Source organism: Actinophytocola sp. (assembly GCF_049647105.1).
Taxonomy (GTDB): domain Bacteria; phylum Actinomycetota; class Actinomycetes; order Mycobacteriales; family Pseudonocardiaceae; genus Actinophytocola.
In genome coordinates, this window is sequence record NZ_JBARWZ010000219.1 from 1 (window position 1) to 50,260 (window position 50,260).

48 protein-coding genes, 1 tRNA gene and 1 pseudogene are annotated in these 50,260 nt (G+C 69.1%); 7 read left to right on the forward strand and 43 right to left on the reverse strand.

From position 1 onward, the window contains the following. Positions 1-575: pseudogene (locus tag WBA97_RS25690) on the forward strand (2-oxoacid:ferredoxin oxidoreductase subunit beta); the annotation flags it as partial. A 36-nt stretch (positions 576-611) separates the two neighbouring features. Here the strand turns inward: WBA97_RS25690 and WBA97_RS25695 are convergent. The 19 genes from WBA97_RS25695 to WBA97_RS25785 all read right to left on the reverse strand — a co-directional run bounded on the left by WBA97_RS25695 (position 612) and on the right by WBA97_RS25785 (position 22,237). Further along, complete coding sequence (locus WBA97_RS25695; protein ID WP_424233488.1) at positions 612-1,541, reverse strand: hypothetical protein; 930 nt, start codon at positions 1,539-1,541, stop codon at positions 612-614. 107 nt (positions 1,542-1,648) lie between these two features. Continuing rightward, on the reverse strand, positions 1,649-3,172 hold the full coding sequence (locus tag WBA97_RS25700) for a hypothetical protein (RefSeq protein WP_424233489.1): 1,524 nt from the start codon (positions 3,170-3,172) through the stop codon (positions 1,649-1,651). A 132-nt stretch (positions 3,173-3,304) separates the two neighbouring features. Beyond that, positions 3,305-4,318, reverse strand: a complete 1,014-nt coding sequence (locus WBA97_RS25705; RefSeq protein WP_424233490.1) for a polyprenyl synthetase family protein — start codon at positions 4,316-4,318, stop codon at positions 3,305-3,307. A gap of 212 nt (positions 4,319-4,530) precedes the next feature. Further along, the gene (locus WBA97_RS25710; RefSeq protein WP_424233491.1) at positions 4,531-4,893 is read right to left on the reverse strand and encodes a VOC family protein; all 363 of its coding nucleotides are present in this window, start codon (positions 4,891-4,893) and stop codon (positions 4,531-4,533) included. A gap of 66 nt (positions 4,894-4,959) precedes the next feature. Beyond that, positions 4,960-6,558 carry an NADH-quinone oxidoreductase subunit NuoN gene (gene nuoN / locus WBA97_RS25715; protein ID WP_424233531.1) on the reverse strand — a complete coding sequence of 533 codons (1,599 nt, stop codon included), beginning with the start codon at positions 6,556-6,558 and terminating at the stop codon, positions 4,960-4,962. Positions 6,559-6,568: 10 nt separating this feature from the next. Continuing rightward, positions 6,569-8,158 (reverse strand): NADH-quinone oxidoreductase subunit M, encoded by a 1,590-nt coding sequence (locus WBA97_RS25720; protein ID WP_424233492.1) that lies wholly within the window; start codon positions 8,156-8,158, stop codon positions 6,569-6,571. 20 nt (positions 8,159-8,178) lie between these two features. Continuing rightward, on the reverse strand, positions 8,179-10,089 hold the full coding sequence (gene nuoL, locus WBA97_RS25725; protein ID WP_424233532.1) for an NADH-quinone oxidoreductase subunit L: 1,911 nt from the start codon (positions 10,087-10,089) through the stop codon (positions 8,179-8,181). Between the two features lie 58 nt (positions 10,090-10,147). Further along, positions 10,148-10,447 (reverse strand): NADH-quinone oxidoreductase subunit NuoK, encoded by a 300-nt coding sequence (gene nuoK / locus WBA97_RS25730; protein WP_075127779.1) that lies wholly within the window; start codon positions 10,445-10,447, stop codon positions 10,148-10,150. Continuing rightward, on the reverse strand, positions 10,444-11,289 hold the full coding sequence (locus WBA97_RS25735; protein ID WP_424233493.1) for an NADH-quinone oxidoreductase subunit J: 846 nt from the start codon (positions 11,287-11,289) through the stop codon (positions 10,444-10,446). The genes nuoK and WBA97_RS25735 overlap by 4 nt, the downstream gene beginning before the upstream one ends. After that, positions 11,286-11,834: an NADH-quinone oxidoreductase subunit NuoI gene (nuoI, locus tag WBA97_RS25740; RefSeq protein ID WP_424233494.1), complete on the reverse strand. Its 549-nt coding sequence runs from the start codon at positions 11,832-11,834 to the stop codon at positions 11,286-11,288. Before nuoI ends, WBA97_RS25735 begins: the two co-directional genes overlap by 4 nt. Then, positions 11,821-13,134 (reverse strand): NADH-quinone oxidoreductase subunit NuoH, encoded by a 1,314-nt coding sequence (nuoH, locus tag WBA97_RS25745; RefSeq protein WP_424233495.1) that lies wholly within the window; start codon positions 13,132-13,134, stop codon positions 11,821-11,823. The genes nuoI and nuoH overlap by 14 nt, the downstream gene beginning before the upstream one ends. A gap of 3 nt (positions 13,135-13,137) precedes the next feature. Then, complete coding sequence (locus WBA97_RS25750; protein WP_424233496.1) at positions 13,138-15,630, reverse strand: NADH-quinone oxidoreductase subunit G; 2,493 nt, start codon at positions 15,628-15,630, stop codon at positions 13,138-13,140. Continuing rightward, positions 15,627-16,937 carry an NADH-quinone oxidoreductase subunit NuoF gene (gene nuoF, locus WBA97_RS25755; RefSeq protein ID WP_424233497.1) on the reverse strand — a complete coding sequence of 437 codons (1,311 nt, stop codon included), beginning with the start codon at positions 16,935-16,937 and terminating at the stop codon, positions 15,627-15,629. The genes WBA97_RS25750 and nuoF overlap by 4 nt, the downstream gene beginning before the upstream one ends. Beyond that, complete coding sequence (locus WBA97_RS25760) at positions 16,934-17,656, reverse strand: NAD(P)H-dependent oxidoreductase subunit E (protein WP_424233533.1); 723 nt, start codon at positions 17,654-17,656, stop codon at positions 16,934-16,936. The genes nuoF and WBA97_RS25760 overlap by 4 nt, the downstream gene beginning before the upstream one ends. A 158-nt stretch (positions 17,657-17,814) precedes the next feature. After that, positions 17,815-19,182 (reverse strand): NADH-quinone oxidoreductase subunit D, encoded by a 1,368-nt coding sequence (locus tag WBA97_RS25765; protein WP_424233498.1) that lies wholly within the window; start codon positions 19,180-19,182, stop codon positions 17,815-17,817. Between the two features lie 72 nt (positions 19,183-19,254). Then, positions 19,255-20,073, reverse strand: coding sequence for an NADH-quinone oxidoreductase subunit C (locus WBA97_RS25770; protein WP_424233499.1), 819 nt, complete (start codon positions 20,071-20,073; stop codon positions 19,255-19,257). Between the two features lie 61 nt (positions 20,074-20,134). Beyond that, complete coding sequence (locus WBA97_RS25775; RefSeq protein ID WP_424233500.1) at positions 20,135-20,683, reverse strand: NuoB/complex I 20 kDa subunit family protein; 549 nt, start codon at positions 20,681-20,683, stop codon at positions 20,135-20,137. A 12-nt stretch (positions 20,684-20,695) separates the two neighbouring features. Continuing rightward, a complete protein-coding gene (locus tag WBA97_RS25780; protein ID WP_424233501.1) occupies positions 20,696-21,115 on the reverse strand; it encodes an NADH-quinone oxidoreductase subunit A in 420 nt (139 codons plus the stop codon). 318 nt (positions 21,116-21,433) lie between these two features. After that, on the reverse strand, positions 21,434-22,237 hold the full coding sequence (locus WBA97_RS25785) for a Bax inhibitor-1/YccA family protein (protein WP_424233502.1): 804 nt from the start codon (positions 22,235-22,237) through the stop codon (positions 21,434-21,436). A gap of 214 nt (positions 22,238-22,451) precedes the next feature. Here WBA97_RS25785 and WBA97_RS25790 point away from each other — a divergent pair, with 214 nt between their 5' ends. From WBA97_RS25790 to WBA97_RS25805, 4 genes are read left to right on the forward strand one after another with little or no spacing between them, the layout of a single operon-like run. Further along, positions 22,452-23,552, forward strand: a complete 1,101-nt coding sequence (locus tag WBA97_RS25790; RefSeq protein ID WP_424233503.1) for a polysaccharide deacetylase — start codon at positions 22,452-22,454, stop codon at positions 23,550-23,552. A 15-nt stretch (positions 23,553-23,567) separates the two neighbouring features. Beyond that, positions 23,568-25,562, forward strand: coding sequence for an SDR family oxidoreductase (locus WBA97_RS25795; RefSeq protein ID WP_424233504.1), 1,995 nt, complete (start codon positions 23,568-23,570; stop codon positions 25,560-25,562). Then, a complete protein-coding gene (locus WBA97_RS25800) occupies positions 25,559-25,909 on the forward strand; it encodes a VOC family protein (protein ID WP_424233505.1) in 351 nt (116 codons plus the stop codon). Before WBA97_RS25795 ends, WBA97_RS25800 begins: the two co-directional genes overlap by 4 nt. Before the next feature lie 57 nt (positions 25,910-25,966). After that, the gene (locus WBA97_RS25805; protein ID WP_424233506.1) at positions 25,967-26,842 is read left to right on the forward strand and encodes a hypothetical protein; all 876 of its coding nucleotides are present in this window, start codon (positions 25,967-25,969) and stop codon (positions 26,840-26,842) included. Positions 26,843-26,958: 116 nt separating this feature from the next. On the opposite strand, the gene WBA97_RS25810 is transcribed toward WBA97_RS25805, so the two are convergent. From WBA97_RS25810 to WBA97_RS25875, 14 genes are all read right to left on the reverse strand, one after another. Continuing rightward, on the reverse strand, positions 26,959-27,369 hold the full coding sequence (locus WBA97_RS25810) for a PPOX class F420-dependent oxidoreductase (protein WP_424233507.1): 411 nt from the start codon (positions 27,367-27,369) through the stop codon (positions 26,959-26,961). 12 nt (positions 27,370-27,381) lie between these two features. Then, positions 27,382-28,194, reverse strand: a complete 813-nt coding sequence (locus WBA97_RS25815; protein WP_424233508.1) for an alpha/beta fold hydrolase — start codon at positions 28,192-28,194, stop codon at positions 27,382-27,384. Positions 28,195-28,234: 40 nt separating this feature from the next. Then, positions 28,235-28,885: a DUF899 domain-containing protein gene (locus tag WBA97_RS25820; RefSeq protein WP_424233534.1), complete on the reverse strand. Its 651-nt coding sequence runs from the start codon at positions 28,883-28,885 to the stop codon at positions 28,235-28,237. Further along, positions 28,882-29,367, reverse strand: coding sequence for a pyridoxamine 5'-phosphate oxidase family protein (locus WBA97_RS25825; protein ID WP_424233509.1), 486 nt, complete (start codon positions 29,365-29,367; stop codon positions 28,882-28,884). Before WBA97_RS25825 ends, WBA97_RS25820 begins: the two co-directional genes overlap by 4 nt. Next, on the reverse strand, positions 29,364-29,801 hold the full coding sequence (locus WBA97_RS25830; protein ID WP_424233510.1) for an SRPBCC domain-containing protein: 438 nt from the start codon (positions 29,799-29,801) through the stop codon (positions 29,364-29,366). The genes WBA97_RS25825 and WBA97_RS25830 overlap by 4 nt, the downstream gene beginning before the upstream one ends. 244 nt (positions 29,802-30,045) lie before the next feature. Beyond that, positions 30,046-30,375, reverse strand: coding sequence for an ArsR/SmtB family transcription factor (locus tag WBA97_RS25835; RefSeq protein ID WP_424233511.1), 330 nt, complete (start codon positions 30,373-30,375; stop codon positions 30,046-30,048). Positions 30,376-30,632: 257 nt separating this feature from the next. Further along, a tRNA-Leu gene (locus tag WBA97_RS25840) sits at positions 30,633-30,706 on the reverse strand. A gap of 142 nt (positions 30,707-30,848) precedes the next feature. Next, positions 30,849-32,174, reverse strand: coding sequence for an NAD(P)/FAD-dependent oxidoreductase (locus tag WBA97_RS25845; RefSeq protein WP_424233512.1), 1,326 nt, complete (start codon positions 32,172-32,174; stop codon positions 30,849-30,851). Between the two features lie 78 nt (positions 32,175-32,252). Beyond that, the gene (locus WBA97_RS25850; protein ID WP_424233513.1) at positions 32,253-32,765 is read right to left on the reverse strand and encodes a hypothetical protein; all 513 of its coding nucleotides are present in this window, start codon (positions 32,763-32,765) and stop codon (positions 32,253-32,255) included. Next, complete coding sequence (locus WBA97_RS25855; RefSeq protein WP_424233514.1) at positions 32,762-34,141, reverse strand: DUF58 domain-containing protein; 1,380 nt, start codon at positions 34,139-34,141, stop codon at positions 32,762-32,764. The genes WBA97_RS25850 and WBA97_RS25855 overlap by 4 nt, the downstream gene beginning before the upstream one ends. Further along, entirely contained in the window at positions 34,138-35,112 is a 975-nt protein-coding gene (locus WBA97_RS25860) for an AAA family ATPase (RefSeq protein WP_424233515.1), read from the reverse strand. Before WBA97_RS25860 ends, WBA97_RS25855 begins: the two co-directional genes overlap by 4 nt. After that, positions 35,109-35,558, reverse strand: coding sequence for a hypothetical protein (locus WBA97_RS25865; protein WP_424233516.1), 450 nt, complete (start codon positions 35,556-35,558; stop codon positions 35,109-35,111). The genes WBA97_RS25860 and WBA97_RS25865 overlap by 4 nt, the downstream gene beginning before the upstream one ends. Further along, on the reverse strand, positions 35,555-36,199 hold the full coding sequence (locus WBA97_RS25870; protein WP_424233517.1) for a DUF4129 domain-containing protein: 645 nt from the start codon (positions 36,197-36,199) through the stop codon (positions 35,555-35,557). The genes WBA97_RS25865 and WBA97_RS25870 overlap by 4 nt, the downstream gene beginning before the upstream one ends. A 217-nt stretch (positions 36,200-36,416) precedes the next feature. Further along, a complete protein-coding gene (locus tag WBA97_RS25875) occupies positions 36,417-37,112 on the reverse strand; it encodes a uracil-DNA glycosylase (protein WP_424233518.1) in 696 nt (231 codons plus the stop codon). A gap of 35 nt (positions 37,113-37,147) precedes the next feature. On the opposite strand from WBA97_RS25875, the gene WBA97_RS25880 reads away from it, so the two are divergent. Together WBA97_RS25880 and WBA97_RS25885 are read left to right on the forward strand one after the other, a co-directional pair. Next, entirely contained in the window at positions 37,148-38,611 is a 1,464-nt protein-coding gene (locus WBA97_RS25880) for a S10 family peptidase (RefSeq protein ID WP_424233519.1), read from the forward strand. A gap of 127 nt (positions 38,612-38,738) precedes the next feature. Then, positions 38,739-38,924 carry a hypothetical protein gene (locus WBA97_RS25885; RefSeq protein ID WP_424233520.1) on the forward strand — a complete coding sequence of 62 codons (186 nt, stop codon included), beginning with the start codon at positions 38,739-38,741 and terminating at the stop codon, positions 38,922-38,924. A gap of 82 nt (positions 38,925-39,006) precedes the next feature. On the opposite strand, the gene WBA97_RS25890 is transcribed toward WBA97_RS25885, so the two are convergent. From WBA97_RS25890 to WBA97_RS25935, 10 genes are all read right to left on the reverse strand, one after another. Then, positions 39,007-40,716, reverse strand: a complete 1,710-nt coding sequence (locus WBA97_RS25890; protein ID WP_424233521.1) for a S8 family serine peptidase — start codon at positions 40,714-40,716, stop codon at positions 39,007-39,009. A 26-nt stretch (positions 40,717-40,742) separates the two neighbouring features. Then, a complete protein-coding gene (locus WBA97_RS25895) occupies positions 40,743-41,762 on the reverse strand; it encodes an ABC transporter ATP-binding protein (protein ID WP_424233522.1) in 1,020 nt (339 codons plus the stop codon). 106 nt (positions 41,763-41,868) lie between these two features. After that, on the reverse strand, positions 41,869-42,885 hold the full coding sequence (locus WBA97_RS25900) for an ABC transporter ATP-binding protein (RefSeq protein WP_424233523.1): 1,017 nt from the start codon (positions 42,883-42,885) through the stop codon (positions 41,869-41,871). A gap of 2 nt (positions 42,886-42,887) precedes the next feature. Beyond that, positions 42,888-43,850, reverse strand: coding sequence for an ABC transporter permease (locus WBA97_RS25905; RefSeq protein WP_424233524.1), 963 nt, complete (start codon positions 43,848-43,850; stop codon positions 42,888-42,890). Next, positions 43,843-44,769, reverse strand: coding sequence for an ABC transporter permease (locus tag WBA97_RS25910; RefSeq protein ID WP_424233525.1), 927 nt, complete (start codon positions 44,767-44,769; stop codon positions 43,843-43,845). Before WBA97_RS25910 ends, WBA97_RS25905 begins: the two co-directional genes overlap by 8 nt. A gap of 64 nt (positions 44,770-44,833) precedes the next feature. After that, complete coding sequence (locus WBA97_RS25915; protein WP_424233526.1) at positions 44,834-46,495, reverse strand: peptide ABC transporter substrate-binding protein; 1,662 nt, start codon at positions 46,493-46,495, stop codon at positions 44,834-44,836. A 221-nt stretch (positions 46,496-46,716) separates the two neighbouring features. Next, complete coding sequence (locus WBA97_RS25920) at positions 46,717-47,670, reverse strand: exopolyphosphatase (protein WP_424233527.1); 954 nt, start codon at positions 47,668-47,670, stop codon at positions 46,717-46,719. A 162-nt stretch (positions 47,671-47,832) separates the two neighbouring features. Continuing rightward, positions 47,833-49,101, reverse strand: coding sequence for a lytic transglycosylase domain-containing protein (locus WBA97_RS25925; RefSeq protein WP_424233528.1), 1,269 nt, complete (start codon positions 49,099-49,101; stop codon positions 47,833-47,835). Positions 49,102-49,314: 213 nt separating this feature from the next. Further along, on the reverse strand, positions 49,315-49,821 hold the full coding sequence (locus WBA97_RS25930) for a DUF501 domain-containing protein (RefSeq protein ID WP_424233529.1): 507 nt from the start codon (positions 49,819-49,821) through the stop codon (positions 49,315-49,317). Next, the coding region (locus WBA97_RS25935; RefSeq protein WP_424233530.1) for an FtsB family cell division protein at positions 49,818-50,260 on the reverse strand (443 nt) is incomplete at its 5' end. The genes WBA97_RS25930 and WBA97_RS25935, both read right to left, overlap by 4 nt.

A 50,260-nucleotide genomic window follows, 5' to 3' on the forward strand; every position in this document is an offset into this window, starting at 1 on the left:
CGACCCCGATGGGGTCGGTGGACCACCCGTTCAACCCGCTCTCGCTCGCGATCGGCGCTGAAGCCACGTTCGTGGCGCGGACACTGGACAACGACCGGGCGCAGCTGACCTCCATCCTGACCGCCGCGGCCCAGCACCGCGGATCGGCACTCGTGGAGATCTACCAGAACTGCCCCATCTTCAACGACGGCGCCTTCGACGTACTCAAGGACACGGGCGAGAAGGAACAACGCCTGATCCCCCTGGAGGACGGCAAGCCGGTGCGGTTCGGGCCAGAGGGCGAGTTCGGCGTGGTGCGGACCGACTTCGGCGGGTTCGAGGTCGCGAAGGTCAGCGAGGTCGGCGAGGACCGGATCGTGGTGCACGACTCGACGATCGAAGACCCGTCCTACGCGTTCGCGCTGTCGCGGCTGTCGGCCCAGGACCTGTCCCACACGGTCACGGGCATCTACCGCAACGTGCAGCGGCCGACGTACGACGACCAGGCGCGGCAGCAGGTGACCGCTGCTGAGGAGACGAAGCCACCGAACCTGCAGGCGTTGCTGAACGGCAACGACACCTGGACGGTCGGATAAGAGAAAAGGCCCGGAGCCGAGGCTCCGGGCCTTTTCTCATTTCTTGGCTGCCGCGCGTTTCTTGTGGTCCCATGCCTGGAAGCCCGCGCCTTCCGCGTCGGCCTCGGTCTTGAACCAGACGTCGGCCTTGGTGCGCCCGAAGTACGGGGACTTCTCGGTGTGGAACAGCTTCGAGGACTCCTTGGCCTTCACGGCGAAGTCCGAGGATGGCGCGGAACCGTCGGCGCCCGGCCGCGCGGACGCGGGGCCGTAGGGGCCGCCCTCGCCGGAGGTGCTGACCGCCGGGGCGGCGGGCTCTGCCTTGGCGGCCTTGGCCGCGGAAGGCTTCGCGGCACCGGCTTCCCCGACCGCGGACCCGGCCTTGGCGGCAGGGGTTCCGGCGTCCGCCTTCGCGGACTTGGCAGCGCCCTTCACGGGCACGGCCGCGGATTCGCCGCTCGCCTTCGCGGGCGCGGCTGGGGCTACGGTGCTCGCTTTCGCGGGCGCGGATTCGCTGCTCGCTTTCGCGGACTTGGCGGCGGACTTGCTGTCGGCAGCGGCATTGGCTGCGGACTTGCTGCTGTCCTCGGCGGATTTGGCATCCGCCTTCGCGATTGTCGCGGCCGCTTCGGTCGCTGCCTCGGCCGATTCCTTGCCCGCTTTCGCGGACTCAGCGTCGCTCTTCGCGGCTTTCGCGGATTCGGCGGCGGCCTCGGCGGCGGATTCGCTGGCCGCCTTCGCCGATTCGGCAGCGCTCTTCGCCGCTTCCGCGGTGACGGCAGCGGATTCGGCGTCGGTCTTCGCGGACTCGGCGGCGTCCACCTTCGCGGTGGCCTCGGTCTCGGCGGACGTGGCCGGTGCCGTTTCCGCCGCGGCGTTGGCCTGGCCTGCCGACTCGGCGGCCGCCGTCGTCGCCGTCGTGTCCGTGGCCTCCTTGCGGCCGCCGATCGACTTCAGCTTCCCGATGAGCTGTTGCAACCACTTCACGGCGTCTGCCTCCTCGCGGATGACGCGGTAACGATCACCGATAGGCGAGAACAATAGGGCAACCGCCAACCCGGCCGATGACCGGCTGTCAAGTCGCTGTCACAAACTCAGCCTACGGGGCGGAATCCCACCCGTTCGGCGTCAGCGGCCGTGCGGAACCAGACCTCGGCGACAGTGCGGCCGAACTGCGGAGACTCCGGTGTGCAGTACCGCAGAGCCGCGACGCTCGCCTTGATCGTGAACTCCGGCGACGGGGACGCCCCACCGGGGAGCGGCATCGCCGAGCCGGGACCGAACGGACCGCGGCCACCGCCACTGCCCTGCCGCAAGCGGTGCGGGGGCGGCGGCGTGGACGTGCCTTCGTCGGCGGCCGGGACGATCGGCTCGAACAGCGACCTCGGGCTGTCCGGCACCTCGTCGATGACCGCGGCGGCCTGTGCGGCCGGGGCGGACTCGGCGGACTCCGACGGCTGCACCCCGAACGGGACCTGGTGCCTCGGCTTCCCCGGCACACGCTTGGGCAGCGCGTTCGGAGTTGGCTCCACCCGCACCGACACGCCCTGCGTGATCCGGTTCTGCTTCGGCACCCGGCGCGGAAGATCGTTCGCGGGCTTCTCGGTGACGGCGGCGACCACCGCCGTCTGCTCCTGCGGAAGCTCCGGGGGTGCCTCGGGCTCCGGCTCGACCATGGCGTGCGACGCGCCGGTACCGGACTCCTGTGCGGCGGCAGGCTCGAACTCGACGCTCCGCTCGGCGATCACATCGGCCGGCTCGTCCGCCAGGTCGTCGATGAAGTCGTCGGCGAGCGCCCCGCTCTCGGCCTGCTCGCGCTCGGCCTTGCCGTCCTCGTCGATCTGCCGGATCAGCTCACCGGGGATCGGATGCGTGCGCTGGGTGAAGACGGTGCCACCGTCGTCCTCGATCGCCGGCCGCGGCCGCTCCTCGGGCTCCTCGGCGTCGAGCGCGCTGCCGATGGCGGTCTCGTCCGCGTCGTCGTCGATGAGCCGCACATCGAACTCGTCGTCCAGCTGGTGACGGTTGCGGGGCAGCGCGGGCTGCTCCTCCGGCCCCTGGTTGGCGGCGTCGCCGCGCAGCTCGTCGTCGAACCAGCCGCGGTCCGACGGCGGCTGCGACATCGTGGGCACCTCGGGCGGCGCGGTCAGCGAGCCCGACGACACGTCGAGGTACTGCGTCGCGGCCGCGCCGGGGCCACTCTGGATGAGTTCCGTGTTCGGCGCCGGTGGCGCGTAGTCGCGGCCGCCCGGCTCGAACGGCTCCGAGTCGGCGTACGCGTCGTGCCGGTCACGCTCGGGTGGCAGCGGCGGCGGCGTGTCGCGCATCGCGTAACGCGTGAGGTACTCGGCATCGTCGTTGTGGGGCCGGTCGCCGGTCCGGTCGCCGGTCCGGTCGCCGAGCCCTGGCACCACGGACCGGGAGAACTCGGCCTCGTCGTCCCTCCGCCGGGCCTGCTCCGCACTCTCGGGGCCCGAACGGCGCGTGCGCGGAGTGAGCTGGGCCTCCAGCTCACTGACGCGGTTGCGGGCCGGGCGAGCCACCAGCAACCAGCACAGCACTGCGCCGAGCAGGAAGGCCAGCGAACTCCACAACCAGACCTGCCCAAAGATCGGCATCGATCGAACTCCCTCCGCGCACCGCCCGAATGCAAAGCAGGGCGGTAGTCAGGCTACTGCGGCTGACCGAGCCGCAAGAACCACCCGGTCGATTTGGCAAGCCCGACACACTGAGTTCGGACGGATGGTCGCCTATCGTGTACGTGCGACTACGTACTGTGCCAGCATGTCCAGGGCATCCCGCGCCGAGCAGGGCGGAAGCGTGACCAGCTCGGCGCGTGCCCGCTCGGCATAGTCACTCAGCGTGCGCACCGCCTGCTCAAGCCCCGAGGACTTCCTCAGCAGGGTCAACGCCTCGTCCACCAGCTCGTCGTCGGTGATCGGACCGGCGAGCAGCTCGGTGAGCCGCGGGTCAGGATCCTGCGCGAGCGCGTACAGCATCGGCAGGGTCTTCACACCTTCGCGCAGATCGGTGCCCGGGATCTTGCCGGACTCGTCCGCGGGAGAGGCGATGTCGATGATGTCGTCGGAGATCTGGAAGGCGGTGCCGATCAGATCGCCGAAACGGTGAAGGGCCTCGGTGTGCTCCGGCGCCGCGTGGGAGAACATCCCGCCGTAGCGGCCGGACGTGGCGATCAGCGAGCCGGTCTTCTGCCCGATCACGGCGAGGTAGTGCCCCACGAGATCGTCGCCATCGCCGGGTCCGATGGTCTCCCGCATCTGCCCGGTGACCAGCTGGCCCATCGTCTCGGCGATGATCCGCGCGGCATCGCTGCCGAGCTCCGCGACCAGCCCCGACGCGTGCGCGAAGAGGAAGTCGCCGGTGAGGATCGCGATGGTGTTGTCCCAGCGCGCGTTGACGCTCTTGGCGCCGCGCCGCATGGTGGCCTCGTCCATCACGTCGTCGTGGTAGAGCGTCGCGAGGTGCACCAGCTCGACCGCAGCGGCCGCCGTGATCACCTCGTCGGTGTTCCCGTCGGCGAACTGCGCCGACAACAGGGTGAAGAGCGGACGAAAACGTTTGCCACCCGCCCTGACCAGGTGCAACGCTGCCTGCTCAACAAACTCGACCTCGCTCTGGACCACCGTCCGGAGCACGTCCTCGACCCGCACCAGGCCGTCGGTGATGGCGTCGACGAGAACCGGATCGGCCTGATCGAGCCCCAGCGACGCCGGTAGTCGCGGCACGGTCTGGTCTGCAGTCACGTCAACATCGCTCCCCAACCTAGAAATCCCTGGCTTCAGCCTAATCTCCAGCCTTTTCCCCACGCCACGAAGTACGTGTGACACACCTGACGCACGCCAGAAGGAACCCCCAGCCCCAACCCGCGAACGCGCACGGCCGCGGCCCCCCGAAATCCAGCCTAACGAGGATCACCGACAGGGGCGGCCCGTTGCGGCCGTGCCTGTGGACAACCTCAGCGTTCGGTCTCGACGCAGAACTCGTTGCCTTCCGGATCCGCCATGACCACCCAGCCACGCCCCTCCGGCGTCCTGCGGTCGGCGACCACCGTCGCACCCTCGGCGGTCAACCGGACCACCTCCTCGTCACGGGTGCGTTCGGTGGGCACCAGGTCCAGATGCAGCCGGTTCTTCCCGGCCTTGGCCTCCGGCACCCGGACGAACAGCAACTCGGCCATCCCCGGCTCCGGCGGCTCGATCAGCACCTCGTCGTCCCCTGGCTCGTCGATCGCACTGATCGGCCATCCGGTCACCATGCTCCAGAACCGCGCCAGTTCGTACGGTGAAGCGCAGTCGACGGTGATGTGCTGGACCCGCATTCAGACCCCCTCATAAAAGAAGAACGGCGCCCACCACAACAGGTGGGCGCCGTCCACACAAGACAATTACCGCACGGCGAACGTCCCGGTCCCCGCCCAGTCCAGCGCGAACGCGGGCACGATGCCGAGGAGCAACGTGACCACCACGCCCAGTGTGATGGCGGCGGTGGTGAACGCACCGGGCACCGTCACGGAAGGACCGTCGGGTGCCGGCTCGCTGAAGTACATCAGCACGATCACCCGCAGGTAGAAGAACGCCGCGATCGCCGACGCGACCAGTGCGACCACCACCAGCGGTGCCATCCCGGACGACAGCGCGGCCGAGAACACCACGAACTTGCCGATGAAGCCGGACGTCAGCGGGATGCCGGCCAGTGCGAGCAGCAGGAACGTGAACACCGCGGCCACCAGCGGCGAACGCTTCGCCAGCCCGGCCCACTGCGACAGGTGCGTCGCCTCGCCGTCGGCGTCGCGGACCAGTGAGACGACCCCGAACGCGGCGATCGTCGTGAAGCCGTACGCCAGCAGGTAGAACAGCGTCGAGGACACGCCTTCCGGCGAGAGCACGATCGCGCCGATCAGCAGGAACCCGGCGTGCGCGATGGACGAGTACGCGATCATCCGCTTGATGTCGGTCTGCGTCAGGCCGAGCACCGCGCCGATGATCATCGACACGATGGCGACGCCCCACATGATGCCGCGCCACTCCCACTGGGTCGACTCCAGGCCGACCGACAGGACCCGCAGGATGCCACCGAACGCGGCGACCTTGGTGCACGCCGCCATGAACGCGGTGATCGGCGTCGGTGCGCCCTGGTACACGTCCGGCGTCCACGCGTGGAACGGGCCGACCGAACCCTTGAACAGCAGGCCGACGATCAGCAGCGCCATGCCGCCGAACAGCAGCGTGTCGGACCGGTCCGAGCCCGCGGCCGCGTTGGCGATGTCCTCCAGCTTCACCGAACCCGCGTACCCGTAGAGCAGCGCGAGGCCGTACAGGAAGAACGCCGACGCGAACGCGCCGAGCAGGAAGTACTTGACCGCCGACTCCTGCGACAGGAGACGGCGACGGCGGGCAAGGCCGCACATCAGGTACAGCGGCAGGCTCAGCACCTCGAGCGCGACGAACATGGTCAGCAGGTCGTTGGCCGCGCAGAAGACCATCATGCCGCCGAGCGCGAACAGCGTCAGCGGGAAGACCTCGGTCTGCATGCCGAAGCGGGCGGCGTCGCGGCGGGCCGGGTGGGCACCCAGCCGCTGCTCACGGTCCTGGATGGTGCCGGGGCGGATCGCCGCGGTGGCGACGAAGGCACCGCCCGGCTCCACCGAGCGGTCCGCGATCATCAGCACCGCGCCAAGCGACAGCGCCAGCAGCGTGCCCCACAGGAACAGGGCGGGGCTGTCGATCGCCACCGTGCCGGACAGCGTCGTCTCACCGGCCGATGGCGCGTCGCCCATGTAGAACGCCAGCGCCACGCCGGAGGCGACCAGTGCGAGCAGCGTCAGGAACACCTGCGCCGACCACCGCTGGTGCTTGGGCAGGAACGCCTCGACGAGCACACCCACGCATGCCACGCCCAGGATGATCAGCACCGGCATGATCGCCGGATAGTTGATCGGGGGCAGCGTTTCCTTGGCCGGAGTGTCCTGAGCCAGGAATAGCAGTGCGGACAACTCAGTTGCCTCCGTCCGGGATACCGACCGACGACAACGTGGCGTCAACCGTCGGCGTGATCACGTCGAGCACCGGCTTCGGGTAGAAGCCGATGCCGAGCACCAGGACCATGAGCGGGGCGAGAACGAGCTTCTCCCTGCCGCTCAGGTCGAGGATGGCCTTGCGGGCGCCGACCTCCGGCGCGATCGCGGTGCCGGGGCCGCCGGTGACGTCGACGAGGGCGTTGCCGCGAACCGGGCCGTGGAACACCCGCTGGTAGAGCCAGAGGATGTACAACGCGGCGAAGATCATGCCGATCGTCGCGATGACCGTGTACACCGGCTCGTTGCCGTAGGACCCGACCAGCACCAGGAACTCGGAGATGAACGAGTTCGTGCCGGGCAGCGACAGCGACGCGAGGCCCGCGACCAGGAACACGCCCGCGAGTGCCGGGGTGATCTTGGCGAGCCCGCCGTAGTCGGCGATCAGCGACGAACCGCCTCGGGCGACGACCATGCCGATCACCAGGATCAGCATGCCGGTCGAGATCGAGTGGTTGAGCATGTAGGACACCGCGCCGGTCTCGGACTGCGCCGAGAACGAGAAGATGCCGAGCGCGATGAAGCCGAAGTGCGCGATCGACACGTACGCGATGAAGCGCTTCATGTCCCGCTGCCCGGTGGCGAGCAGCGCGCCGTAGATGACACCGGCGACACCCATGACGAGCACCAGCGGCGCGAGCGTCTTGCTGGCCTCCGGGGTCATCGGCAGCAGGTAGCGCAGGAAGCCGAACGTGCCGACCTTGTCCAGGACGCCGATCAGGATCACGGAGACGCCGATCGGTGCCTCCGCGGCCGCGTCCGGCAGCCAGGTGTGCAGCGGCACCAGCGGCGCCTTCACCGCGAACGCGAGGAAGAAGCCGAGGAAGATCCAGATCTGGTTCTCCAGCGGCGCGTTCGAGACCACCTGGACGAGCGTGGCCCAGTCGAACGTGCCCGCCCCCAGCTCGGCGTCGGCCAGCACGAACGCGCCGATGATCGACGCCAGCATGATCATGCCGCCGAGGAACGAGTACAGGAAGAACTTGACCGCCGCGTACTGGCGCCGCGCGCCGCCATACTGCCCGATGAGGAAGTACATCGGGATCAGCATGACCTCGAACAGCACGTAGAACACGAACACGTCGGTCGCGGCGAACGCGCCCATGGTGATCGCCTGCTGCAGCAGGATCAGCGACAGGAACGCACCCGCGCTGCGGTCCGCCGGCAGCTTGTCCGTCCAGCCGGCACCGATCACGACCGGCACCAGCAGCGCCAGCGCCGCGATCATCACGAGCGCGATGCCGTCGATGCCGAACGACAGGTGCACGCCGAGCGCCGGGATCCAGTCGACCGAGAAGGCCAGCTGCATCCGCGCGCCCGCCGGGTCGTAGGAGATCCAGGCGATCACCGCGACCACGAACTCGGCGAGCGAGAAGCCAAGCGCCACCTGCTTGGCGAGGCGGTCGTTGTCCCGCAGGAACGCGACGACGAGCGCGCCGACGAGCGGGATCAGGAGGAGTGCGACCAGCAGGGCCGCACCTGCCGAAGAGCTGCTCGCAGGCTCGAGCATCTGTGCAGAGGACGTCGTGTTCATGCGTACCTCACCGCCAGGAAGGCAATCAGTACCAGGATCGAACCGGCGAGCATCGACGCCGCGTAGGAGCGGACGAACCCGGTCTGGAGTCTGCGCAACCGGCCGGAGCTGCCGCCGAACCCGGCGGCGATCCCGTTCACGAGCCCGTCGACGCCCTTGTTGTCCACGTACACCAGCGCCCGCGTGAGCCAGGTGCCCGGACGGGCGATCAAGGTCTCGTTGAGGGCGTTGCCGTACAGGTCCCTGCGTGCCGCCCTGACCGGGAAGCTCGCCGGTTCCGGCTTGACCACCGGCACGTCACGACGGCCGACGATCAGCCACGCGAGGAGTACCCCGAGCAGCGACAGCCCGACCGTCAGCCACGGGATGAGGTTGTGGTCGATGGCCGTGTGCTCGGCCTCCTGCAGCGTCCCGAGCGACGGGGAAAGCCACTCGGCGAGCCGCTCGCCGGAGGAGAAGAACCAGCCCGCGCCGATGGACCCGATCGCGAGGACCGCCATCGGCACCCACATGACCGGCTTGGACTCGTGCGGGTGGAAGTCGCGACCGTCCTCGGACTTGAGCTCCTCCCACCGCTTCTTGCCGAAGAAGGTCATGAACATCAGGCGCGTCATGTAGAAGGCGGTCAGGCCGGCGCCCAGCAGTGCCGCGCCGCCGAACGCCCAGCCGCGCCAGCCCTCCGCGCCGAACGCGGCCTCGATGATCGCGTCCTTGGAGAAGAAGCCGGAGAACGGCGGGATGCCGATCAGCGCGAGGTAGCCGAGACCGAAGGTGGCGAACGTGATCGGCATGATCCGCCACAGTCCGCCGTACTTGCGCATGTCGACCTCGTCGTTCATGCCGTGCATGACCGAGCCTGCGCCGAGGAACAGCCCGGCCTTGAAGAAGCCGTGCGTCAGCAGGTGCATGATGCCGAGCGCGAACCCGAACGGGCCGAGGCCGACCGCGAGCATCATGTAGCCGATCTGGCTGACCGTCGAGTACGCGAGGACTTTCTTGATGTCGTCGTACGCGCAGCCGATGATGCACCCGACCAGCAGCGTCACCGCGCCGATGATCGTCACGATCAGGCGGCCGTCCTCCGACTGCATGTAGATCGGGTTGGCGCGGGCCACCAGGTACACACCGGCGGTGACCATGGTCGCCGCGTGGATGAGGGCGGAGACCGGGGTCGGGCCCTCCATCGCGTCGGGCAACCACGCCTGGAGCGGGACCTGGCCGGACTTACCGCAGGCACCCAGCAGCAGCAGGATCGTGATCGTGGTGATCGTCGCGGGCGACAGGTCGCCGATGTTCGCGAACACCTCGGTGTACTGCGTGGTGCCCAGCTCGGCGAACATGATGAAGATCGCGAGCGCAAGGCCGACGTCGCCGACCCGGTTCATCAGGAACGCCTTCTTGGCCGCGGTCGCCGCTGCCGGGCGGTTGGTGTACCACCCGATCAGCAGGTACGAGGCGAGACCAACGCCCTCCCAGCCGAGGTATAGGGTCACGAAACCGTTGCCCAGCACCAGGATCAGCATCGCGGCGACGAACAGGTTGAAGTACCCGAAGAAGCGCCGCCGGTCGGGGTCGTCGGCCATGTAGCCGATCGAGTAGATGTGGATCAGCGCGCCGACACCGGTGATCAGCAGTACGAAGCTGATCGACAGCGGGTCGATGCGCAGTCCGAACTCGACCTGCAGCTGGTCGACCGGGATCCAGTCGAACATCGAGACGTTCTGGACCCGCTCGGACTCCGCCATTCCCGTGGAGGAGAAGAACAGCATGACGCCGTAGACGAACGACGCGATGACGGTCAGGCAGCCGAGCAGGTGGCCCCACGCGTTGGTGGCCTTGCCGCCGAACAACAGCACGGCGGCGCCGATCAGCGGGAAGGCGACCAGCAGCCAGGCCGAGCCCGCCAACCCCGTTGCCTCGTGGACCTCTTGGGCCACCAGGTATGTAGACGACACGGAATACCCCTCAGTACTTCAGCAGGTTGGCGTCGTCCACGGAGGCCGACCGGCGGGTACGGAAGATCGACATGATGATGGCGAGCCCGACGACCACTTCGGCCGCGGCCACCACCATCACGAAGAAGGCCATAATCTGCCCGTCAAGCGAGCCGTTGATCCGTGCGAAGGTGACCAGCGACAGGTTCACGGCGTTCAGCATCAGCTCGATGCACATGAACACGACGATCGCGTTGCGCCGGACCAGCACACCGACCGCGCCGATGGTGAACAACAGCGCGGAGAGCAGCAGGTAAACCGTCGGGGTCATTTCGCCTCCCCTTCACTCGACGGGTTGAGCGAGCGGGCATCGGCCGTGTGGAAGGTGTCCGCGACGAACTTGCGGTCGTCGTCGAACGAATCCTTGGCGACCGACTCGATGAGCTTCGACAGCGACTCCGGCGCGATCGAGCCGTCCGGCAGGAGCGCGGGCGTTGCGACCGAGGTCGACGTGGCGAACACGCCGGGACCGGGCAACGGCGACGGGCGGTCGTGCCTGCCGCTGAAGCGGTCCTCGACCATCTCCTTCTGCGTTTTGCGGCCGCGGGTGTGCCGGTCGACGTAGCCGAGGACCATGGCACCGACGGCCGCGACGATCAGCAGCGCGGAGGTGAGCTCGAACGGGAACAGCCAGTCGGTGAAGATCGACCGGCCGATGTTCTCGACGTTCCCGTTGCCGCCGTTGGCTTCCGGGCCCTGGAGCCCGACCGGCGTCACCTCCGTCAGCGACCTGGCGACCGCGGCGACGATCAGCACGGCGAGACCGATGCCGAGGATCGTGGCGAACAGCCGCTGCCCGCGCAGCACCTCGACGACCGAGTCGGAGGAGTCCCTGCCGACCAGCATCAGCACGAACAGGAACAGCATCATGACCGCGCCGGTGTAGACGATGATCTGCACGAAGCCGAGGAACGGCGCCTGCTGGACCATGTAGAGGACACCGAGGGACAGCATCGTCAGCACGAGGAACAACGCGGAGTGCACCGCGTTGCGCGCGAAGATCATGCCGAGCGCGCCGAACAGGGCCAGCGGGCCGAGCACCCAGAACGAGATCGACTCACCGGTCGACATCTGGTTCTGGACGCCCTGCGCGAGGACCAGCGCCGCGTTCACTTGACGTCCTCCTTGGTGGGATCGGGGTAGCCCCACTTCCTGGCAAGGCGCGGCGCGTCGACGTAGTAGTCCTGCTCGTTGTCACCGAGCCGCATCGGGTGCGGCGGCTGCTCCATGCCCTTCATGAGGGGCGCCATCAGCTCTTCCTTGGTCCAGATCAGGTCCTGACGGTTGTCGTTGGCCAGCTCGTAGTCGTTGATCATCGTCAGCGACCTGGTCGGGCAGGCCTCGACGCACAGGCCGCAGCCGATGCACCGCAGGTAGTTGATCTGGTAGTCCTTGCCGTACCGCTCACCCGGCGAGAAGCGCTCTTCCTCGGTGTTGTCGCCGCCCTCCACGAAGATCGCGTCAGCCGGGCAGGCCCACGCGCACAGCTCGCAGCCGACGCACTTCTCCAGCCCGTCCGGGTGCCGGTTGAGCTGGTGGCGACCGTGGTAGCGCGGCGCGGTGGGCCGGAAGTCCTCGGGGTACTGCTCGGTGACGACCTTCTTGAACATCGTCGAGAAGGTGACCCCGAAGCCCTTGAACGGATCAAACATCCCCATCGGTGGACTCCTTCTCCTGCGCGGCTGCCGCAACGGTGGCCCGCTGGCGGCGGCGGTCCCGGCCGCGGACGGCCTTGCGCTTGGGTGGCTGGGGAATCTCCAGGTCCAGCGGCGGGACCGGATAACCGCCACCGGTGATCGGCACGAGCTCCTCGTCGTCGTCGACCCTGCGGTCGGGCAGCAGCTGCACGAGCAGGATCAGCACGACCAGGCCGGCGCCGACCCAGAACACCCACTGGCCGGTGGAGACGTCCTGCTCGTTGCGGAACGCGCGCACCGCGACCACCGCGACGATCCAGACCAGGTTGGCGGGCACCAGGACCTTCCACCCGATCTTCATGAACTGGTCGTAGCGGAACCTCGGCAGCGTGGCGCGCAGCCAGATGAAGCCGAACAGCAGCACGAAGGTCTTGCCGAAGAACCAGAGGACCGGCCACCAGCCCGAGTTGAAGTAGTTGTCGCCGATCAGCGAGATCGGCCACGGCGCCATGTACCCGCCGAGGAACAGCGTGGTGGCGAACGCCGAGACGATCACCATGTTGACGTACTCGGCGAGGAAGAACAGCGCGAACTTCATCGAGCTGTACTCGGTGTGGAAGCCGCCGACCAGCTCCGACTCGGCCTCCGGGAGGTCGAACGGGGCGCGGTTGGTCTCGCCGACCATCGACACCAGGTAGATCAGAAAGCTCGGGACCAGCAGGAAGAAGAACCAGCCGTTCTTCTGCGCGTCGACGATGTCGCCGGTGGACAGCGACTGCGCGTACAGCACCACCGCGACGAGCGAGAGGCCCATCGCGATCTCGTAGGAGATCACCTGCGCGGCCGAGCGGAGCCCGCCGAGCAGCGGGTACGGCGACCCGGACGACCAGCCGGCGAGCACGATGCCGTAGACGCCGAGCGACGAGCAGGCCAGCACCACCAGCACGCCGACCGGCAGGTCGACCAGCTGCAGCACCGTCCGCTCACCGAAGATCGAGACCTCGGGGCCGATCGGCATCACGGACAGCGCCATCAGCGCGGGGATCGTGGCGATGACCGGGGCGAGGAAGTAGATCTTGCGGTCCGCGCCCTCTGGGATGATCTGCTCCTTGAACGGGAGCTTGATCGCGTCCGCGAGGGACTGCAGCAGCCCGAACGGGCCGACCCGGTTGGGGCCGGGCCGGTGCTGCATGCGGCCGATGACCTTCCGCTCGCCCACGATCAGGCCGATCGTCATGATCGGCCCGATCAGCAGCACGACCACGACCTTGATCAGGATCAGCCAGAGCGGGTCGTCGGCAAGGAGTGCAGCCCTGTCCATGGCTCACTCGCCTCCTGTACTACCGGTGAGCAGGTTTTCGGCTGTCACTGACACGACGTCGCCGTGCCCGGCGCGTAAAACGCGCCGCACCCGCGACGAGCCGGAGTTCGCAGGCAGCCAGACGACCCCGTCGGGAAGGTCGGCGTGCTCCACCGGCAGCGTGATCGAGCCGTGTTCGGTCTTGACGGTCGCGGTGCCGTTGACGCCGAGCCTGGCCGCGGTCTCGACGTTGAGCCGGACCACCGCCCGGCGCTGGGTGCCGGCCAGGTGCGGCTCGTCGGACTGCAGCGACCCGTTGTCCAGCAGCTGCCGCCAGGTCGCGAGGACCGCCTGGCCCTCGCCGGGCGACGGGGCGACCGCGGCGGTCGCGACCGGCAGCGACGCCTTGCGCAGCACCGAGGGCAGCTTCGCCAGGTCGCCAGCGGCGGCCTTCGGGGTCTGGGTGAACAGGTCGACGTCCATCTCGACGCCGAGCGTGTCGAGCACCCGGCAGTCGGGCAGCGAGCCGGTGGCTTCGAGGGTCGCGCCGAACTCGCGGCGGCGGCCCTCCCAGTTGACGAAGGTGCCGGACTTCTCGACGGCCGGGGCGACCGGCAGGACCACGTCGGCGTGCTCGGTGACCGAGGAGGCCCGCAGCTCGAGGCTGACGACGAAGCCCGCCTTGGCGAGTGCCTCCCCGGCGAGCGCCGGGTCGGGCAGGTCGTCGATCTCGACGCCGCCGACCACGAGCCCGTCGAGCGCGCCTGCCGCGGCGGCTTCGAGGATGCCGGTGGTGTCGCGGCCCGGAGTGGCCGGCAGCGCACCGGCCGCCAGGCCCCATGCCTGCTCGACCTCGGCACGCGCGGCCGCGTCGGTGACCATGCGGCCACCGGGCAGCAGCGTCGGGACCGCACCGGCGTCCAGCGCACCGCGCTCACCCGCGCGGCGCGGGATCCAGGCGATCCGGGCGCCGGTGACCTCGGCCAGCTTCACCAGCTCGGTCAGCAGGCCGGGGATCTGCGCGGCCCGTTCACCGGCGAGGATCACCGAGCCGGGCGCGCTCAGCGCCGTGGAGACATCCGGCGCGTGCGTGACCAGGCCCTCGATCGCGGCGGTCTCGGTACCGGGCGGGCACGCGAGCAGCGTGCCGATCGTGCCCTTGTCGACGCTGAACGGCCGGATCGTCTTCTCGACGCCCGGCGAGGTCCACTGTCCGATGTGGAAGACCTTGGCGCGGTTCTTGCGGGCCGCCTTGCGCAGCCGCAGGAACACGATCGGCGCCTCTTCCTCCGGGTCGAACGCAACGCACAGCACCGAGGGCGCGGCCTCGATGGCCCGGAACGTGACCCCGTCCGCCGGCGTGGTGTTCACCACGCGGGAGGCCAGGAAGTCCAGCTCCTCGGCGGAGTGCGCACGCGCCCGGAAGTCGATGTCGTTGGTACGCAACGCGACGCGGGCGAACTTGGCGTACGCGTATGCGTCCTCGACGGTCAGGCGGCCACCGGTCAGTACCGCGGCACCCTTGCCGTCGCGGGCCTTCGCGAGGCCGTCGGCCGCGGCCCGCAGCGCGTCGGTCCACGAAGCCGGGGCCAGCTCACCGGTCCTGGCGTCACGGACGAGCGGCCGGGTGATCCGGTCGCCAGAGGTGACGTACCGGAAGGCGAAGCGGCCCTTGTCGCAGATCCACTCCTCGTTGACCTCCGGGTCGTCGCCCGCGAGCTTGCGCATCACCTTGCCTCGGCGGAAGTCCGTGCGCTCCGCGCAGCCGGAGCTGCAGTGCTCGCACACGCTCGGCGTGGAGACCAGGTCGAACGGCCGCGACCGGAACCGGTACGCGGCACTGGTCAGCGCGCCGACCGGGCAGATCTGGATGGTGTTGCCCGAGAAGTAGGACTGGAACGGCTTGTTCTCCGCGATGCCGATCTGCTGGTGCGCGCCGCGCTCCAGCAGGTCGATGAACGCGTCACCGGCGATCTGCTCGGAGAACCGGGTGCAGCGCTGGCAGAGCACGCAGCGCTCGCGGTCCAGCAGCACCTGTGTGGACACCGGGATCGGCTTCGGGAACGTCCGCTTGGTCTCCACGAACCGGGAGTCCGAGCGGCCGTGCGCCAGCGCCTGGTTCTGCAGTGGGCACTCGCCGCCCTTGTCGCAGATCGGGCAGTCCAGCGGGTGGTTGATGAGCAGCAGCTCCATCACACCCTGCTGGGCCTTGTCCGCGACCGGCGAGGTCACCTGCGTCTTCACGACCATGCCGTCCGCGACGGTGATCGTGCAGGAGGCCTGCGGCTTCGGCATCGGCCGCCCGCCCATCTCCACCTCGACCAGGCACTGGCGGCACGCGCCAGCCGGGTCGAGGAGCGGGTGGTCGCAGAACCGGGGGATCACGGTGCCGAGGCGCTCCGCGGTGCGGATGAGCAGCTCACCCTTTGGCGCGATGACCTCGACCCCGTCGATGGTCAGCCGGACGTGCCCCTCGGGTACGGGTGCCGTCTCAGGCTTCTCTTCAATGGCAGTCATGAGTGTGCTCCAGCGAGCGCGGGGGTCCTGTTCTTCTCGCAGAGTGCGAGGAACTCGTCCCGGAAGTACTTGATGCCGCTCTGGATCGGGCTCACCGCGCCGTCACCGAGTGCGCAGAACGAGCGGCCGAAGATGTTGTCGCAGATGTCGAGCAGCGTGTCGATGTCCGCCTCGGTGCCGTGGCCGTCGACCATCCGCTCGAGGATCCCGGCGAGCCAGTAGGTGCCCTCACGGCACGGCGTGCACTTGCCGCAGGACTCGTGCTCGTAGAACTGCGTCCACTTCATCACGGCCCACGGCACGGACACGGTCTCGTTGAACACCATCACGGCGGTGGTGCCGAGGATCGAGCCCGCCGCGACGGCGCCCTCGAAGTCCAGCGGCACGTCAAGGTGCTCGTCCGTGAACATCGGCGTGGACGAGCCACCCGGCGTCCAGAACTTCAGCGGGATGCCGTCCTTCATACCGCCCGCGAGCTCGAGGAGCTGGCGCAGCGTGGTGCCAAGGGGCGCCTCGTACTGGCCGGGCTTCTCGACGTGGCCGGAGATCGAGTAGATCTTCGGGCCGGGCGAGCGCTCGGAACCCATGGTGCGGAACCAGTCCGCGCCACCGTTGACGATGAACGGCACCGAGGCGATGGTCTCGACGTTGTTGACCGTGGTCGGCGCGGCGTAGAGGCCGGCGGCCGCCGGGAACGGCGGCTTGAGGCGAGGCTGGCCGCGGCGGCCCTCGAGCGAGTCGAGGAGCGCGGTCTCCTCACCGCAGATGTACGCACCGGCACCGGCGTGGACGGTGATCTCCAGGTCGAACCCGGAACCGAGGATGTCCGCGCCGACATAGCCGGCGGCCCGCGCCTCACGCACCGCCGCGTTGAGACGGCGGATGCAGTGCGGCACCTCGCCACGCACGTAGATGAAGGCGTGGTGGGACCGCATCGCGTACGCGGCGATGATGATGCCCTCGATCAGCGAGTGCGGGTCCGCCATCATCAGCGGAATGTCCTTGCAGGTGCCCGGCTCGCCCTCGTCGGCGTTGATGACGAGGTAGTGCGGCTTGTCCTCGTTCGGTGGCATGAAGGACCACTTCACGCCAGCCGGGAAGCCCGCGCCGCCACGGCCGCGCAGACCCGAGTCCTTCACCAGCTGGACCAGCTGCTCCGGGGTGCCGCCCAGCGCCTTGCGGAGCGCGGTGTACCCCTCGAGCTTCTCGTAGGTGTCGAGCCGCCAGGAGTTCGGCGACAGCCAGCGCTTCGTGAGCACGGGCGTCACCGGGTCCGGCGTGGGGGTGGTGGTCTCTGGTGTGGTCACTTCTTCTCGACCTCCGGAAGCGCCGGTGCCTTCTCGGGCATCGCCGGTGCGGTCCAGCCCTCGTCGGCGGCGAGCTGCGCACCGCGCAGCGTCTCCACCGCGGCGGACGGGCCGTCGATGCGGGCGCGGAACTCCGCGTCGTCCTCGGGGTAGAACCCGGCGAGCTCAAGCTCGACGGTGCGCAGGTCCGAGAGCGGCGCGCCACGCGTCGGCGCGGGCTTCTCGCCCCGCCGCAGCGCGTCGACGAGCTCCACCGAGGAGTCGACGGTCTGGTTGTCGTAGAACTCGTAGTTGACCTGCAGCACCGGACCGAGGTCGCAGGCCGCGAGGCACTCGGCGTGCTCGATGGTGATCGAACCCGGGCTGCCCGGCTCACCAGAGGTGGCCTCGTGCTCGAGCGGCGTGCCGTCCTCGGAGAGGTGCTCGGTCAGCTTCTTGTAGATCGCGTCGCCGCCCAGCACCGCGCACAGCGTGTTGGTGCAGACGCTCACGAGGTGCTCACCGCAGGGCTTGCGCTTGTACATCGTGTAGAACGTCGCGACCGCGCTGACCTCGGCGTTGGTCAGGTTCAGCTGCCGGGCACAGAACTCGATGCCCGCCTGGCTGACGTAGCCCTCGACCGACTGCACCAGGTGCAGCATCGGCAGCAGCGCCGACCGGGTCTCCGGGTAGGTCGCCTTCTGCACCTGCGCCTTGGCGACGATGTCCTGGCCGAACACCGAGAGGTCCGGAGCGGACTCGACGGTCAGCGCGTCGTTCTCCGCCGTGCTGAGCGGAGAAGCGGCGTGCACGTCGGTGTCGGGCCCGGCGGCGGCGTAGGTCTCCCCCGCGCCGACACTCGAACCCCCATACGTGGCGCCGGTGCTCAACTTCTCACTCACCGGTCTACCCCTCCCATCACCGGGTCGATCGACGCGATGGCCGCGATGACGTCCGCGACCAGCCCGCCCTCGGACATCGCGGGCATCGCCTGCAGGTTCACGAAGCTTGGCTCGCGCACGTGGACCCGCATCGGCCGGGTGCCGCCGTCGGAGACCACGTGGTAGCCCAGCTCGCCGCGCGGCGACTCGATCGGCACGTAGACCTGGCCGGGCGGGACGTGGAAGCCCTCGGTCACCAGCTTGAAGTGGTGGATCAGGGCCTCCATCGACTGGCCCATGATCTTGCGGACGTGGTCGAGCGAGTTGCCGAGGCCGTCCGCGCCGAGCGAGAGCTTCGCAGGCCAGGCGACCTTCTCGTCGTCGACCATCACCGGGCCCGGCTCGAGCTTCTTCAGTGCCTGGTTGATGATCCGCAGCGACTGGTGCATCTCCTCGACACGCAGCAGGTAACGCGCGTACGAGTCGGCCGCGGTCGAGGTCGGCACCTCGAAGGTGTAGTCCTCGTAGCCCAGGTACGGCTCGGTCTTGCGCAGGTCCCACGGCAGGCCGGCGGACCGCAGGATCGGCCCGGTGATACCGAGCGCGAGGCACGCGTCGACCGGCAGGTACCCGATGCCCTTGAGGCGGTTCTTCCAGATCGGCTGGCCGGTGAGCAGCTTGTCGTACTGGGGCAGCCGCTCGTTCATGGTCTTGAGGAACTCGCGGACCTTGACCTCGTAGCCCTCCGGCAGGTCCTGCGCGAGGCCGCCGGGGCGGATGAACGCGTGGTTCATCCGCAGGCCGGTGAGGAACTCCAGCAGGTGCAGGCATTCCTCACGCTCGCGGAAGCCCGCGGTCATGGCGGTCATCGCGCCAAGCTCCATGCCGCCGGTCGCGAGCGCGACCAGGTGCGAGGAGATGCGGTTGATCTCCAGGAGCAGGACCCTGGCGACCTGCGCACGCGGCGGCGCCTCGATGCCGAGCAGCTTCTCCACCGCGAGGCAGTAGGCGGCCTCGTTGGACAGCGGCGCGAGGTAGTCCATGCGCGTCACGAACGTGACGCCCTGGGTCCAGTTGCGGTACTCGAGGTTCTTCTCGATGCCGGTGTGCAGGTAGCCGATGACCAGCCTGCCCTGCGTGACCGTCTCGCCCTCGAGCTCCAGCACCAGCCGCAGCACGCCGTGCGTCGACGGGTGCTGCGGACCCATGTTGATGACGATGCGCTCGTCGTGGATGGCGTCGTCGAGCGCGGTGTCCCAGTCGCCGCCGGTGACGTTGTAGATCTTGCCCTCGGTGGTCTCCCGCTCGACGGCGTACGCGCCACCGTCGTCCCGGCCACTGTCGGGGGCGGTGCCGGTGGTGACGTCGCTCAGATTCTCGGTCATGATTGCGCCTCCGCGGGAGGAAGTACGTCGGCGGTCACGATTGCGCCTCCGCGGGAGGAAGTACGTCGGCGGTCATGAGTACGACCTCCTCTGATCCGGCGGGGGAATCTCCGCGCCCTTGTACTCCACGGGGATGCCGCCCAGCGGGTAGTCCTTGCGCTGCGGGTGGCCGTCCCAGTCGTCCGGCATGAGGATCCTGGTGAGCGCCGGGTGTCCGTCGTAGACGATCCCGAACATGTCCCAGGTCTCGCGTTCCTGCCAGTCGGCGGTCGGGTAGACCTCCACGACCGACGGGCAGTGCGGCTGGCCGTCCTGGTCCCCGTTCCACTCGATGGCCACCTCGAGCCGGATGCGGCGGCGGTAGGTCATCGAGGTCAGGTGGTAGACGGAGTGCAGCCGCTGCGGCACGTCCGCGCCGTAGTCCACACCGGACACCGAGCTGCACAGCTCGAAGCGCAGCGCCGGGTCGTCGCGCAGCATCTGGCACAGCCGCACGAGGAAGGCCGGGTCCACGTAGTAGGTGATCTCGCCGCGGTCGACGGTCACCTGGCGGATGGCCTCGACCGGGATGCTCCGCTCCCGCATGGAGGCGAGCAGCTGGTCGGTGAACTCGTCGAACCAGCCGCCGTAGGGCCGCTCCGCGGGTGCCGCGACGTGCGCTGGCAGGCGCAGACCGCCGAAGCCGGAGGTGTCACCGGAACCGGAGACGCTGAACATGCCCTTGCGGGCCTTGCCGCTCACGCGTGCCTCGGCGGGCTTGGGCAGCGCGTCCTCGGTGGTGGGCCGCAGCTCCTCGGACGCGGGCCGCTCGGCCTCCGAGCGCGGCTCGCCCGCGGCGGGCGTGCCAGCCGGCGGGTTGTCCGGGGTGGTGGGTTCGTCGTCAGCCGCCATCCTCAGCCCCGCCCCCACCCGCTCATCGAAACGCTTCGCGTCGCTGTGTTCATTTCGTAGCTCACTTCTTCGCGTACTTGACGGAGGAGGCGACCAGCTCGGTGCGCCTGCCCTCGGCCTCGCGCAGCGCGGCGCGGCGGGCGTTGATCGGCTCATCGGCGATCTTCGCGTGGAGCTTGAGGATCGCGTCGAGGAGCGCTTCGGGGCGGGGCGGGCAGCCGGGCAGGTACATGTCGACCGGGACGATGTGGTCGACGCCCTGGACGACCGCGTAGTTGTTGAACATGCCGCCGGACGAGGCGCACACGCCCATGGCGAGCACCCACTTGGGCTCTGCCATCTGGTCGTAGATCTGACGCAGGACCGGTGCCATCTTGTTGGTCACCCGGCCCGCGACGATCATCAGGTCGGCCTGGCGGGGCGTGGCGGAGAAGCGCTCCATGCCGAACCGCCCGATGTCGTAGCGCGGGCCGCCTGTCGTCATCATCTCGATCGCGCAGCAGGCCAGACCGAAGGTGGCCGGCCACAGCGAGTTCTTGCGTCCCCAGTTGACCAGCTTTTCCAAGCCGACCAAGAGGATGCCGTTCGGGAGCCGCTCTTCGAGTCCCATGTCCGCCTCCCGTCAGTTCCAGTCGAGCCCGCCGCGCCGCCACACGTATGCGTAGGCGAAGCCGAGCGTCGCGATGAACAAGAAGATCTCCACCAACCCGAACAGCCCCAGCGCGTCCGCGGAGACGGCGAACGGGTAGAGGAACACCATCTCGATGTCGAACAGGATGAAGAGCATCGCCGTCAGGTAGTACGCCACCGGCACCCGCCCGCCGCCGACGACCGGCTGCGGGGACGGCTCGATGCCGCACTCGTAGGCCTCGAGCTTCGCCCGGTTGTACCGCTTCGGCCCGACCAGTGGACCGAGCAGGGCGGAGAACACCGCGAAAGCGGCCGCCAGTACGAAGAGCAGGACCAGTGGGAGATAGCTTCCCAGCCCCGCTGAGACGTTCTCGTTCTGTGCTACAGATGTGCTGACAGCTGCGAGTGACACCTTCGCCGTCCTTTCCCCGTGAGCGGAGCCTGCGGAGCTCACCATGCGCGCCGCTCGTCGGGCACCCTATGGGTCTCTCCGACGCCGCCGCCGGTTAGGCATGCCTAACCCTGGCTTGTGAAAATCTTCACAAGCTCCCGCGTGCTCGTTGTGAAGCGCTTCACAAGACCGAAGCTCAGTGTAGGACTTCGGTGATTCGCGTGTAACACGGGATGCGCAACCCGGATCCACAGCACCGAATCCGCGGTGCCCCGGACCGTGGACATGACAGAAGGGGCGTCCCGCCCGCACGGCGGAACGCCCCTTCCAGGAAAAGGCCTAGTCCGAGTTCAAGTAGTACAGCAGGCGCAGGATCTCCAGGTACAGCCACACCAGCGTGGTCATCAGACCGAACGCGGCCAGCCACGCGTACCTGGACGGCATGCCCGCGCGGATCATCTGGTCGGCCATGTCGAAGTCCAGCAGGAAGTTGAACGCCGCGATGCCGATCACGACGATCGAGAAGATGATCGCCATGGTGCCGCCGTCACGCAGGCCCATGTTGACGCCGAACATCGACATCACCAGGTTGATCAGCATCAGGCCCGCGGCCGCGACCGTGGCACCGATGATCCACTTGGTCAGCTTCGGGGTGACGCGGACGGCGCCCGTCTTGTAGACGACGAGCATCACGATGAACACCAGCGCCGTGCCGAGGATGGCCTGCAGCGCGATGCCCTCGACGAACGACTCGAAGACGCCGGTGATGGCGCCGAGGAAGACACCCTCCGCCGCCGAGTACGACAGGACGAGACCCGGCTTCGGCATCTGCTTGAAGATGATGATGAGCGACAGCACGAGGCCGACGATCAGGCCGATGATCATCGGCGGGTACGGGCTGACCGCACCGGCCAGCACGGCCACGGCCGTGATGACCCCGGTGACCAGCGCGATGCCGAGCGTCAACGCGGTCTTGGTGACCACGTCGTCGACGGTCATGGGTCGCTCACCCGTGGTCGGCGGCGCCTGGTAGCCGCCATATCCCGGCATGTTCGCCTGCGGCTGGGTCTGGAAGCCCGCGTAGCCGCCGCCGACCCCGCCCTGAGGCAAGTTCCGGAACGCGGGATTACTGGTAGAACGCACCTGTTCCTCCTGGGCCTGATGGCTCCTGCACCGGGTTCAACGACCTACCATGCCGGTCGGTTCCCGGACGGTAAAGCGGACTTTACCCGCTAATACGTGATCGTTATGTCGAACCCCTCGACGAACACTAACCGCATCGGACTAACCCGGCCCGGCGTCCCCCAATAGTGGGACTACTCTCCGTTAGCCTTACCGAGGATCACGGGAGGACGTCATGAGCCGGCGCTGGGGCCCGATCGTCACCGGGATCGCGCTCACGCTGACGTTCCTGACCCTCGTGGTCCTCGGCACCCTCGGGCCGGACCGCCCATCGCGGGCCGGGGAGGCGCAGGGCACCGCCCCGCCGCCGGACTGGCTGCGCAAGCTCCGCGACGGCGAGAAGCCGCCGCAGTTCGTGCTCTTCTCCTTCGACGGCGCCGGGTCGCACGAGCACTGGCAGCGTGTCCTGCCGCTCGCCCGGAAGGTGGACGCGCACGTCACCGGCTTCCTGTCGGGCATCTACCTGTTGCCGGACCACCTGCGTGGCGAGTACGCGGGACCGGGCCACGGGCGTGGCCGCGCGTCGATCGGCTTCGGCGGCACCGACGCCGAGGTCGCCACCCGCATCAGTGACCTGAACACCGCCTACCGGCAGGGCCACGAGATCGGCACCCACTACAACGGACACTTCTGCGCGGGCAACGAACCGAGCGGCGGCCGGTGGTCCCAGGCCGACTGGACCTCGGAGCTTGACCAGTTCTTCACGATCATGCGCGGTGCGGCGGCCAGGGGGCTCGTGGTGCCGGAGAACTCGATCAAGGGCGGCCGGGTGCCGTGCCTTGAGGGCGACCCTCGGCGGTTCCTGCCCACCATGGGCGAGCGCGCGATGACCTACGACACCAGCCTCACCACCGAGGGCATCGCATGGCCCGAGCTTCGGGACGGCGTGTGGGAGTTCTGGGTGCCCGTGGTCCGGGTGCCCGCGCTGTCCGGCAAAAAGGCGATCATGATGGACTACAACCTCTGGTACTCGCTGAACGGCGCGAAGGAGGAGCCGGGCCGCGACGCGGAGTTCACCTCGGTCACGCTCGACACGTACCGGGCCGCCTACCAGGCCGCGTACAACACCAACCGCGCCCCGCTGACCGTCGGGAACCACTTCAACGACTGGTCGGGTGGCGCGTTCAGCCGGGCAACGGAACAGTTCATGCAGGAAGTCTGTATACGCCCCGAGACGGTGTGCGCCACGTACACCGAAGTCATCAAGTGGATGAAACTGCAGGACCCCTCGGTCCTGGACACCTACCGGACGAAGCCACACGCTCAGGTGTCGTAGCGGAAGGAGCTTGCCATGGCGACCTACCTGGTGACCGGCGCGACCGGTCTGATCGGGCGGCACTACGTCGCGGAGGTCCTGGCGAGGCCCGACACCGAACGGGTGTGGGTGCTGGTGCGCGAGCGCTCCCAGGACCGGCTCGCCGAGGTGGCGCGCGCCTGGCCTGCCATGGACAAGGTGCGCAACCTGATCGGTGACGTGCGGGCGGAGCGGCTCGGCATCACCGACGAGCAGGTCGCCGAGCTGACCGGGACCGTCGACCACCTCGTGCACCTCGCGGCCCTGTACGACATCTCGGCCGACGACGAGGCGAGCATCGCCGCGAACGTCGACGGCACCACGCACGTGCTGGACCTGGCCGCCGCGCTCGACGTCGGCTGCCTGCACCACGTGTCGTCGGTGGCCGTCGCCGGTGACTACCGCGGCCGGTTCACCGAGGAGATGTTCGACGCCGGCCAGCGCCTCGTCACCCCCTACCACCGCACGAAGTTCGAGTCCGAGCGGCTGGTGCGGTCGCAGACAGAGGTGCCGTGGCGGATCTACCGGCCCGCGATCGTGGTCGGCAACTCGGTCACCGGTGAGATGGACAAGATCGACGGGCCGTACTACTTCTTCCCCGCGCTGCAGCGGCTGTCGGCGGTGCCCAGCGTGCCGGTGGTGTTCCCGGACATCGGCGACACCAACATCGTGCCGGTCGACTACGTGGCGAAGGCCATGGCGCACCTGGTGGCCGCGCCGGGACTCGACGGGCACGCGTTCCACCTGGTCAACCCTGCCCCGCAGTCCGCACGCAGTGTCTACGACGCGTTCGCGGCCGCCGCAGGCGCGCCGGTCTCGACCGTGGAGCTGGGCGCGGGTCTGGCGAAACCGCTGGTCGGCCTGGTGAAGCTGGCCGAGCACGTGCCGGGCGTGACGATCGCGCGGGACGCCGTGCTCGACCGGCTCGGCATCCCGCCGGTACTGCTGTCCACGCTCACGTTCGCACCGGTCTTCGACTCGGCGCAGACCCGTCTCGCGCTCGCCGACTCCGGTGTGGACACCCCGCCGCTCGAGGACTACGCGGACGTGCTGTGGCGGTACTGGCGCGAGCACCTCGACCCGTTCCGGGCACGCAGGCACGGCCAGCGCGGTGAGCTGGACGGCAGGCGCGTGGTGATCACGGGCGCGTCGTCGGGCATCGGCAGGGCGACCGCGCTGAAGATCGCGGAGGCGGGCGGTGTGCCGCTGCTGGTGGCGCGCAGGCAGCCGGAGCTGGAAGAGGTCCGCGCCGAGATCGCCGCGGCGGGCGGGCACGCGTTCGTGTACCCGTGCGACCTGACCGACGACGAGTCGGTGGCGAAGACCGTCGCGCAGATGCTGGCGGAGCAGCCCGGCATCGACATGCTGGTCAACAACGCGGGCCGGTCGATCCGGCGGTCCGTTCAGCTGTCGTATGACCGCATGCACGACTACGAGCGCGCGATGGCCATCAACTACTTCGGCGCGGTGCGGCTCATCCTGGCGCTGCTGCCGCACATGATCGAGCGCCGGTTCGGGCACATCGTCAACGTGTCGTCGATCGGTGTGCAGGGCATCGCGCCGAGGTTCTCGGCGTACGTGGCGTCGAAGGCGGCGCTCGACTACTTCTCCAGGATCGTCGCGACGGAGACCCACGGCGCCGGGATCACCTTCACGACCGTGCACATGCCGCTGGTCAGGACCCCGATGATCCGGCCGACCAAGATCTACGACGCGTTTCCGACGAAGTCGTCGGAGCAGGCAGCGGACATGGTGATGGAGGCACTGCTCAAGCGCCCGAAGCACGTCGACACGCCGACGGGCCGGATGATCTCCGCCGCGTACACGGTGGCCCCCGGCCTGGTCGACGCGATCGCCTACCAGGGCTACCGGATCTTCCCGGACTCGACCGCGGCTGGCGGCAGCGGGCGGATGAAGATCGGCAAGGGCGACCGTCACCTCGGCGCGGCCGCGATGGCACTGGCCCGGCTGACGAAAGGCTTCCACTGGTGATCACCGGACTGCACACCATCGTCTACGCGGACGACGCGGAGAAGGCACGCGCGTTCTTCCGTGACGTCCTCGAACTGCCCAGTGTGGACGCAGGCGACGGCTGGTTGATCTTCCGGGCGCCACCCACGGAGCTGGCGATTCACCCGGCCGAGACCACGGGCACGAACGAGCTCTACCTTATGTGCGACGACATCGAGGTCACGATCGCCGACCTGACCCAAAAGGGTGTCGAGTTCACCGGCCCGGTCACCGACCAGGGGTGGGGCCTGCTGACCACGCTGCGCGTGCCGGGCGCGGGCACCCTGGGTCTGTACGAGCCGAGACACCCGGTCGCCATCCGTCCATAGTGGACTCCCTGTAATCGGATCTGTTGCGGGACGTGGCGAGCCGAGTACGGTTCGGTCATGGCAGCTGTCGATGACCGCGATCCAGCAGGTTTCACCGTGGTGCGCCACGGTTTCGACCGTGAGCAGGTCAGACAGCGCGTGGACGAGCTGGCGGCGACACTCGAACGCGCGGCGACGGAACGCGCCGAGGCGACGGCCCAGGTGGCGGAACTCCGGGGCGAGCTGGAGATCGCGCGCCGGGAGATCACCGCGCTGAACGAACGCCTGGATTCCCAGGGCGACGACGAAAGCGCCGCGCGTCTGCTGGCGGTGGCGAAGTCGCAGGCCGCGGAGGTGACCAGCCGGGCGAAGGCAGCGGCCGAGCAGGCCTGGGCGGCCGCGGAGAAGGCGTCCACAGAGCTCCGAGACCAGCAACGGGCCATGCTGGCGTCGCTGGAGCAACAGCACGAGGAACTCAACCGCACGCACAAGTCGATGCTCGCGTCGGCGAAGGCGCAGTCGGAGAAGATGACGTCGGAGGCGGAACGCCACCAGGAGGCCATCGACAAGGCCGCCGAACGCGACCGCATCAGGATCGACCGCGAGTTCTCGGAGTCGATGACCACCAAACGCGAGGCCCTCCGCCGCGAACTGGACACGGCGAGGAAGGACAGCGAACGCGAGGTCACCACCCGCCTCGCCGCCGCCGACCAGGAGGCCCGCCGCCGGGTGGACGCGGTGTCGGCGCAGGTGAACGAGCTGATGTCGGTACGCGGGCAGCTGAGCAACCGCCTGCGCGAGACCAAGGAACTACTCGACCAGAGCGCGTCGCTGCTGGAACCGGTGGAAGGCGAGTCGGAGGTGGAGGAGCTCAAGCCACCGGCAAAGGACAAGCGGGCCGTCCCCCCACAACGCCAGCCGGCCAAGACGCTGACACACGAGGGCCCAAGGTAAACGCACTGAAGGACGGCCACCCCGTGCACGACCAGACCACGGCCGCGGCCCCCCGAAATCCAGCGTAGACGGCAGCACCGACAAAGACCGGACGGCAAACCGGCCCAATGGGACTCTCACGCCATTCCGTACACCCGATCCACCGGAATCCGCACCACCATCCGCTGATCAGCCACCATCGCGGCCCGGTACTCGGCCCAGTCCGGATGCTCTCCCCCGATGGCCCGGTACACCTCCACCAGCTCATCCACCGTGGCGTCGTCGGCCCGCGTGGCGACGGGCGTCAGGGAGGCCATCCCTTCAGCCACCACGTAGGCCCGGAAATCCGGCGCACACACGTAGAAACTGGCTCGTGGGTCCCGAAGCAGGTTCTTCGTCTTCGCCCGCCCCGCGGTGACCGACACCCGGATCACCCCGGACGCGAACGTGTAACTCACGTTGGACAGCTGTGGCCGCCCATCCCGCTTCAGCGTGGTCAGCACGCCCTGGTGACGCTCACCGAGCAGCGCGAACAGTCGTTCTTCCATGCCGCCATCATGTCAAGCGGCACGCGCGGACACCGATGCGCACGTCTCGAGGATCAGCGACGCGACCTCGGACGGCGTGTCGATCATCGGTATGTGCCCCGCGCCGCGCAGCCACACATGCCGGGCCCGTGGCAGCACCGCCGCCGCCCGCCGTGCCTGCCGGGGCCACAGGATCCGGTCCCGCGTCCCCCATGCGACAGTCACCGGCACCGACGGCGGGGGTGAGGCGTAGACGTAGTCCCGGCCGGCCGCCGCCACCAGCTCGAACCCGGCCGATCCGACCATCGAAGCCAGGTCGGCCAGCATGATCTCGGCGGTCATCCGGGACGGGTGCCCGTACAGGAAGCTCGCGGTCGCCATCCGGAAGAGACGGTTGCGGATGATGGGTGTGAGCAGCCATGACGGCGACCGCCCCGACAGCCTCATCATCGTCAGCACCCGCAGCGCCCATGCTCGGTCACGTGCTGTCCAGAACCCGGCGGGCGCCAGTGCCGTTGCCGAGGACACCAGCCCTCGTGACGCCAGCTCCAGGCTGATGACGGCCCCGAGCGAGTTGCCTGCGACGTGCGGCCTGCCAAGGCCCATGTCCTCGAAGATGTCCGCGCACGCCTGCACGGCGTTCGGCATGTCGTAGCCTCGGCCGTCCGGCAGCAGCGGCGACTTGCCGAAGCCCGGCAGGTCGACCGCGATGACGTCGTGGCGGTCCGCCAGCGCGTCCAGCACCGGCTCCCACGCCTGCCAGCGGTGCCCGATGCCGTGGAGCAGCACGAGCGGGCTGCCGTTGCCCCGCCGCTCGAACGCGACCTCGATGGGTTGCCGGGCCATCCGTCACCTCCACTTGAATGTTACCGCGATTAACAGTAACTCAGTACTCGTCGTGAAGTCGCCACCAACTTCCCGGACTGTCGGTGCCATGACCCGACTCCTCCCACGCCTCCTGCCTGCCGAACGGGGTCAGGTCGAGGTAGCGCAGGGCGCCTACCAGCAGGTCACCGCCCCGGCCCGTCGTGAAGTAGGTCCGGTACACCGCGTCGCCGTCGCGCAGGAACACGCTGACGCCGAACCCCTTCCCCGCACCGCAGTCGGCCGCGAAGGTCGACCCCTGCGTCGAGTACCAGGGCACGGTCCAGCCCATCCGCTTCCGGAACGGCTCGCTCTCCTCCAGCGGCGCCGGCGCCGTCACCACGAGCGTCGTGTCGCGGGCGTTCAGCGGCGCGGGGTGCGGCAGGTGATCCACCAGGAACGCGCAGCCGGGACAGCGGTGCTGGTCGCCGGGGAACATCATGAAGTGGTAGGTGATCAGCTGACGCCTGCCGTCGAACAGGTCCAGCAGGGTCGCCTCGCCGCCGGTCGACCGGAACACGTACGAGGTGTCCCAGGCGACCATCGGCAGGCGGCGCCGCTGGGCGTTCACCTTGTCCAGCGCGCGCAGCGCGGCCTTCTCCTCGACCAGCAGGCTCTCCCTGGCGACCGCCCATTCCTCCGGCGACACGACCGAGGGCAGCGGGGCGTTCACGACCGCAGCCACTCTGGCATGGCGGCCGGGAACCGCGTCCGGAAGTCGACGACCGCGGCCCAGTCCGGGCGGACGGCGATGCGTTCCATGACCACGTCCCGCGCACGAAGCTCGGCGAAGTACGCGTCCGCCGCCGCCGGGGGCATGCCTTCGCGCATGTAGGCCTCGTACTCCGGCACCACACCGTGCACCTCGGTGACCTCCGCGTCGCCGCGGAGTCCCAGCATCTCGGGCGGCTGCTCGTCGGTGTCGAAGGTGAGCGCGACCCTCGGGTTGACCCGCAGCGCGCGGCCGCGGGCCGACGGCGCGAACCCGCCCATCACGACCTCCTCGCCGGTCCAGGCAAACAGCACTGGCACGACGCGCGGGGTGCCGTCCAGTGCCACGTACGCGAGGCGCAACGGGCTGAGCGCGGCCAGCCTGCGCCGGGCGACGTCGGTGCCGAGCAGGCGCAGATCGCCCTGCTCCAGTGTGTCGTTCATGCCGTGATCTCCTTGAGGTGAGCGGCGAGGTCCGCGAAGCACTCCTGCCAGCCGCCGACGTGTCCGTCCCGTTCGGCCACCGTGCGGAAGATCGCCTGATGGAAGGTCATCTCGGTCTTGCCGTCGCGGTCGGAGAAGGTGACCGTGACGAGCGTGTCGTGGTCTGGTGTCCCCTTGGGCTCCTCCCACGAGAAGCTGAACACGAGCCGTTCCGGCGGGACGATCTCGTGGTAGACGCCCCGCGCCCAGTACTCGGTCACGCCATCGGTGACGCAGGTGCGCCACCGGCCGCCCTCCTCAAGCCGGATCGTGCAGGACGAGGCGCTGAAGTCCTTGGGGCCCCACCACTTCGCGAGGTGGTCGGGGTTCGTCCATGCCTCGAAGACGAGCTCGCGCGGCGCGTCGAACAGCCGGGTGATGGTCAGGTCGGTCACTTTTCCGCCTCCCCGGAGGCCAATGCGCCCGTTGCGAAGCACGCATTCGGATTCGGCCCAGTGCCCTGTCCAGGCGGATACGGCACGATTCTCGACGGCCCCGCCGCCCGCCGGCCGCGTTGCCGAAAGGCCCAAGTACAACCCGGTACGAGGACCTTTCGGCGCCTTGCCGGCGAACACCGGGATCCACCGATAACCACACCAATCCACCTGGACGGGGCACCAGCGGTCGGCACAGAGGGAGTCATCGGTCCTTCTTCTTCCGCAGTTCGCGGAGGTGGTCGTCGAGCCGGTCGAAACTGTCCTCCCAGAAGCGGCGGTACTCGGCCAGCCAGTCGGTCACCTCCTTCAGCGGCGCCGCTTCCAGGCGGCACGGCCGCCACTGCGCGGTGCGGGTCCGCGTGATGAGGCCCGCGTGTTCGAGGACCTTCAGGTGCTTCGAAATCGCCGGGAGGCTCATCGTGAACGGTTCGGCCAGCTCGGTGACCGTCGCTTCGCCGCCCGTGAGCCGCGCCAGGATGGCGCGCCGGGTGGGGTCCGCCAGCGCGGAGAACGTACTGCTCAGAGGATCCACTGGCCGCCTCGTTCAACCGATCAGTTAATTAACCTACAGGTTGAATGTAGCCGCCGTGTCAACCCCGCCGGATCGACGCTTTCCGACCCCGGAGTCCATAGCGGAACGCAATTGTTCATGTATCCTCCGTGTTCGCACATACTCTCACCTGCATAAATGCAAACGTTGCCAGAGAAATTGTGCGGAATGAGAACACACTGCGTATCAGTGCAATTGCTGGGAGTCGCCAGGAACGGGCGAGAAACGTCAGATAGCTGTGCCCCCGACCGGATTCGAACCGGCACTCCACCCCTTTTAAGGGGGCTGCCTCTGCCAGTTGGGCTACGGGGGCAGCCGCAGCCTAGGACGTGATCACACGGCTACGGACTGGTTTTCGGAAAATCCTTCCGCTGGCCCAATCCGGGTACGCCAGTTGGCTCTACCTGCACTCGGCTGGTTAAGGCTACCTGGCGGTGTCTGTCGAAAAGCGTGGGTCAGCTTCGTGACACCCGGTCGAACTCGGCTCGCGGATTGTTGATCTGGCCCATCGAGATGACCTCGCGGCGTAACAGTCCACTCAGTAACCAGTCGGCTACTACGCGAAATTTCCGGTTGAACGTGGGGACTCGCGCGACGTGATAGCCGCGGTGCATGCCCCACGCGACGAAGCCCTTGGCCTTGACGTTGTAGACGTCCGCGACACCCTTGTGCAGACCGAGACTCGCCACCGAGCCGACATTCTTGTGGAAGTAGTCCTTTGGCTGCTTGTCCCGCAGCACAGCCACGATGTTCTTCGCCATCCGGTTCGCCTGGCGGACCGCGTGCTGCGCGTTCGGCGCGCACAGCGCGGCCGGGTCCTCCTCGATGCGTGACAGGTCCGGCACGGCCGCGTTGTCTCCCGCGGTCCACACGTCCGGCAGGCCATCGACCCGCAGCGTGGGCGTCGCCTTGAGACGGCCGCGCTCGTCGAGCGGCAGGTCCGAAGTGGCGAGCACCGGGTTGGCCTTCACACCGGCGGTCCAGACGATCGTGTCGCTGTCGAACTCGGTGCCGTCCGAGAGCATCACGTGCCCGTCCTCGAACGACTTCGCCAGCGTGGACAGGTAGACCTCGATGCCGCGCTTCTCCAGCTGCAGCACCGTGTAGACACCGAGGCTCTCGCGAACCTCCGGCAGGATCCGGCCCGCCGCCTCGACCAGCACCCAGCGCAGGTCCGACGGTTCGATGTTCTCGTAGTACCTGGTCGCGAACCGGGCCATGTCCTCGAGCTCGGCCAGCGCCTCGATGCCGGCGAACCCGCCGCCGACAAAGGTGAACGTGAGCAGCTTGCGGCGCAGCTCCTCGTCCACAGTGCTCGCCGCGGCATCCAGCTTGGACATCACGTGGTTGCGCAGGAAGATGGCCTCACCGATGGTCTTGAACGCGATGCCCTGCTCCGCGAGGCCGGGGATCGGCATCAGGCGTGCGACCGACCCGAGCGCGACCACCAGGATGTCGAACGCGACCTGCTCGCGGTGGCCGTCGGGCGCCTCGATCTCGACGCAGCGGTCCGCGTGCGAGATCTTCGTGACGCGCGCGGTGAGCACGTGGGAGCGCTTGAGTGTCTTGCGCAGCGGCACGACCACGTGGCGCGGCTCGATCGCACCGGCCGCCGCCTCTGGCAGGAACGGCTGGTAGGTCATGTGGGGCTGCGGGTCGATAACGGTCACGGAGGCCTCGTTGCCCTTGAGCTTCCGCTGAAGCCCCAGGGCCGTGTAGAGGCCGACGTATCCGCCGCCCAATATCACGATCCGCTTCGGTTGCGAAAGTCCTCGACCCATATGTCCATGGTGTCACCCTGACCTCCGCAACGCCCAGCCCCCCGGCTGTGACAGTGCTCGCTGTGGTGCCCCGCACACCTACTTCACACGCTGGAGCCGGACGATCAGCACCACGACCCCGGTCAGCCCGACCAGAGCGAGCACCTCGATCACCGGCTGGGTCCGGCCGGTGGGCAGCAACGCGATCAGCACCACCATGGCCGCCGTCACCGCCTGGACCAACAGGAACCGCAGCGCGGTCGACCGCAGCGCACGCAGATGCACGCGACCGGACGCGGGCACCACGCCCGCGAGCCCGCACGCCACGTGGAACAGGTGCACGAGCGGGATCATGACCAGCACCCCGGCCCGGACCGGGTCCCCGTCGACGAGCGCGAGCAGCACCGCGGCCACGACGACCACCGCGGCGGGCGCCGGCGACGCCGGCGCGTAGGCGGACGCCAGTACGGCGGGCAACAACAGGACGAGGGTGCCGTTCGTGACGCCCTCATGAAGCGGCACGAACAGGATCGCGGCGCCGACCACGAGGATCACGACACGGAGCAGGTACGCGGGCGCGCCCTTGCCGAGGATCAGCGCGTCCCGTTTCATCGCCGCCGCCCCCGGATCCGTCGCAGGATCGCCGCGACCTGTCCGCCGCCGTCCCACGGGACGACGACCACGCCGTGCTCCTCCATGGCACGCAGGCGCATCCGGTGCTCGGCACGCACGATCGACACCACCGGCACGCCCCACGGCGTCGTCTCGTCCGGCACCAACTCGGCGGGCAGCAGGTCGACGGCGAGCACCAGCCGGTCGCGGCGGGCGAGCCGGACGGTCAGGTCAACCAGCTGGTCGTCGAGGAACGGCGACAGCACCACGACCGTCGCGCCCCGTGGCACCTGCGCGTGGTTGAGCACGGGATCGCCGCTGCCCGCGACGCGGCGCGCGACGTGCACGAGCTGGTGGCGGATCCGTTCCAGCTGCCGGTGGCCGGACCCGGCGGACGCGCCGCCACGCGGATGGCCGAGGTCGATCAGGCCGACGCGGTCGCCGTGGCGCAGGTACGCCGCCGCGATCGAGGAAGCGGCGCGGACCCCGAGGTCGAGGCTGCCGCCCTTCCGCACGTCCATGCCGACCGGCCGCGCGTTCCAGTCGGCGACGTCACGCCCCACGTCGAGCCGGGTGTCGAGCGCCAGCATCAGGTCGGCGTCCGCCTCGGCGTGCCGCTCGCGGACGTGCAGCGTGCCGGGCGCGAGCGCGCCGCCGGTCGCCGCCGACGCCCGCAGCGACACCCGCCAGTCGATGCGGCGGAGCCGGTCACCCGACTGGAAGGGGCGGATGTCCCGGAGCTCCATGCCATCGCCGGGGCGGGGAGAGCGGTGCGCGCCGACGAGCCCCGCCGCACGTGGTGGCAGCGGCCCCGGCACCAGCGGCTCGATGGGCGCCAGCACCGTGTGCTGCGCCGCGATCCCGACGACCGGGCCGAACACGTGCAGCCCGTCGTGGCTCGCGAACAGGTAGTCCGGGCGCAGATAGATGCCGTGGCCCCACGCGTTCCACTCGACCCTGGTCCGCACGTCGCCGTCTTCGGCGGGCAGCAGGTGCACGGGACCGACGCCCGGCGTGGCCGACAGGGGCATGCGCAACGCGGTCAGTGCGGCGCCCTCCCCCGGCCGGACGGTCACGCCGACCACGGCGTCCTGACCGGCGGCGACGGTCTCGCCACGCGCCTCGGACACCACCTCCGGCACACCGGACGGGGTCTTCGTGAGCAGCAGGCTGATCACCAGCGGCAGCCCGACCAGCGACAGCTCGACGCGGTGGCCCACCAGGCCGACGAGCACCAGGCCGACGCCGCAGACGAGCGCGCGGACGAGCGCGTCGGTGCGCCGCCAGCCCTGGAAGCGGACCGCGCGGCGCGCCATGAACCAGGCGACGGCCTTCGGTTCGCGGATCCTCGGCGCGTCGCCGGTCCCGGTGGTCACGCCGGTTCCGGCCGCGTGGTGGCCGGCCCCGGCACCTGGTTCAGCAAGTCGGTCACGATCTGCGTGGCGGTGACGCCGGTGCTCCACGTCTCCGGCCGCAGCGTCAGCCGGTGCGCGAGCGCGGCGACCGCGCACTCCTTCACGTCCTCCGGCAGCACGTACTCGCGGCCGTCCAGGACCGCGAGGGCCCTGCTCACCAGCAGCAGCGCCTGCGAGCCGCGCGGCGAGGCGCCGACCTCGACCGCGCGGTGCGTGCGGGTGGCGCCCGCCAGATCGACGCAGTAGCGCAGCACGTCCTCGTCGACGGCGACCCGTTCGAGCGCGGCCTGCAGGTCGGCGAGCCGGGCGGCGTCGATGACCGGCGGCAGCACGGTCTCCTCGCGCTGACGGGCGAGGCGGCGGCGCAGCACCTCCGCCTCCTCGTCCGGGGGCGGGTAGCCGATGTCCAGGCGCAGCAGGAAGCGGTCGAGCTGCGCCTCGGGAAGCGGGTAGGTGCCCTCGTACTCGACCGGGTTCGAGGTGGCGAGCACGTGGAACGGGCGCGGCAGCGGGAAGGTGCGGCCCTCGACCGTGACCTGCTTCTCCTGCATGGCCTCGAGCATCGCGGCCTGCGTCTTCGGCGGCGTGCGGTTGATCTCGTCGGCGAGCAGCAGGCCGGCGAACACCGGGCCCTCGCGGAAGCTGAACTCGCGGTCGGTCGGGTCGTAGATGAACGAGCCGGTGATGTCGGCGGGCTGCAGGTCGGGGGTGCACTGGATGCGCCGGAACTGCAGACCGAGCGCCTGCGCGAGGCTGCGGGCCATCAGCGTCTTGCCGAGGCCGGGGACGTCCTCGAACAGCACGTGCCCGCCGGCCAGCACGGCCGCGAGCGCGAGCCGCACCGCCCGGTTCCTGCCGACGACGACCTCGCCGACGGCGGTCAGGACGGCGTCGGCCTCGGTGCGGATGTCGGCGGTGGTCAGCGTGCTCACAGTTCCTCCAGTCGCCGCATCAGCACGGCGAACGTCTTCGGCGGTGGCAGTTGGGCGTCGGTCGCGGTGAGCAGCCGGTGCAGTTCGGTGCCCAGCCGTTCCCTGGCGTGCGGCGTGTCCAGGTCCTGCCCGAGCACGGACTGCGCGACCCTGCGCAGGCGCGGCTGCACGCGGGACGCGAAGCGGTACTGGTCGATGGCGGACCGCTCGAGGCGCTCGGTCAGGAACGTGGCGTGCAGGGTGACAGTCGCCGAGGGCGGGTCCGGTGCCGCGGTCCAGTCGGCGTCGAAGGTGCCCGCGAGGAGGCAGCCCGCGAGCGTGAGGACGGCGGCGGGCAACGCGATGAGCAGCGCCCAGAGCAGCGGCACGGTCATGGCGTACCTCGCGGTCGCGACGACCGCGACCGCGACGACGACCGCGAAGCCGACGGAGCGTTTGAGGGTCATCGGATGGTCGCCAGGATCCGGTCGAGCGCGGCGCGGGCGTCCGCCGCGCTGCCGGGGTCGACGTCGTCGACCCCAAACCTGGCGCGCTGGTAGAGGGTGCGCAGCTCGCGGAGTGCCGCCTCGTCGGCGTTCTCCTCCGCCAGCAACGCGACCGTGAACTCGGTGGCCGTCTCGTGCGGTGCCCGTTGGTGCGCCGCGGCGTTCTCGAGCGTCACCCACGCCTCGATCACGGCGTCGCGGGGCAACCCGCCCTCCCTGGCGAGGATGTCCCGCGCAGCCGCGACGGCTTCCTTGAGCCGGAAACGCGGAATGGTGTCGACGGTCCCCTCGACGGTCTCGATGACGTGCCCGACCCCCAGCAGCCGCCGCCTGCGCAGCGCGCTGAGCACCGAGAACACCAGGGCCAGCACGAGCATGAGGATCAGCAGGCCCACCACGATCGTGCCGAGCAGCGCCGGATCGCCCTGGGAGGAGCGCGACCAGCTCACGCTCCCGCTTCCACCCAGCGGGATCGGCGGCAGCCCCAGGTAGAGCGACACGTCGTTGATCGCGCTCGGCACGGGCGACGCACCCCGCGCCGCCACGACCACGAGCAACAGCGCGGCGGCCGCGAACAACAGGGTCGACCGGTTACCCCCCATACACAACAGCATGCCTGACCCGGCACACACGGCGCGAGATGTCGATCGGATCGATACCTATCGAGTGACGGCTTTGGGGGAACGACAGCATCCTCACGTCACCCGCTCCGCCTCGTTCGTTCCACGTTTCGTGGTGTTCCGCAACACGTGGAGCGCCTCAACTTTGCGGAACACTCCTGGTCGAGCCGAATGCTTCACTCTCTGTGGCGAACCTGGCTCACGGAAGGCCCGCGATGCGCTTCGCGGCGGTCAGGACGGTTTCCACCATGGCCGGGGTGAGCCTGCCGGTGAAGGTGTTCTGCTGGCTCACGTGGTAGCAGCCCAGCAGAGTGAGCGGGGCGGGCCCGTCCAGTGGCACGGTCACGCCGTGGCCGAACCTCGGTCGTGGGGACGGGATGCGCCAGCCCGCCGTCGACAGGACCGGCAGCAGCGCCTGCCAGCCGAACCCGCCGAGCACCACGATCACGCGCAGCGTGGGCGCCAGCAGCGCCAGCTCCTCCGCGAGCCACGGGCGGCAGTTGTCCCGTTCGGCCGGGGTCGGTTTGTTCGCAGGCGGGGCGCACTTCACCGGCGCGGTGATCCGCACGCCGTACAGCTCGAGGCCGTCGCCGATGTGGGTCGACGTCGGCTGGGAGGCGAGGCCGACCGCGTGCAGGGCGGCGTAGAGCACGTCACCGGAGCGGTCGCCGGTGAACATGCGGCCGGTGCGGTTCGCGCCGTGGGCGGCGGGGGCCAGGCCGACGATCGCGATCCTCGCGTCCGGTGGGCCGAAGCCGGGGACCGGGCGGCCCCAGTAGTCCCAGTCGGCGAAGGACGCGCGCTTGACCCGCGCCACCTCCTCCCGCCACTCGACGAGACGCGGGCAGCGGCGGCAGGTGGTGACTCGCTGATCGAGGTCGGCCAGGTTCGACACTCCGCCAAGCTTGCCAAAACACGTATGGTGCGGCCATGGCAGACACTCAGGACGAGGAGCGCACCTCGCCGGAACCGACCGACGACCTCGTCACCACTTCCCACACCCTCACCACCGCCAGGGGCAAGCTCGACTACACGGCCACGACCGGCCGCGTCGTGCTGCGCAAGGAGGTGCTCACCGAAGGCAAGTTCGACGGGCACCTGCCCAAGGCCGAGGTGTTCCTCACCGCGTACACACTGGACGACGCCGACGCCGCGACGCGGCCGGTGACGTTCGCGTTCAACGGCGGGCCCGGTTCCTCCAGCGTCTGGCTCCACCTTGGACTGTTCGGCCCCCGCCGCGTCGTGTCCGGTGACGCCGGCGCCCTCGCGTCGCCGCCGTACGGCATGGTCGACAACGCCGAGTCCCTGCTGGAGCACAGCGACCTGGTGTTCATCGACCCCGTCGGCACCGGCTACTCACGTGCCGCGAAAAGCGAGAAACCCGGTGACTACCACGGTTTCGAGGCCGACATCGAGTCGGTCGGCGAGGTCATCCGCCTGTGGACGACCCGCAACGGCCGATGGCTGTCGCCGAAGTTCGTCGCCGGTGAGTCCTACGGCACCACCCGCGCGGGCGGGCTCGCACAGCACCTGCAGCAGCGGCGCGGCATGTACCTCAACGGGCTCATCCTCATCTCCGCCGTGCTCGACTTCGCGTCGCTCGACTTCACCACCGGCAACGACCTGCCGTACGTGACGTTCCTGCCGACCTACGCCGCGATCGCGCACTACCACGGCCTGCACGGCGACCGCGAGCTCGCGGACGTGCTCGCCGACGCGGAGGACTTCGCCTCCCGCGACTACCCGTGGGCCCTCTCGCGCGGCAGCCGACTGTCCGAAGAGGAGCGTGCGGCGGCGGTCGCCCGCTATGCCGCGCTCACCGGCCTCTCCGAGGACTACGTCGACCGCGTCGACATGCGGGTGGAGCACGTCCGGTTCTACACCGAGCTGTTGCGGCACCGCAGGCAGGTCGTCGGCAGGCTCGACGGCCGGTTCACCGGCTGGGACCCGGACTACGGCCGCGAGCACTGGGAGAACGACCCGGCGTCCAACGCGCTCATGGGTGCGTACACGGCCGCGCTCAACCACTACGTGCGCGCGGAACTGGAGTACCCGAACGACCTCCCGTACGAGGTGCTGAACGAGACCGCGAACGAGGCCTGGTCGTACAAGGAGTTCGAGAACTCCCACGTCACGGTGACGGACCGGCTCGGCACCGCGATGCGCACCAACCCGCACCTGAAGGTGCACGTGGCATCGGGCTACCACGACGGCGCCACACCGTACTTCGCCACCGAGCACGTGCTGGCCCACCTTCAGCTGCCCGCCGAGCTGCGGGCGAACATCGAGGTCGCGTACTACGAGGCCGGGCACATGATGTACGCCCACGAGCCGTCACGGATCAAGCAGTCGAACGACATCGCCGAATTCGTGCGCTCCGCGTCCAACCGGTGACTTCGCGCCACACTGCCAGCTAGGCTCGACAGCGATTGTCACGCATGGCGGTCGCGGTCCCCGCTCCGTTCGTGCGGCGCGGGGACCGTCGACTGCCCGGGTATCCGGCCTCGCCGACGGCTCGGCCGTGCCGATCGCCGAGGCCACGACCGGCGCCGACGGGCGCTTCGCGATCGCCCAGGTGCAGGCAGGCACCCACCAGGCACGTCTGACACCGCCGGCGGGCTGGCACGTGGCGGGTGACAACCCGCAACGTTTCGACGTGATCGCGGGTTGGTGGACCAACTTCCCCTTCACCGTCGCGCCGGACTGATCCTCCACACGACGATGGCCGCCGCGTCCGGGTGGACGCGGCGGCCATCGTCATTGTCATCGTCATCGTCATTGTCAGCCGGTCAGCGCAGGTACCTGCCGCCCTCGGTGACGGCGGCAAAGGCGTCCACGGTGCCGTGGCCGTAGAAGCCGTTGAACTCCTCGTCACCGGCGCACGTCGCGGTGAACGTGTCGTCGCGGCCCTCGTCCAGGTAGTCGACCGTGCTCGGGGTCGGGCACGGGCGCTCGAACGCGGTCTTCTCGAGCACGCGCTGCACGTCGTCCGGGTCCATGTAGACGCCGCCGCCCCGGTACTTGCCGTACTCGGACACGATCAGCGCCGCAACGCCCGTCGCGTGCGGGGAGGCCATCGACGTGCCCTGCAGGAACTGGTAGTAGCCGCAAACGTTGTCACGGCACACCTCCTGCACACCAAGCTCGACACCGTCGGGGGTGATCTCACCCGTCACCGGGTCGATCGTGCCCTCCGCGACGCCGACGTTGCGCGGGTACGTCGACAGGATCATGTTCTCGTTCGTCATGAACGCCGGCGTGCCGTAGTAGTCACGGTAGTAACCACCTGGCGCGGACACCGAGATCTGCTCCAGGCCGTAGCTGGAGTAGTCGGCCTTCGCCATCGACGGGCCGAACGCCGAGACACCGATCGTGTGCGGGCCCTCGATCGGCATCACCAGGCACGAGGCGTTGTCGATCACGCGGTCGTGTGCGTTGCCCGCCGGGAAGTTCGGGCTCGTCTCGTCGTCGTGCGGGGCGCCGTTGTCCTCGTGCTGGTTGCCGAGCGACACCACCTGGGTGACGCCCTTGCGGGAGGCGTAGTTCAGCGCGCGGGTCATGGCCTTCACGATCGTCCGCTGCTGTGCCTGCTGCTCCGGCGTGTCGGCCGGGTTGGCCTGGCAGTTGTACAGCCACGGGTCGACGAAGAACGACATGTTCACCACGTCGAGCCCGGCGTCACCCGCGTAGGTGAGCGCGTCGACCACCGGTTGCAGGAAGAACGAGCCCGAGTCCTGACCACCGCGAATGTTCACAATGGACACTCCCGGCGCGACACCGGAGATGCCGAACCCGTTGGCCGCGGCGGCGATGGTGCCCGCCACGTGGGTGCCGTGGCCGCCGTCGTCCCAGTTCGCCGGGTCGACGCAGCCGCTGAACTCGCACGGGCCGTCGACGGTGTTGCCGTTCTCGTCGACCGGGATGTCGTGTGTGAAGTTGCGGGACAGCAACTTGTCGAAGTTCGGCGCGATGTCCGGGTGCGAGCCGTCGACCCCGGTGTCGAGGATGCCGACCTTCACCCGCCTGTCGCCCGGCTGCTCGGTGCGCGCCAGGTCCGACCGCACCGAGGACAGGCCCCACAGCTGCCCGTCGAGCGGGTCCATGCCGACCGGCGCGCCCTTGCGCTTGCCGTGACGGCCCTGGCCCCGGTTCTCCTTCTCGATCGCGTCCTGGTCGGCGACCCTGCGCCCCTCGGGGCTGTGTCCGATCGCGACGGTCCTGCTCGTGTAGAGCACCTCCCGCGCCGCGCCGAGCCGGTCGGTGAAACCGTTCTCCGGCGCGGTCACCGTCAGCAGCCCGGCCGCCGCGTTGCTACGGGTCACCGTGCCGCCCGCGGCCTCGACCGCGTTCCCGACCGCACGCACGCCGGCCCCGTCGGCCGCGAGAACGCTGTACTCGACCGTCCTACCGGACAGCTCCGGCTGTGCCGAGGCGGTCGGTGCCACGACCACCGCCACGCCAAGCACCACCGGCAGCGCCAGCACCCACTTCCGTTTCACGCACTTCCTCCTCGCCGTTCACGAACTCAGGGCACGACCGATCTTTCCTCAGCGAAGTGACACGCGCTGGGATGCCCCCCACCGCGTGGCGCCAGATCGGGCACCTCTTCCGCGCAGATCTCCTGCGCTTTCCAGCACCTTGTGCGGAAACGACACCCGGAAGGTGGATCCACCGGACTCGGTACGTCACCCTCGAGGCGGATGACCTGTCGCTGCCCGCGCACGGCCGGGTCGGCCACCGGCACCGCCGACAGCAGTGCCTGCGTGTACGGGTGCATGGGGTGGGAGTAGATCTGTTCCTCGGTGCCGATCTCGACGACCTTGCCGAGGTACATGACCGCCACCCGGTCGGAAAGGTGCCGCACCACGGACAGGTCGTGCGCGATGAACACATAGGACAGTCCGAACTCGGACTGCAGTTCCCCCAACAGGTTCATCACCTGCGCCTGGATGGACACGTCCAACGCGGACACCGGCTCGTCGCAGATGATCACGTCAGGGCGCAGTGCCAGCGCGCGGGCGATGCCGATGCGCTGCCGCTGCCCGCCGGAGAACTGGTGCGGGTACCGGTTGAGGTGCTCCGGGTTGAGCCCGACCACGTCGAGCAGCTCCCGCACCTTGCCCGCTCGCGAGCCCTTCGGGGCCACTTCCGGGTGAATCTCGAATGGCTCGCCGATGATGTCGCCGACGGTCATGCGCGGATTGAGCGACGTGTACGGGTCCTGCAACACGATCTGGATGCTGCGGCGCAGCTTCCGCAGCTCCGCCCCCCGCATGGCGAAGATGTCGCGGCCCTTGTACCTGGCCGTGCCGCTGGTGGGCGGCTCGAGGCGCATCAGCACCTGCGCGAGCGTCGACTTGCCGCAGCCGGACTCGCCGACCACGCCGAGCGTCTCGCCCTTGTTCAGCTGGAACGAGACGCCGTCGACCGCGCGCACGTGCCCGACCGTGTGCTTGAACAGCACGCCCACCCGAACCGGGAAGTGCTTGACCAGGTCGACGACCTCGAGAATGGGATCCTCAGAGCCCGCTGCCTCGCTCCGCAAGCTCCGCTCAGAGCCCGCTGCCTCGCTCCGCAAGCTCCGCTCAGAGCCCGCTGTTTCGCTCCGCAAGCTCCGCTCAGAGCCCGCTGTTTCGCTCCGCAAGCTCCGCTCAGACACGGGTCACCAGCTCCTCCGCGAAATGGCACTTCGACGTCCTGCCCAGCCCGAGCCGGTGGTCCGGTGGCACGTCGACCTTGCACTGGTCCTCGGCCCGAGGGCATCGCGGGTGGAAGGGGCAGCCCGGCGGGATGTTCAGCAGGCTCGGCGGCAGGCCCTTGATCGTGTTGAGCGTCGAACCCTTCTGGTCCAGCCTCGGCAGCGAGTCCATGAGCGCCGCCGTGTACGGGTGTCCCGGCTTGCGGTACAGCGACGCCGCGTCCGCGTGCTCCACGATCCGCCCCGCGTACATCACCGCGATCCGGTCCGCGACCTCCGCCACCACCCCGAGGTCGTGCGTGATGAGGATCAGCCCCATGCGCCGCTCGACCTGGATCTCCTTCAGCAGGTCCATGATCTGGGCCTGCACGGTGACGTCGAGCGCGGTGGTCGGCTCGTCCGCGATCAGCACCTCCGGGTCCAGCGCGAGCGACATGGCGATCATCGCGCGCTGCCGCATGCCGCCGGAGAACTCGTGCGGGTACTGCCGCACCCGCCGCGCCGCGTTGGGGATGCGGACCAGGTCGAGCAGCTCGATCGCGCGGACGCGGGCCTCCTTGCGGGTCATGCCCTGACGCACCCGCAACTGCTCCTCGATCTGGAAACCCACCGTGTACACGGGGTTCAGCGAGGACAGCGCGTCCTGGAAGATGATCGCGATGCCCTCGGCGCGCACGTCGTTGCGGCGTTGTTCGTCCACGGCGAGGAGGTTCTCGCCATGGAAGCGGATCTCGCCGCCGGTGACGACCGCGGGCGGCATGTCGAGGATGCCCATGATCGCCTGCGCGGTCACGCTCTTGCCCGAGCCGGACTCGCCGAGCACGGCGAGCGTCTCGCCCGCGTCGACGTGGTAGCTCACGCCGTTGAGCACCTTCGAAACACCGTCGCGGGTGCGGAACTCGACGAACAGGTCCTCGACCTCGAGCAGCGGTCCGTCCGGCACGGCACCCGGCTCAAATGGATCCGCCATGCTCACCTCAACTTCGGGTCGAGGGCCTCGCGGACCGCGTCGCCCAGCATCACGAACGCCAGGACGGTCGCGGTCAGGAAACCCGCCGGGAACAACAGCATGTGCGGTGCGACGCGCACGTAGTTGCGTGCGTCGGAGATCATCACGCCCCACGACACGGCGGGGTCGCGCAGGCCAATGCCGAGGAACGACAGCGTGGCCTCCGCGCCGATGAACGCGCCGAGCGCGATCGTGCCGTACACGAGCACCGGCGCGAGGCAGTTCGGCAGCATGTGCTTGAAGATGATCCGCGACGACGAAGCGCCGAGCGCACGCGCCGCCTTCACGTAGTCCTGCTGCTTCGCCGCGATCGCCGCTGAGCGCATGATCCGCATCGCCACTGGCCACGACAGCACGGCGATCGACGCGACCACCGCGAACACGATCGGCAACGCGCCTCTGACCTCCGCGTTGCGCACCAGGTTCAGGATCACGATCGCGCCGAGCACGAACGGCAGGCCGAAGAAGACCTCACCGACGCGGGAGATCAGCCCGTCGACCCACCGGCCGAAGTATCCGGCGATGATGCCGAACAGGCCGCCGATCAGCACGGTCAGCACGCTCGCCGCGAGCCCGACGAGCAGCGTCCACCGCGCGCCGTACACCACGCGGGCGTAGACGTCGCGGCCCTGCAGGTCGTAGCCGAACCACGCGTCGCCGGACGGCGGCTGCCGCGAGAAGTCCAGGTCCTTGTGGTTCGGGTCGACCGAGGTGAACCAACTCGGGAAGATCGCGATGACCGTCAACAGCAGGATCACCGCGCCCGCGATGATGAACAGCGGGCGGCGGCGCACGTCCCGCCACGCGTCCGACCACAGGCTGCGTGGCTTGCCGGGAGACCCGCTCTGGTGCTCCGGCGCGGTCACGTATGCCGAGACGCCCTGGTCTGCCGCGGTCGCCGCCGCGGCGGTGGTGGGATCAGTCATAGCGGATCCTCGGGTCGAGAACGGCGTACATCAGGTCGATGAACAGGTTGATCAGCAGGAAGACCAGCACCAGCAGCACGACGACCCCGGTCACGATCGCGCCCTGCTTGTCGTTGATCCCGTCGAACACGAGCTTGCCGATGCCGTGGATGCCGAAGATGCCCTCGGTGACGATCGCGCCGCCCATCAGGTTGCCGATGTCGGTGCCGAGGAACGTGATCACCGGGATCGCGGAGTTGCGCAGCAGGTGCACGCCGACGATCCGCCGTCTCGGCTGGCCCTTCGCGAGCGCGGTGCGCATGTAGTCGGCGCGCCGGTTCTCGGCGATCGACGCCCGCGTCAGACGGGACACGTACGCCATGGACAGGCTGCCGAGCACGAACCCGGGGATGATCAGCTCGCTCCACGTCGCCTCGGACGAGACGGTCGGGGACAGGATCTCCAGCTGGAAACCGAGCACGATCTGGATCACGAAACCCGTGACGAACGTGGGGATCGCGATCAGGAACAGCGTCGACACCAGCACCAGGTTGTCGAGGAAACCGCGCCCGCGCAGCCCGGTGACGACGCCAGCGGTGACACCGATGACGGCCTCGATGAGCACGGCGATCACCGCGAGCCGCAGCGACACCGGCGCCGCGTTCGCGATCATGTCGCCGATCGACTGCTCGGCGTAGGTCTGCCCGAAGTCACCGGTGAGCAGGGTCCCCATGTACTTCAGGTACTGCACGACGACGTTGTCGTCGAGGTTGTACTTGTCGGTCATCGCCGCGACGAACTGCGGCGGGCATGGCCGCTCGCCACACATCCCGGTGAACGGGTCGCCGGGCACCGCCCACACCAGGAAGTAGATGAGGAACGTGGTGCCGACGAACACCGGGATCAGTTGCAGCAGCCTGCGAATTACGTAGCGCCCCATGGCATCTCCCTAACCCCCGAGCGGGCCGGCCCCCGTCCAGGGGAGCCGGCCCACACCCGCAGCGCTATTTGACCTCGACGTAGGAAAGGTCGAGCTCACGCTTCGGAGTCAGCCGCACGTTGGTCAACTGTTCCGACCAGCAGCTGATGGACGGGGTGTTCCACAGTGGAACGGCGGGCATGTCCTCGGCGACCAGCTCCTCCGCCTCGTGGTAGAGCTGGTACGCCTCCTCCTCGGTCGCCGCCTTGTCGGCCGCCGCGAGCTTCGCGTCGACCTCCGGGTTGGAGTAGCCGTTGTCGTTCGACGAGCCACCGGTGCGGTAGATCGGGTTCAGGAAGTTCTCGATCAGCGGGTAGTCGGCGAGCCAGCCGGACCGGTACAGCTGGTCCATCTCCCGCGCCTCGATCGCCTGCCGAACCTGGCTGAACTGCGGCACCGGCTCGAAGGTGCACTCGACGCCCAGGGTCTCCTGGATCGACCCGCACACCGCCTCGATCCACTCCTTGTGGCCGTTGTCGGCGTTGCTGGTGATCTGGATGGGGCCGGTCCAGCCCGACTTGTCGAAGAGCTTCTTCGCCTCGTCCGGCTTGAACTCGCAGTACTCGCCGCAGGCGCCGTCCTCGTAGCCGGGCACCAGGTCCATGCCGTAACCGGACAACGGCTTGCGGTTGCCCTCGAAGATCGTCTTGGTGACGGCCTCACGGTCGATCGCCATCGACACCGCGTGCCGGAAGTCGACGTTCTGGTACTTCGGGTCGTAGACCGGGAACGACATGGTCTGGACCGCCATGACCGGGTAGGCCTTGGCGCGGCCGGGCAGGTCGGTCTCCCACACGTTGCCCGCGATGGCCTGCGGCGGCGCGGTGTCGATGAAGTCGAGCTGGTTGCCCTTGACCGCGGCATAGGCGGCGTCCGCGTCGGTGAAGACGAACTTCACCTTCTTGATCTTCGGCTTGTCGTCGCCCTTGTAGTCCTCGTAGCGCTCGATCTGCAGCTCCTGGTCGGGCACCCGAGCCACGTACTTGAAGGAGCCGTTGCCGATCGGGTTCTTCTTCCACGCCTCGGGGTCGGCGAAGAACGAGTCCGGCATCGGCATGAACGCCGCGTAGCCGGTCTTGGTCTTGAAGATCGCGTGCGGTTCCGTGAACTTGATCTTGAACTCGTAGTCGTTGACCTCGGTCAGGCCGGACAGCTCCTTGGCCTTCGGGGTCGCGGGCTGCTGCGGGGCGTCCGGACCGTCCGGGTCCGGCGTGTGCACGTCGGCGAAGCCCTCGATCTGGGCGAAGAAGCTCCCGTGCTGCTGCCCGTTGGGGCTGTACGCGGTGTAGTTCCAGGCGTCGATGTAGTTGTGCGCCTTGACTTCCGTGCCGTCGTGGAACGTCCAGCCCTTCTTGAGCTTGACCGTGTACTCGTCCGGCGCGGTCAGCTCGAAGGACTCCGCGTTCGCGAGGCCAGCCTCGCCAGAGACCGGGTCGTAGTCCATCAGGCCGGTGAACAGCGCGTCGACGATCTTGCCGCCGCCGGTCTCGCTGGTGTCACCCGGCACGAGCGGCCGCGCGGGTTCACTGCCGAAGACGGAGATCTCGACCGACTCGTTCTTGGCCGGATCACCGCCGCCCGCACCTGGTTCTTCGCTGCCACCTTCGTCACCACTGCTGCAACTCGTGACGGCGAGTGCCGCTGCGAGTGGTATCACTCCAGCCGCCAACCAGCGCGGTCTACGCATGGGGGTCCTCCTCCAAAACTGGCCATCCTCCCGGAATGTGAGAGGACGTTAACGGTCCGGAGTTGTCACGCCCAGGCGCACCGGCGTCACAAAGGAGTCACAATCTCCGTGCAAAGGCACCAAACTGGACGCAGTGCAGCGGCGCGGTGACGCGCAGCTATCGATCGCGGGGTCAGTTCGTTCCCTTGCACCGCATGGTGAACGGGCGCCCGGGCGCCGTTTCAGCGCAAGGAAAGCGCGATCCCATCGAGGATGTCGTGCTCGGAAACGAGCAGCTCATCGATACCGGCGGCGTCCGCGAACCGCTCCGCGAGCACCTCCGTGATCAGGGCACCGCCACCGATCACGTCGACCCTCCCCGGGTGGATGGTGGGGATCGCGGCCCGCTCTTCATGTGTGGCACCGAGCAGGTGCTGGGCCGTTCGGCCGATCGCGTCGCGCGAAAGGCGGGACAGGTGCGTGCGTTCGGAGTCGTACGCGGGCAGATCCTGCGCGATCGCCGACAAGGTCGTGACCGTGCCCGCGACACCGACCCAGGTTCGCGCCTGCGCGATCGGCACGGCGTCGAACGCGGGCGCCAGCACCTCGGCGGCGAACGCGCGGGCCGCCGCGATCTCCTTCTCCGTCGGCGGATCGCCGCGCAGGCACCGTTCCGTGATCCGCACACAGCCGATGTCGACGGACAACGCACCGGTGACCTCGGCGTTCTTGCCATCCCACGTACCGACGACCAGCTCGGTGGACCCACCGCCGAGATCGGTCACGACGAACGGCCCGTCGTCGGGTTCGAGGTCGCCGACGGCGCCGATGAACGACAGCCGCGCCTCCTCGTCACCGGTGATGACCTCGGCCTCGACGCCGAGAAGTTCCTTGGTCATGGCGAAGAACTCGGCGCGGTTGGTGGCGTCGCGGGTGGCGGAGGTGGCGACCATGCGCACCCGCTCGGCGCCCTTGCGGCGGCAGATCGCCGCGTAGGCGGCGAGTGCGTCCCTCGTGCGTGCGATGGCCGCGTCGGACAGCCGTTTCGTCGCGTCCACACCCTCGCCGAGCCGGACGATCCGCATCTCCCGGTGCACGTCACGGAGGTGGGCGGTGCCGTCGTCGTGCTCGGTCACATCCGCGACCAGAAGGCGGATCGAGTTGGTTCCGCAGTCGATCGCCGCAACACGTGCCATGCCGCTCAGCCTAGGCCGAACGCCACATCGCCTTCCCACCAGCGTTGTTCAGCGGCCTCGACGTGATGGTGAACAACGTCGGAGCCCGCTCTTCACCGGCGTGAAGTGCAGAACCGGGCCGGACCTGTGGTCCGACCCGGTTCAGTACACCCATATATACAGTCAGGACGTCGGCACGACCGAGCTCGACGTGCTGATCGAGGAACCCGCGGCGCTCGAGGTGCTGCTCAAGGTGCCCGCACTGCTCGAGTTCGAGGACGGACCACCGTCGGGCGACGTGCCGACCGCGCTGGTCGAAGGCGTCGTCGTCAACGGCGGGAGCGGCGACTGGGTCACCTCGCAGCCCGGCAGGGGCGACGTCGTGGTTGTGGTCGTGGTCGACGTGGACGTCGGCGGTGTCGTCGTGGTCGTCGAGGTCGTCGGCGTCGTGGACAGGCACGGCGGCGTGGTCGGCGTCGTGGTCGTCGACGTCGGCGGCTGCGGCCCCGGGCTCGACGTGTTCGGCGGCTTCGGCGTGTTCGTGCTCGGCGTCGGCTTCGGCGGCTGGTGGCCGATCGACGGCGGGCCGGACGCGAACGCGTCGGTGTCCGGAAGCACCGGGTCGGACGCCATCGGCACGACGCCGCGCGCGTAGGCCTCTGCCCACGACAGCACCGTCGCCACGTAGCTGTTCGAGTGGTTGTAGCGGAACACGGCCGTCGCGCGGTCCCGAGGGTTCGACATGTCGAGGCCGCCGGAGCACAGGTACTTGCCCGCCGCGACCGTCGCGTCGTACACGTTGTGCGGGCTGCGCTCACCATCGCCGTTGCCGTCGGACGCGTAGCCGTTCCACGTCGACGGGATGAACTGCATCGCGCCGACCGCGCGGTCCCAGCGGGCGTCGCCGTCCCACCTGCCGCCGTCGGTGTCCCGGATCGCGGCGAAACCGCCGCCGTTCAGCACCGGGCCGAGGATCTTCGGCGTGGTGTTGCCCTTGGCGTCGAGGCGGCCGCCCCGCGCGTGGTTGGACTCGATCCGGCCGATGCTCGCGATCAGCGACCAGTGGAGGTTGCAGTTCGGCTGGGCCGACGCGAGTTCCTCCGCCGCCTGCAGGTAAGCCTCGAGCATGGTGCCGTTGATGCCGAGCTTGCCGCTCGGTGCGTCCTGCCCCAGATCGAGGAGCTTGTCGAGGTCGTCCACCCCGTCGAGCAGGTCGGCGCCGATCTCGTCGTCCTCGGCCAGGCGCCCGGAGGCGCTCACCGAACCGGGATCGGTCATGCCGTTCAGGCCGTCGCCGACACCACCCGCGACCTGGGTGGCGCTACTGGCCTGGCTGATCGGTTCACCTGCGACGGCCGCGGCCACCAGCAACACGGTGCTGGTCGCCGCCGCGAGCTTTCTGCGGCGTCTCCGCAACCGCCGCTCGGCCGCCTTTCCGTTCCCCGCACTCACCTGAACCGAACCCCTTCGCTGAGTTTCACGGACAGGTCGCCATCCGTCGCAGCCTGTGTTTCGCCTGCCACCGTCTCACGAACCATCATCACAGGAAAGGGGTCATCCGACGGTCAAGCGGAAACCTTCCGCCTCTCTGACGTATATATAGGGCCCCCTGGTTGCCCTTTCAGGTATGCCCGGTGGCCGAGGGCGAAACTTGCCGTTTACCAGTTACCGCGAGTCCGGGTCAGCGCAGTCACCCGATGGCCAGTCCGCCTTCATCAAGGCGACGGTCTCGTCGCCGAAGGGGTTCACGCCCGGCCCGGCCGCCAGCGCGTGCGCGACGTGGACGTGCAGGCACTTGACCCGGCCGGGCATGCCACCAGCACTCACGTCCGTGCCGAGCGGCTCGATCGCGTTCCGCTCGGCCAGGTACGACCGGTGCGCGGCGAGGTAGGCCGCGGCCAGATCCTCGTCGTCGGCGAGTCGCGCGGTCATCTCCTTCATCAGCCCGCTCGCCTCGAGCGTGCTGGTCAGCGACGTCAGCCGGGGGCAGGTCAGGTAGTACAGCGTGGGGAACGGCGTGCCGTCCTCCAGCCGGGGACTCGTCTTGATCACCGCCGGGTGCCCGCTCGGGCAGCGGTACGCCACCTCGCGGATCGCCCTCGGCGCCCTGCCCAACTGTGCCGCGACGGCGGCACGATCGGCCTCACTGACCGCCGGTGCCCCGCCGCTCACTCCGACACCGCGTTCCACAGCAGCTGGTACCACGACTGCTCTTTCACCTTGTCCTGCTCCGGTTCCTTCGGGTCGCCGCCCTTGTTCTCCGGCAGCTCCACGATGTACGGCGTCTCCCCCGGCATCACGTACCGCAGCCGCCGCCGCGCCTCCGCCTCGACCTGCGCCGGGTCGTCCAGCTCCGCCTTGCGTGCCTCGAGCGCGTCGACCTGCTCCCGCAGCTCGGCCTTCAGCTGCTCCTGCCGCGCCACGTCGTCACGCTGACCGAGGTAGGTGCGCAGCGGCACCGCCACCGACAACGCCAGCGCACAGAACACGATCGCGAAGACCGCGGCCCGGCGGGTGGTCGAGATCCCGAAGGTGGCCGCCGCGCGCACGGTCCTGCCGCGGGCCGTGCGCCCGGGGGACACCGGACGCGCGGGCCTGCCGTCCCGTGGCC

Bases quoted from the DNA above. Each gene is read 5' to 3' on its own strand.
- WBA97_RS25700 (WP_424233489.1), bottom strand. From the start codon at position 3,172: ATGCCGATCTTTGGGCAGGTCTGGTTGTGGAGTTCGCTGGCCTTCCTG.
- WBA97_RS25710 (WP_424233491.1), bottom strand. From the start codon at position 4,893: ATGCGGGTCCAGCACATCACCGTCGACTGCGCTTCACCGTACGAACTG.
- WBA97_RS25720 (WP_424233492.1), bottom strand. From the start codon at position 8,158: ATGCTCGAGCCTGCGAGCAGCTCTTCGGCAGGTGCGGCCCTGCTGGTC.
- nuoK (WP_075127779.1), bottom strand. From the start codon at position 10,447: ATGACCCCGACGGTTTACCTGCTGCTCTCCGCGCTGTTGTTCACCATC.
- nuoI (WP_424233494.1), bottom strand. From the start codon at position 11,834: ATGGGGATGTTTGATCCGTTCAAGGGCTTCGGGGTCACCTTCTCGACG.
- nuoH (WP_424233495.1), bottom strand. From the start codon at position 13,134: ATGGACAGGGCTGCACTCCTTGCCGACGACCCGCTCTGGCTGATCCTG.
- WBA97_RS25750 (WP_424233496.1), bottom strand. From the start codon at position 15,630: ATGACTGCCATTGAAGAGAAGCCTGAGACGGCACCCGTACCCGAGGGG.
- WBA97_RS25765 (WP_424233498.1), bottom strand. From the start codon at position 19,182: ATGACCGAGAATCTGAGCGACGTCACCACCGGCACCGCCCCCGACAGT.
- WBA97_RS25770 (WP_424233499.1), bottom strand. From the start codon at position 20,073: ATGGCGGCTGACGACGAACCCACCACCCCGGACAACCCGCCGGCTGGC.
- WBA97_RS25775 (WP_424233500.1), bottom strand. From the start codon at position 20,683: ATGGGACTCGAAGAGCGGCTCCCGAACGGCATCCTCTTGGTCGGCTTG.
- WBA97_RS25790 (WP_424233503.1), top strand. From the start codon at position 22,452: ATGAGCCGGCGCTGGGGCCCGATCGTCACCGGGATCGCGCTCACGCTG.
- WBA97_RS25795 (WP_424233504.1), top strand. From the start codon at position 23,568: ATGGCGACCTACCTGGTGACCGGCGCGACCGGTCTGATCGGGCGGCAC.
- WBA97_RS25805 (WP_424233506.1), top strand. From the start codon at position 25,967: ATGGCAGCTGTCGATGACCGCGATCCAGCAGGTTTCACCGTGGTGCGC.
- WBA97_RS25810 (WP_424233507.1), bottom strand. From the start codon at position 27,369: ATGGAAGAACGACTGTTCGCGCTGCTCGGTGAGCGTCACCAGGGCGTG.
- WBA97_RS25815 (WP_424233508.1), bottom strand. From the start codon at position 28,194: ATGGCCCGGCAACCCATCGAGGTCGCGTTCGAGCGGCGGGGCAACGGC.
- WBA97_RS25825 (WP_424233509.1), bottom strand. From the start codon at position 29,367: ATGAACGACACACTGGAGCAGGGCGATCTGCGCCTGCTCGGCACCGAC.
- WBA97_RS25845 (WP_424233512.1), bottom strand. From the start codon at position 32,174: ATGGGTCGAGGACTTTCGCAACCGAAGCGGATCGTGATATTGGGCGGC.
- WBA97_RS25850 (WP_424233513.1), bottom strand. From the start codon at position 32,765: ATGAAACGGGACGCGCTGATCCTCGGCAAGGGCGCGCCCGCGTACCTG.
- WBA97_RS25865 (WP_424233516.1), bottom strand. From the start codon at position 35,558: ATGACCCTCAAACGCTCCGTCGGCTTCGCGGTCGTCGTCGCGGTCGCG.
- WBA97_RS25870 (WP_424233517.1), bottom strand. From the start codon at position 36,199: ATGGGGGGTAACCGGTCGACCCTGTTGTTCGCGGCCGCCGCGCTGTTG.
- WBA97_RS25880 (WP_424233519.1), top strand. From the start codon at position 37,148: ATGGCAGACACTCAGGACGAGGAGCGCACCTCGCCGGAACCGACCGAC.
- WBA97_RS25900 (WP_424233523.1), bottom strand. From the start codon at position 42,885: ATGGCGGATCCATTTGAGCCGGGTGCCGTGCCGGACGGACCGCTGCTC.
- WBA97_RS25905 (WP_424233524.1), bottom strand. From the start codon at position 43,850: ATGACTGATCCCACCACCGCCGCGGCGGCGACCGCGGCAGACCAGGGC.
- WBA97_RS25910 (WP_424233525.1), bottom strand. From the start codon at position 44,769: ATGGGGCGCTACGTAATTCGCAGGCTGCTGCAACTGATCCCGGTGTTC.
- WBA97_RS25915 (WP_424233526.1), bottom strand. From the start codon at position 46,495: ATGCGTAGACCGCGCTGGTTGGCGGCTGGAGTGATACCACTCGCAGCG.
- WBA97_RS25920 (WP_424233527.1), bottom strand. From the start codon at position 47,670: ATGGCACGTGTTGCGGCGATCGACTGCGGAACCAACTCGATCCGCCTT.